Origin of the sequence: Aliihoeflea sp. 2WW (genome assembly GCF_000497755.1) — a bacterium.
Lineage (GTDB): Bacteria > Pseudomonadota > Alphaproteobacteria > Rhizobiales > Rhizobiaceae > Aliihoeflea.
Window position 1 is genome coordinate 1 of record NZ_AYOD01000054.1, and the last position, 57,435, is coordinate 57,435.

A 57,435-nucleotide genomic window follows, 5' to 3' on the forward strand; every position below is an offset into this window, starting at 1 on the left:
GCGGGGGAGATGTCCGGCAGGACAGAGGGGGGCGCCGTAGAGCGCCGACTTCAAGCGATCAGCGAAAATCAAGGCTCCCCGCCCCCAATATCCTCGCGCCGCCGCGCCACATACGCATCGAGCTCCTCGCGAACCCCCGCATCCATCACCGGCTCGACATACTCCTCCAGCGCCTTCTTCCAGACCGCCGTCGCGCGGTGCGTCGCGTCCAGCCCGCCTGCCTCCTCCCAGCTCTCGAAGTTCTGCCAGTTGGACAAAATCGGCTGATAGAACGCCGTCGAATAGCGCTCCAGCGTGTGGGCATCGCCGAAGAAGTGCCCGCCCGTCGGCACGCGGCCGAGCGCGTCGAGCGCGAGTTCCCCGTCATCAACGGTGATCGGCTGCAGGAACTCCATCATGTGCTGGATCATCTCCACGTCGATGACGAACTTCTCGAAGCTCGCCGTCAGCCCGCCTTCCTGCCAGCCGGCGGCGTGGTAGACGAGGTTGCCATGGCCGAGCACGGCGCCCCACAGCGCCATCATGGTCTCGTAGGAACCTTGCGCATCGGCGGCATTGGAGGCCGAGCCCGGCGTCGTCCGGTACGGCAACCCGTACCTCCGCGCGAGTTGCCCCGATGCAATGTTCGCCTTCGTGTTCTCCGGCGTGCCGAACGCCGGCGCGCCCGACTTCATGTCGACGTTCGAGGTGAACGCGCCGTAGATCGCCGGCGCGCCAGGTCGCACGAGTTGCGTCAGCGCGATGCCGGCCAGCGCCTCGGCATTCTGCTGCGCCAGCGCGCCCGCCAGCGTCACCGGGCTCATCGCGCCCATCAGCGTGAACGGCGTCACGCAGACCGACTGGCCGTGCTCCGACATGGCAATCATGCCGTCCAGCATGTCGCCATCGAACCGGCGCGGCGAGTTGACGGAGATGATCGTCGTCACCGCTGGGTCATCGCGGATCTCATCGAGCGTCAGCCCGCGCGCGATCGCCGCCATCGTCACACCGTCCAGCGCCCGCCCCGCGCCGATCGCCGAGACGTGAAACGCCTTGTCGGTCAGCGTCAAATTGGCGCGATAGGTGTCGAGATGGCGCGAATTGGCCGGCAACTCGATCGGCGCGCAAACCTGGTTGCCGAGCATGTGGATGCAGTTGAAATGCTGCGCCAGCCGCACGAGGTCGCAATAGTCGGCATAGTTGCCCGACCGCCGCCCGCGCTCCATGTCGTGGACATTGGGTGGGCCGGCGACGAGCGTGAAATTGATCGCGTCGCCGCCGATCGTCAGCCGGTTCGCCAAATTGCGCGGCGTCAGGTGAAACGACGACGGCGCCTTGGCGACCGCTTCCAGCACGAGCCCCCGGTCGAGCCGCACCAGCCCGTTCGCATGATCGACGTCCGCCCCCGCCGCCGCGAAGATCGAACGTGCCCGCGCACTCATGATCTCGACGCCGAAATTTTCGAGGATGTGCATGGAGGCGTCGTGGATCGCCTCGATCTGGTCGGCCGAGAGCAGCGCCATCGGCGGATAGGGATTGCGCACCGCGCGGCGCGGCAATTGCGCGATGCCCGCATCCTCGGAGCGGCGGGCACGGTCGGCGGAACGGCGGCGGCGCGTTTGTGTCATGCCGCCAATGTGCAAAGCAGCGGCGGGCTTCGCTAGAAGAAATACGACATCGGATTACGATGATCGCGCCAGTTCACGCCGGCATCGATGGAACAAAGCGACAGGAGCGACGCATCATGTCGCTCCTTATAAATCGCGGGAGGCTGCCCGCTTCAGCCCTTGTCCGGCCCGTTCACCGGCCGGGCACCGATCGCGCGGCGCGCTTCCTCGGGCGAAGCCGCCACGTGGATGGGCCTGCTCGGCTTCGGCTTGGCGCCGGCCGCCTCGGCCTCTTCCTTCGCCGTCGCTGCCAACCCCGGCTTCACCTCGGCGCTGGCGGCAGACCGTCCCTCGCCGGCTTCCGTCAGCGATTTTTCCGGCGCGGAATCACCCGGCACCGCCGTCATCGCCTTCGAAGCCAAGACTGGCGGCTCGCCGCCCGGCACGCCATCTTCCACCGGATGTTCTGCGGCGTCCTGCACATGGCCGCGCGGCGCATCCGCAGCCGGCGGCAGGCTGGCAGCGTCGGCGGGCCTGTCGCCATCGAAACTGATCACCGGCTCCATCTTCGCCAGTTCGCCATCGTCGAGCCAGCAAAGGCTCTTGTGCCCGCCGCCCAGCTCGCGCAGCGGGGGCAGCTCGGTTTCGCATTTGTTGCCGGGCACCAGGTGCTTGTAGTTGCAGCGCGTCTGGAACGGGCAGCCCGAAGGCGGGTTCATCGCCGAGGGAATGTCGCCTTCGAGCACGATGTGCTTCTTCACCACCGACGTGTCGGCGATCGGAATCGCCGACAAAAGCGCCTCGGTATAGGGGTGGTAGGGCGGCGCGAATATCTGGTCGGTCGTCCCCTGCTCCACGATATGACCGAGATACATGACGACGACGCGGTCGGCGAGATAGCGCACGACGGAGAGGTCGTGGCTGATGAACAGCATCGTCGTCTTGTTCTTGCGCTGGATGTCCATCAGGAGTTCGGTCACCGCCGCCTGCACCGAGACGTCGAGCGCCGACACCGGCTCGTCGGCCACCACCACCCGCGCATTGCCGGCAAAGGCGCGCGCGACGCCGATGCGCTGCTTCTGCCCGCCCGAAAGCTGGCGCGGCATGCGCGTTGCGAACGCGCGCGGCAGCTTCACGAGATCGAGCAGCTCGAACATACGCTGTTTGCGCTCGGCCGTGTTACTGCCGACCTTGAACTTCTCCAGCGTCCGAATGATCTGCGCCCCGACCGAATGGCTCGGGTTGAGCGTGTCGAACGGGTTCTGGAACACCATCTGGATCGACGAAATCGTTTCCGTGTCGCGGGCCTCAATGCCGGTATTGCCGATCGGCTTGTTGTCGAGGGTGACGGTGCCGTCCGTTGCCGTCTCCAGCCCGAGCAGCACCTTCGCCAGCGTCGACTTCCCGCAGCCGCTCTCGCCGACGATCGCGACCGTCTCGCTCTCGCGCGCCTCGAAGCTGATCTGCTCGTTGGCCTTGACGGTGCGCGTGTCGCCGCCGCCGAAGATCGCGTTGGCGGCGACCTCGTAGTGCTTCTTCAGCTTCTCGATCCGCAGCACCGGCGCGCCCGGCTTCACCGCTTCCTTCTGCGTCTTCGCGCCTTCCGGCAGCGCCGCCCAGTCGATCTGGTCGAACCGCACGCAGCGGCTCAAGTGCGCCTCGTGCCCTTCCACTACTACCATCGGGATTTCGGCGGCGTTGCACACGCCCTCCACGAAATGGTGGCAGCGCGGGCCGAAATTGCAGCCCTTCGGCCGCTCGTGCGGCAGCGGCAACTGACCGGGAATGGCGATCAGCGGCCGCGAGTTCTTGTCGGCGCCGGGCAATGGGATCGAGCGGAACAACCCTTGCGTATAAGGATGGCGCATATGGTCGAAGACGTCGCGGATCGAGCCCGTCTCCACCGCCTCGCCCGAATACATCACCGTGATCCGGTCGCAGGTCTCCAGGATCAGCCCGAGATTGTGCGAGACGAAGATCATCGACGTGCCGAAGCGTTTGCCGAGATCCTTGACGAGCTGGACGATGCCGGCCTCCACCGTCACGTCGAGCGCCGTGGTCGGCTCGTCGAGGAGGAGCAGCGCGGGCTTCGACAAAAGCGCCATGGCGATGACGATGCGCTGCTGCTGGCCGCCCGAAAGCTGGTGCGGATAGGAATCCATGATGCGCGCCGGGTCCGGCAGCCGCACCGCCGTCAGCATGTCGAGCGCGCGGTCGTAGGCTTCCTTCTTGGAAACCTTCTCGTGGATGATCGGCACTTCCATCAACTGCTTGCCGACCTTCATGGCCGGGTTCAGGCTCGCCATCGGCTCCTGGTAGATCATCGCGATCTTGTTGCCGCGAATGGCGCGAAGTTCGTCATCCGACATGTCGCCCATGTCGCGGCCCTGGAACTTGATCCGCCCGCCGACGATCTTCCCGACATTGGAGAGATCGCGCATGATGCCGAGCGAGACGGTCGACTTCCCGCAGCCCGACTCCCCCACGATCCCCATCGCCTCGCCCGGCATGACCGAGCAGGAAAAATCCATCACCGCCGGGATTTCCCCGCGCTTGGTGAAGAAGGAGATGGACAGGTTCTCGATCTCGAGGATCGGCGCGGCACCCTCGACGGCGGAGGATTTGACGGTCTCGTTCATGGCCAAACTTCCCCTGATCGAAGGATCGGGCACCGCGAGACACCCCCCTCTGGCCTGCCGGCCATCTCCCCCTCAAGGGGGGAGATCAGCCAATCGCAGAGGTCTGAGAGCGTGATCTCCCCCCTTGAGGGGGAGATGCCCAGCAGGGCAGAGGGGGGTGAACCGATCATCGTCGCATCAATCCTTCAACGACTGCTCACGCAGTGCATCCGCCAGCAGATTGAGCCCCAGCACGAAACTCATCAGCGCGATGACCGGCGGAAGCGCGGGATGCACATATGCGCGCAAGAGCCGGCTCGCATCCTTGATCGCCGTGCCCCAATCGGGGCTCTCCGGCGACAGGCCGAGACCGAAATAGCCGAGCGTGCCGAGCAGGATCGTCGTGTAGCCAATGCGCAGGCACGCATCGACGATCAGCGGCCCGCGCGCATTGGGCAGCACTTCCCACAGCATGATGTACCAGGGCGTCTCGCCGCGCGTCTGCGCCGCCGCCACGTAGTCGCGCGTCTTGATGTCCATCACGAGCCCGCGCACGATGCGGAACACGCCCGGGCTCGATGCGAACACCACGGCCACGAAGATGTTGAGCTCGTTCGGCGAGATGCGGATGAGGCGAAGCGGGTCGGCGTCGAACACCAGCCCCGCATAGATCCACCCGCCGATCAGAAATGTCAGCCCGAGCTGGATCGCGAGCAGCCCCGGCCGATGCTTGTTGCGCGTGTAGAAGAGCGTCGCAAAAAAGATGATCGGAAACAGGAAGAACAGCCCCGCCATCGCGTAGGGGATCGGCGTTTCCATGATGCCGGGGGTGACCAGCAGGTAGAAGAGCAGGATCACCGGGAAGGCGAGGACGAGATTGGCGAGGAATGACAGGAAAGAGTCGATCCGCCCGCCATAATAGCCGGCCGGCAGCCCCAGCGTCGTTCCCACCATCAGCGCAAAGCCGGTCGCCGCAGGCGCGATCAGGAGCACGATCTGGCTGCCATAAATGGTGCGCGAGAAGATGTCGCGCGCAAGCCGGTCGCCGCCAAACAGATAGGCCTGCCCGGATTCCGTTTCGATCGCGCCCGGCAGCGCGTCCTTCATCATCAGCATCTGGCCGAGCGGATCGAACGGCGCGATCGTGCCGGCAAAGATCGCCGTGAACAGCCAGAAATAGCAGATCGTCACGCCGACCACGCCGACCGGATTGCCGAAGAGTTCGCCGTAAAGGCCAAGCCGCTTGCGAAACGCGAAGCTCGCGCCGAGGACGATGGCAAGCGCGATCCAGACCGGCCAGAACCTGGCGAGGACGCCGGTCAGAATGCCGAATGCGCTCAAATATTCGTGCTCCATGCCCGCCCCCTACTGAACGCGAATGCGCGGATTGAGATAGGCATAGCCGACGTCGGAAATGAGCTGCGTGAACAGCACGACGAAGACCGAGACCAGCGAGCAGCCGAGAAGCATGTCGATGTCGTTGTTGCCCGCCGCCTCCACCAGCGTGAATCCGAAGCCCTGGTAGCGGAACATCACCTCGACGATGACGACGCCGGTCAAGAGCCAGGGAAACTGCAGCATGATCACGGTGAACGGCGCGATCAGCGCGTTGCGCAGCGCGTGCTTGATGACGACGGTCGAAAAGCCGAGGCCCTTCAGCCGCGCCGTGCGGATATATTGCTGCGTCATCACCTCGACCATCGAGGCGCGCGTCATGCGGGCGATGTAGCCGATGCCGTAGATCGCCATCGTCATCACCGGCAAGGTGAAATTGTTGAAGGTGATGCCCTGATTGGTCGCGCTCGCCGCCGAGCCGTTGAGCCAGCCGAGCCAGGAGGCGAAGATCACCGTGAAGATGACGCCCGAGACGTATTCGGGCGTCGCCGTCGTGGTGATGGCCGCGACCGACAGGGTGCGGTCCGTCCGCGTGCCCTCCCGCATACCCGCGAGGATACCCATCAAAAGCGCGATGGGCACCATCGTCACCATCACCCAGAACATCAGCTTGCCCGTCGCCGCCAGCGCCGGGAACAGCCTGTTCTCGACCGACGTGCGGAACTTGGTCGAACACCCCCAGTCGCCCTGGATGATGCCCGAATAGCCCGGCTCCATCGGCCCCGAGCAGTAGCTGAACCGCGGCTGCGCCTCGCCTGCGGCATTGGTCGCCGGCTGCTTGGGCACCACGCCGAGCCACTGGCCGTAGCGCACGAAGAACGGCTCGCGATAGCCGTTATTGACCAGCCATTGCTCGATCTGCGCGTCCGAGGACCGCATGTCGATCTGGCTGATCGACAGGCGCCGCAAATTCGGCTCCAGATTGACGAGGAAGAACACCACCAGCGTCAGGCAGACCATGGTGAGTGCCATGACGCCGAGACGCCGCAAGATGAAAGACAGCATGTGCCCCCTGCCGTTCTGGTTGGGGTTTTATTGTTATGTTCCCGAAGCAGTCTCGCGGAGGCCGGGTCCCGGCCTCCGCATTTCGCGTCGCAAGCGCGTGATCAGGCGCCTTCGGCCAGCCACACCTTGCCGAGATCGATCTCGAAGGTCGGGTGCATGCCGTGGTTCTTCACTGCCTCGACCGAGTGGTTGTAGAGCGTGCGCCAGTAAGGCTGGATGATGATGCCGGAATCCTGGATGATCGTCTCGATCTTCCCCATCACTTCCTTGCGCTCTTCCGAATCCCCGATCGCGAGGCCCTGGGCGATCAGCCCGTCGAGCTCTTCGTTCGCAAAGGCCGTCTCGTTCCAGCTTCCGCCGGACTTGTAGGCGAGCGCGATGACCTGGATGCCGAGCGGGCGCATGTTCCAGTTCGTGGCGGAGAAGGGATACTTCGTCCAGTCGTTCCAGAAGGTCGAGCCCGGAAGCACCGTCCGCTTCACCTTGAAGCCGGCATCGCGAAGCTGCGCGGCGACGGCATCGCACGAATTGCGGTGCCAGGTTTCGTCGACAGAGATGATTTCGTGCTCGAAATCCATCTGGCCGGCTTCTTCCATCAACTGCTTGGCGCGCTCGACATCGCGCTCATGCGTGGCGATCTCGACGTGGTCCGGCTGGATCGGCGCGACGTGGTAGTTGTCGGCCTTCTCGCCGGCATTGTCGATGCCAAGTTGCAGGATGACGTTGTTGTCGACACCGTACTGCACGGCCTTGCGCACGTTCTGGTCGTCATAGGGCGCGTTGTCGACGTTCATGCGGATGCACAGCGTCGTGCCCGTCATGACTTCCGAGCGCACGAGCCCGATGCCGTCCATGATGTCGAGATAGTCCGACGTCGTCTCGTAATTGGTGTGGACCTCGCCGGATTCGAAAGCCGAAACCATCGCCGCCGGATCGGTGCCGTAGTCGATGAATTCGATGCCGTCGAGATAGGCCTCGCCGTCCCACCAGGCGCCGTTGGTGCGGCGCTGGAAGACGATGCGGTCGCCGACCGAATAGGACACGAGTTCGAACGGCCCGGTGCCGATCGGGTTCGCCACCCAGTCCGCGCCGGTCTCGTCGAAGGTCGGGTGCACGATGAGCGCCGGATAGTCGGCGAAGCCGGGAATGATGGACACGTCCGGCTCGGGCAGCGTCAGCTTGATCGTGTAATCGTCGACGCGCTCGATCGCGCCTTCGCGCAGCTTCTTGGTGTCCGGATCGATCATCGAGGAGACGCGCGTCGCCATCGAGTTGCCTTCGGCTTCCTGGTCGGCCCAGCGCGTCAGATTGTAGATGACATCGTCCGCGTTGAATTCGTCACCATTCGTCCAGGTCACGCCCTGGCGCACGTTGAGCAGGTATTCGGTCGCGTCCTCGTTGACTTCCCAGCTTTCCAGCAGCCGGCCTTCGAAGGTGAACTCACGGGTGTACTTGACCAGCGGCTCGAGCGACTGGCGCATGCCGTTGGCGATTTCGGACCAGTCGGCCGTGCGCGGGTCCTTGTTGGCCTTGACGAACATGGCGACGCGCAGCGTGCCACCGGTGACGGGTTCGCCTGCGTCCTGCGCAAGCGCCTTGCCCGGCATCGCCATGCCAAGCATCGAATAGGCAAGCGCGGTCGTCGCGCCGAAGGTGCTGGCCAGCGCCAGGAATTCGCGACGGTCCAGATCGCCGGCCTTGGCCTCTTCCGCCATCTTTTCGACATGCGCGGGAACGCGATCGCCTTCGCTCTTGAAGAACCTCATGACTGTCATCTCCCATTATTTTTGCCTGAACCCCTAGCATCCCGTATCGGCCCGTCATTGTCAAAAACGATGCCGGATCAGGATGTTCGGCGCTGAATGTGCCCCGCAACGCCTGCCGCGAACCGCGCAAATGCGACATGGATGGCGCTTTTTCGCCACTGATGCGACAAAATTTGACGTTACGTCGCCTGCCGCCCAAGTGGCGGCCGGGCCACAGAAGCATGCCGTGATAACAAGTTGGTGACAGCGCCGATTGACGCGGGCTTTCCCGCCCTGCTACCCATCCGACAGCTTGAGGTGCCTAGCGTCGTCGGACGCTGGCTAAGAGGGAATACGGAAGGACGAGGCTTCGTCCGAGCCGTGGCTGCCCCCGCAACTGTAAGCGCCGAGGACATTCGACAACCCACTGGGCTCGCCCGGGAAGGGGAATGATCCGCCGAAGCGCGAGCCAGGAAACCTGCCTCGAGTGTCACCTTTTGCCGGATGCGGGGCGTGTCCGGGGCTGTGTTTCGCAGTGGTGACTTCTGTCATCGCTGGCGATATCGGGGCTGCAACGGTTCCTTTTCCCAGCATCATTGAGAAGCTTGAGCTGCCGCCCGCGACACGTGGCCGGCACGGGGGATCGAATGCATATTTCCAATTTCGGCACGGCCTGCGCCGTCTCCGCCATCGCCATTCTGGCAAGCCTGCCGGCACACGCCCAGTTCACCGAACTGCCGCAGATCGTCGTCACGCCCAACCGCGCGCCGACCGACGCGACCAAGACCGGCTCACGCGTCGAGACCGTCTCCCGCGAGGAGATCGAGGAAAAGTCGCAGCGGCTCGTCATCGACTATCTCGACCGCCTGCCCGGCATTTCCATCTCCACCCCCGGCGGCCCCGGCGGCGAAGGCTCGCTCTCGGTGCGCGGCGCACCGCGCCGCTACGTCAAGACGCTCTATAACGGCATCGACATCTCCGATCCGACCAGCCCGCAGGTCCAGACCTCCTATCAGTATCTCCTCTCGTCCGGCATCGACACGATCGAGGTGCTGAAGGGCTCGCAATCGACGCTCTACGGCTCCGATGCCATCGCCGGCGTCATCGGCCTCTCGACGCTCGGCGACATCGAGCCGGGCGTCACCCACCTCCTGCACGGCGAAGGCGGCTCCTTCGGCACCGCCCGCGGCTCCTACGGCCTGCGCGCCGCCAACGAGGACGCCAAAGCCGCCATCAACATCGCCGGCTTCCGCACTGACGGCATCTCGGCGGCGGCGGCTGGAAGCGAGCGCGACGGCTACGAGAACGTCACCTTCGACGCCGCAGGCGAGTATCGTGTGAACGACGTGGTGTCGGTTTTTGGGTCGCTGCTGTATATCGACGCGGAAGCGGATTTCGATGACGACAACGTGGAGCCGCCGGCTGATGATATCGCCGGGCTAAACGTTAACTCGCAAAGACAGTTGGCAGGCCGTGCTGGCTTCAATCTCAATCTCCTTGATGGACGCTTTCGCAATACGTTTTCCATCCAGGCGTCCGGTCTTGATCGCGATCTCTTCCTCGTATCTCGGTTTGGCCCCTATTCTGCAGATTATCAGGGGGATCGTACAAAGTTCGACTATCAAGGCGCCTTTGATTTGACCAACTGGGCTACGGTTCAGTTCGGCGTCGACCATGAGCGTCAGTCCGCCAAGTTTGTGGATGATGCAGCTTCGCCACCGATCGACAGTTCCGTCGATTTGACCGGAACATGGCTTTTGACCCGTTTTGAGCCCACTGATGCGTTGGCGTTTTCAGCAGGCGTTCGGCACGACAACCACTCGCTTTTCGGAGGTGCTTCAACGTATCGGCTTGCGGCATCGTATGAAATTGATCCCCACGGACCACGCATCTACGGTTCGGTGGGCTCAGGTTTCCGAGCACCTAGTCTCTATGAGCTTTTGGCCCCCCCGCTGTTTGAGGGAGGACTTCCGGTCGGAAATCCATCACTGCAGCCAGAAACCAGCGTCGGTTTTGACGTGGGAATCGAACAACGCTTCCTTCAAGATCGGGCAATGGTCAATTTGACTTACTTCGATCTGACAATCGATAACTTGATCGATTGCGTAGAGAACGTGCCATTTTCTTGCGCCTATGTGCAGATACCCGGCCGCTCACGCCAGCAGGGCGTCGAGGCGTCAGTTATCTACGATGTCAACACGTCGCTCGCGCTCGGCGCAGCCTACACCTACACCTCCACCCGCGACGCCAACGGCAATCGCAACGTCCGCGTCCCGCGCCACGAGATCGGCCTGTCGGCAGCCTACCGCCCGGCGGAAAAGTGGACGATCTCCGCCGACGCCAAAATTGCGCTCGACACGGTTGATGAAGTCAGCGGCGCAAGTGTCGAACTCGACGACTACGTGCTCGTCAACGCCAAGGTGGCCTATCAGGCAACCGAGAGCACGGAGTTCTACGTCCGCGCCGAAAACCTCCTCGACCAGGACTACCAGACCGTCCGCGGCTACAACACGCCCGGCTTCGGCGCCTTCGCCGGCTTCAAGTCGAGGTTCTGATGCGCGGATGTCCGGCAGATCGCAAAGGTCAGCGCCCACTCGCGCCCCCCTCTGTCCTGCCGGACATCTCCCCCGCAAGGGGGGAGATCACGCACGCCGACGACGAGACTAATCTCCCCCCTTGCGGGGGAGATGGGCGGCAGCCCAGAGGGGGGCGCCGTACGGCGCTGCTGTCGGCGGTTTTCGTCAGCACCTTATCAACCACAGCCCACGCCGCCGACCTCCCCCGCGTCATGTCCATGAACGTCTGCACCGACCAGCTCGTCCTCCTCCTCGCCGAGCCCGACCAGATCGCCTCGCTCTCCGACCTCTCCCTCGACCCCTCCCTCTCCTTCCTCCACACTGACGCCGCGCCCTACCCGAAGAACAGCGGCCGCGCCGAAGAAGTGTTCCTGGCGAAGCCCGACCTCGTCGTCACCGGCACCTTCTCGCTCCACAACACGACAAGCCTCCTCGAAACGCTCGATTTCGCCGTCGAGGAATTCGCCTACGACCAGTCCGTCGACACCATCCCCGGCGAGATCCGCCGCATGGGCGCGCTAATCGGCCAGGACGCCAAGGCCGAACAGATCGCATCGACCTATGAGCGCGACCTCGCCGACCTGCGCGCACGCCAGTGCCCCATGAAACCGACCGCCATCGCCTACGAGCAGAACGGCGTCGTCCTCGGCGAAGGCACGCTCGCCGACAGCGTCATCGACGCCGCCGGCCTGACCAACCTTGCGACCGAGCTCGGCTACTCCGCCATGACGCCGCTGCCGCTGGAAGAACTCGTCTCGCACCAGCCCGACATCGTCATCGTCTCCGAGCCGATGGCGGACGCGCCTGCGCTCGCCGACCAGATCGCCCACCATCCGGCCCTGCGTGCGCTTGAAACGTCGCGCATCGGCGCATTCGTGCCGCGCGGAGCCTGGGCCTGCGGTGGCCCCTTCGTCATCGAAGCCGTGCGCGCCTTGACCGAGTTGCGCGAAGAGATCGCTTCCTGCGATCCGGCGCGGTAGAAGGCGCGATGCTCAACGCCATTCTCGGCCTTGCCTGCCTCGTCCTGACTGCCGTCTCGCTGCTCGTCGGCCCGGCCGATCTCGATTTGCGCTCGAGCGTTTCCGGTCTCTTCGCCGGCGGCGACGAGGCTGCCATGATCATCATGCAGGAAATCCGCCTCCCCCGCGCTCTGCTCGCGCTCACCATCGGCATTAGTCTTGGCCTTGCCGGTGCAGTGCTTCAAGGCTTGCTGCGCAACCCGCTCGCCGAGCCCGGCCTCATCGGCGTCACCTCATCCGCATCCTTCGGCGCGGTGGCGATCTTCTACACCGGCCTTGCCGGCGCCTCGCTCTATGCGCTGCCGGCCGGCGCGCTGGCGGGCGCGGCCCTGTCCGTCGTGCTCCTCCTCGCCATCGCGGCGCGCAACGGCGCGACGCTCACGCTCATCCTCGCCGGCGTCGCGCTCACCAGCCTCACCGGCGCGCTGACCTCGCTCGTCCTGAACCTGTCGCCCAACCCCTTCGCCTCCTACGAGATCATCTTCTGGTTGCTCGGCTCGCTGCGCGACCGCTCCATGAGCCATGTCTGGCTGGCACTGCCGCTGATGGCGCTGGGCTGGCTGCTGCTCGCCGCCTCCGCCCGCGCGCTCGACGCGCTGTCGCTCGGCGAGGAAGCCGCCTCCAGCCTCGGCATCCGCCTGTCGGCGACCCGGCTACTGGTCGTGCTCGGCACCGCGCTCGCCGTCGGCGCGGGCACGGCAGTCGCGGGCGCCATCGGTTTCATCGGCCTCGTCGTCCCGCACCTCGTGCGCCCCTTCACCGACCGCCTGCCCTCCAGCCTCCTCGTCCCGAGCGCGCTCGGCGGCGGCGCGCTGCTTCTGGCCGCCGACATCGCCGCCCGCCTCGTCGTGCCCACCCGCGAACTCAATGTCGGCGTGCTGACGGCGCTGATCGGCGCGCCCTTCTTCCTGTGGCTCGTCGTGCGCGCCCGGCGAGAGCTGTTCTGATGCTCACCGCCCGCAACCTCTCCGTCAGCCTGTCCGGCCGCCCCATCCTCCACGATGTCGCGCTGTCACTTCAGCCCGGCGAAGTTGTCGGCCTCCTCGGCCCCAACGGCGCCGGCAAGTCGACGCTGATGCGAACCCTCTCCGGCCTCCTGCCCTTCTCCGGCACGATTGATCTCGACGGCCAGAATCTCGCCGCCATAAGCGACCGGGCACGCGCACGCGAAATCGCATTCCTCCCGCAAGCCCGCGCCATCGCCTGGCCGCTATCCGTCGAAAACGTCGTCCGCCTCGGCCGCACGCCCTGGCGCGGCCTCGGGGCGCTGTCGCAAAACGACCTCGCGGTCGTCACCGACGCGATGGAAGCCATGGACGTCGCCGCGCTCGCGGACCGCCCCGTCACCGAACTCTCCGGCGGCGAACAGGCCCGCGTCCTCGCCGCCCGCGCCATGGCACAGACGACGCCGATCCTCCTTGCCGACGAACCCGTCTCCGGCCTCGATCCCGCGCACCAAATGACCATGATGGCCGCCTTCCGCCGCCTCGCCGGCGAACGCCGCGCCCTCCTCGTCTCCCTCCACGACCTGACGCTCGCCGCCCGCTGGTGCGATCGGTTGATTGTGATGGCCGAAGGCCGCATCGTCGCCGAAGGCAAGCCCGCCGACATCATGACCGGCGAGCGCCTGCGCGAAGTCTTCGGCATCACCGCCCACATCGCCCACGACGAATGCGGGTTGATCTTCGCGCCGACGGGTTTGGCAAAGCATGGATCGGCGTTGAAAGAGTCGGTCGAAGAGGACCCCCACCCGGTATCCCTCCCCACAAGGGGGAGGGAGACGTGAGCGTCGAGCCTGACCCTTCAATGCACCAACTAGCTTGAAGGGGAAGCGCCGCGTGGATGCCTCCCTCCCCCTTGTGGGGAGGGATAAAGGGTGGGGGTCATTTCAGAAAAAACTTCGCCGCCGCCCCTCAACTCAACGTCCGCCGCACAGCATCCCGCCACCCCGCCAGCTTCGTCTCCCGCAACCCATCGGCCATCTCCGGCTCGAACCGGCGATCCAGCTTCCACGCCTGAGAAAACTCCGCCATCCCCGGCCACACGCCCGCCCGCGAACCCGCCAGCCACGCCGCCCCCAAGGCCGTCGTCTCCAAAATCGTCGGCCGGTCCACCGGCGCGTCGAGGATGTCGGCGAGGCGCTGCATCGTCCAGTCGGAGGCGACCATTCCGCCATCGACCCTCAGCACCGTCTGCCCGCTCGCATCCGCCCAGTCCTTCTTCATCGCGTCGAGCAGATCGCGCGTCTGGAAGGCGACGGATTCGAGCGCCGCGCGGGCGAATTCCGCCGGGCCGGTGCTGCGCGTCAGGCCAAAGATCGCCCCGCGCGCATCCGCGTCCCAGTGCGGCGCGCCGAGGCCAACGAAGGCCGGTACGAGATAGACCTGCTGCGTCTCATCGGCCTCCGCCGCCAGCCGCCCGCTTTCCTCGGCCTTGCCGATCACCTTGATCCCGTCGCGCAGCCACTGCACCGCCGCGCCGGCAACGAAGATCGAGCCTTCCAGCGCGTAGGTCGTGCGCCCTTCGAGCCGATAGGCAATGGTCGTCAGCAGCCGGTTCTTCGAGCGCACCAGCGTCTCGCCGGTGTTGAGCACCGCGAAGCAGCCCGTTCCATAGGTGGATTTCATCATGCCCGGCTGGAAGCAAGCCTGCCCGATCGTCGCCGCCTGCTGATCGCCGGCAACGCCGAGAATCGGGATCGCCGCACCGAACAGCCCCGCCTCCGTCACGCCGAAATCGGCCGCGCTGTCTTTAACCTCGGGCAGCATCGACAGCGGCACGTTGAGAAGGCCGCCGAGTTCGGCATCCCACGCATTCGTCTCGATGTTGAAAAGCAGCGTGCGCGAGGCATTGGTCGCGTCGGTGACATGCGCCGCACCGCCCGTCAGCTTCCAGATCAGGAAGGCGTCGATCGTGCCGGCCAAAAGTTCGCCCGCCTCGGCCCGCGCCCGCGCGCCATCGACATTGTCGAGCAGCCAGGCGAGCTTCGTGCCGGAAAAGTAAGGGTCGAGCAGCAGACCCGTCTTGGCGGAGAAGACCTCCTCGAGCCCCTTCTCCTTCATCTCGTGGCAGATCGCGGCCGTGCGCCTATCCTGCCAGACGATGGCGTTGTGGATGGGCTTGCCCGTCGCCTTGTCCCAGACGACGATCGTCTCGCGCTGGTTGGTGATGCCGATCCCGGCGATATCGGCCGCCGACACGCCGGCCTTGCCGAGCGCCGTCTTCACCACCGCGACGACGCTCTCCCAGATCTCGTCCGCATCGTGCTCGACCCAGCCCGATTGCGGAAAGTGCTGCGTGAATTCCTGCTGCCCGACGCCGGCGATCTTCATGTCGCCGTCGAAGACGATCGCCCGGCTCGATGTCGTGCCCTGGTCGATCGCGAGAACGAACCCGCCCATGAAATCCTCCCCGATTTTAGTCTGTCAGGCCGCCGCCGCGAGCCCGCCCATGAAGGTCTCGAGCCGCGCGGCGTCTTCCTTCGACACCACCAGCCCGCGCTTGGTGCGCCGCCAGAGCACGTCCTCGGCGGTCATCGCCCATTCGTGCGCCATCAGATAGCAGATTTCGGCTTCGTAGAGGTCGGCACCAAAATGGCGTCCAAGATCATCGAGCGATGTCGCCGATCCGAGGATCGAGCGCGCCCGCGTGCCGTAGAGCCGCGTCAGCCGCCGCGCATGCGCCTCCGCCAGGAACGGAAAGTCGCCCCGCAGCCTGCGAACGTTCTCGTCGAACGTGCCGACCGCGAAGTCACCGCCCGGCAGCGTCGCCCTCTCGGTCCACGGCCGCCCCTTGGCGCCGATCAGCCCCTCGATCTTCGCCAGCATGGATTCGGCGAGCCGCCGATAGGTCGTGATCTTGCCGCCGAAGATGTTGATCAGCGGCGCGCCGTCCGCGTCGGCCTTCAGCACGTAGTCGCGCGTCGCCTCCTGCGCCTTCGACGCGCCGTCGTCATAGAGCGGGCGCACGCCCGAGAAGGTCCAGACGATGTCCTCGCGCCGCACCGGCTCGGCGAAATATTCGCTCGCCGAGGCGATCAGGTAATCCGTCTCCGCCTCGCTGATCGCGACATCCTTCGGGTCGCCCTGATAGTCCTGATCGGTCGTCCCGATCATGGTGAAATCGTCGTGGTAGGGAATGGCGAAGATGATCCGCCCGTCCGCATTCTGGAAGAAATAGGCGCGCGGATCGTCGAACTTCTTCTTCACGACGATGTGGCTGCCCTGCACGAGCCGCACATTGTGAACGTCGCGCCGACCAACCGTCTCGGCCAGCACATGATCGACCCACGGCCCGCCCGCATTGACGAGAAGCCGCGCCTGAACCATCTCCCGCCGGCCGGTCGTCTGGTCCTCGATCTCCACCGACCAGACATCGGCCTCGCGCCTAGCCGAAACGACTTTGGTGCGCGTCCGGATCACCGCGCCCTTGTCGGCAGCGTCGCGTGCGTTGAGCACGACCAGCCGCGCATCGTCGACGCCGCAATCCGAATATTCGAACGCCTTCGAAAAGATCGGCTTCAGCGGGCGCCCGGCCGGATCGGCCTTCATGTCGAGAACGCGCGTCTTCGGCAAGAGCTTCCGGCCGCCAATGTGGTCGTAAAGGAAAAGCCCGAGCCGCAGCAGCCAGGCCGGGCGCAGGCCCCTGTGGTGCGGCAGCACGAAACGCATCGGCCAGATGATGTGCGGCGCGTTCTTCCAAAGAACCTCGCGCTCCTCCAGCGCCTCGCGCACCAGCCGGAACTCGTAGTGCTCGAGATAGCGCAAGCCGCCATGGATCAGCTTGGTCGACCAGGACGAGGTGCCGCTCGCAAGGTCGTTCATCTCGGCCAGAAACACCGAATAGCCGCGCCCGACGGCGTCCCGCGCGATGCCGCAGCCATTGATGCCGCCGCCGATGATGAAGATGTCGTGGATCGCTTCGTCAGGCACGATAAATATCCGATTTCGAAATCAAACGAAATCTAAGCGAAACTCGCGCGAAATCCAAGCGCCAGCGGCGATTCAGCGCGCGGTTTCCACTACCCGCGCTCAGCGCGCGGTTTCCACCAATTGCACGCCCGCTTCCTTGCACACGCGCCTGATCTCGGCACTCGGGCAGCGGTCGGTGACGAAGCTCGACACCTGCGACAGATGCGCGATGCGAACCGGTGCCGTGCGCTCGAACTTCGTCGAGTCGGCGACGAGGATCACATGCCGCGCATTGGCGATGATCGCCTGCGCGACCTTCACTTCACGAAAGTCGAAATCGAGCAGCGCCCCGTCCTCGTCGATCGCTGATGCGCCGATCACCGCATAGTCGGCCTTGAACTGGCGGAAGAAGTCGACCGCCGCCTCGCCCACCACGCCCCCATCCGAACCGCGCACGACCCCGCCCGCGATCACCACCTCGATCGACGGCTGCACCCGCATCCGGTTGGCGACGTTGATGTTGTTGGTGATGACCATCAATCCCTTGTGGTCGCCCAGCGCCTCGCTGACGGCCTCGGTCGTGGTGCCGATATTGATAAAGAGCGACGCGTTGTCGGGCACGAGCGCCGCCGCCGCGCGGCCGATCCCCTGCTTCTCCTCGGCCGCGATCCGCCGCCGCGCCTCGTATTCCATGTTCTCGATGCCCGACGGGATCACGGCTCCGCCATGGATGCGGGCCAGAAGCCGCTTGTCGCAAAGCTCGTTCAGATCCTTGCGGATCGTCTGCGGCGAGACGTCGAAGCGAACCGCGAGATCGTCGACGAGCACACGGCCGCTGTCCTTGGCGAGTTGTACGATTTCGGCATGGCGCGGAAGAAGGAACATGAGTGCTATCTGCTTTCGTTTTCGCTTCTTCTAATGCAAATCGAAAGCCGATGCACCTATTTCGAAAACCGATACTCGGTCGCCTGTTCATAGACCTCGCCGGGTCTCAGCACCGCCTGCGGAAAATCCGCATTGTTCGGCGCATCCGGCCATATTTGCGGTTCGAGGCAGAGCCCGGCAAACGCGCCATAGTTGCGCCCGCCAAGCCCGCCTTCGACGGCAAGCTTGTGCCCGGCATAGAACTGCACGCCCGGCTCCGTCGTCCAGACCTCCATCGCAACGCCGGACCGTGCGCCTTCGAGCCGAACCGCCTTCGTCAAAGGCCGACGGCCAGCGGCAAGGCACCAGTTGTGGTCATAAACGAACTGCGACCCGTCTTCCTGCCAGGCGATCTCGCGCATCCCGCGAAAATCGAACGGCGTCCCCCCCACATCCAGCGTGCCGCCCGTTGGTATCCATTCTCCGTCGACCGGCACGTATCGGTCGCCATCGATCGTCAGCCGATGGCCGAGCACGTCGCCCGCCCCCCCATCGTCGAGATTGAAATAGGAGTGGTGCGCAAGGTTGCAGAGCGTCGGCGAGTCGGTCCGCGCCGAAAGCGCAACCTTCAACGCACCGTCTTCGAGCGTGTAGAGGCATTCTATGTCGAGATTTCCGGGAAACCCCATCTCGCCGTTACGATCCGCCAGCGTCAGCCGCACGAAATCGGGGCCCGTCTCGGCAATCGTCCAGACCCGCTTGCCGATCCCCTTGATGCCGCCATGCAGGAGATGCTTGCCGAGGAAATTCGTGTCGACCTGAACCGTCCGGCCATCGAGGTCGAACCGGCCATGCCTGATCCGGTTGGCGTAGCGTCCCGCGATCGCCCCGAAAAAGGGCGAGCGGACGGGATAGTCCTCGAAGCGATCGAAGCCGAGCACCAGCGGCGGCTCGTGGCCGGCAAGGCGCAGATCCTGCACCACCGCGCCCCAGGTCAGCACATGCGCCGTCAGCCCGCCGCCGGAGATGGTGACGCGCCGAACCGTGTCGCCATCGGCCGTGCGGCCGAATTCCTCGATGTTCATACGGCACCGATGGCGCTGATTTCGTCGATCAGCGCCCCATCGACCGGGATACCGTCCTTCGTGAGCCTCTCGCGGATCGCGATGCGCCGATGCCCAGCCACCCGCGCGCCTTCACTGCCTGCAATCTGCTCTGCCATCTCCGCAAACCGCGCCAGCGCATGGCTCCCGAAGACGCCCGGATCAATGGCGATGATCGCCTGCCCGGTGCCCGGCGGATCGCCCGCCGCGTCGAAGAACGACGTCTGTTCGTAGCCGTAATTCGCACCGGTCAACCCGGCGCACAAAAGCTCGACCATCAGCGCCAGCGCCGTTCCCTTGGCGTCACCCAGCGGGATCATCGTGCCGGCCAGCGCCGCCTTCGCGTCCGTCGTTGGCCTGCCGTCCGCATCGAGCGCCCAGCCCTCGGGGATGGCCTCGCCCTTCTGGTTCGCGGCCATGATCTTGCCGCGCGCGACCTTGGAGAGCGACACGTCGACGACGATCGGATCGCCGCCCTCGGTCGGGCAGGCAAAGGCGATCGGGTCCGTTCCGAAGAGCGGCCGACGCCCGCCCCACGGCGCCATCGCCGCCGGCGCATTCGCAAACATCAGCGCCACCAGCCCGCGCGCGGCGAGTTCCTCCACGACGAGCCCCGCGACGCCGGCATGGTGCGAGCGCCTTATGCCGGCCATCGCGACCCCCTGCCCCGGCACTATTTCGGCGAGCTCGGTATTGGCGAGTTCCAGCGCCGGATAGGCAAAGCCGAACCCGGCATCGATCTTCACCGCGCCGGGTCGAACGCGCTCGGCGCGGGGCACCGCATGGCCCTTCACCTTGCCCGCGCGCGCCTGCGCCGCATAGGCCGGCACGCGCCGCAATCCGTGCCCGCCCTGCCCGACGAGTTCGGCCCCGACCAGCGCCCGCGCGACCGCATCGGCATTCTCGATCGACGTGTCCGAAGCCGTCAGCGCGGCGGCAACCAGCGCATGCGCCTCGCCAACCGTCAGCACGCACTCGCTCATGGCTGTTTCTCCAGATGCGCGATCACGAGATCCGCGATCATGTCGGAGACGCGCACATTCGATTCCTCCGTCACGCCCGCGATATGCGGCGTCAGGACGAGATTGGAAAGCCCCTTGAACTTCGCGCCGTCCGCCGCCGTCAGCGGCTCTGTCTCGAACACGTCGAGCGCCGCGCCGCCCAGCGTTCCCGCGCGCAGCGCGTCGGCCAGCGCCGCCTCGTCGACCACCCCGCCCCGCGCGGCGTTGATCAGAACCGCATCGCGCTTCATCAGCCCCAGTCGCCGCGCATCGATCATGTGCCGCGTCGCCTCGGTCAGCGGCACATGCAGCGAGACGACGTCCGAAAGCTCCATCAGACCGTCCAGCGACACATTGCGCGCGATCTGCCAGCCGGGATGCCCGGCGTCGAGATGCGGATCGTAGGCGACGAGCCCCATCCCGTAGTCATGCGCCCGCCACGCCACTTCCTGCGCGATCGCGCCGAAACCGATCAGCCCGAGCGTCTTGCCGGCAAGCTCCCGGCCCATCATCCTCTGGCGCGGCCACTCCCCCGCCGCCACCGCCTCGCTTGACGTGTAGGCACGGCGCAGGAGCAGCATCGCATTGGCGATGACATATTCGGCGACGGCGAGGTTGTTCGCCCCCGTCGCCGGATGCACCGAAATCCCGCGCTCCGAGCACGCCTCCATGTCGATATTATCGAGCCCGACGCCGAGCCGCCCGACGACCTCCAGCCTTTCGGCACCCTCCAGCAGCGCCCCGCGCACCTCCGTCCGGTTGCGCACGATCAGCGCACGCGCCGTCCGCACCGCCTCCGCAAGCCTTTCCGGCTGGTCGACCAGCGTCGGATCGTAGAGCGTGTCGAAACGCGCCGTCAGCCGCGCGACCGCCGCCTCGTCCATGAATTCGCAGATGACGATGTCGGCCATGTCACGCGCTGCGATAGAGCTTCGTCATCGAGAACTCGCGGTGGCCGAGCGCCTCAGCCGCCGTGTTGCGCCCGTTCGCCGTGCGCACGATCATGTCGATCAGTGCATCGCCCGCCTCGTCGATCGTCATCTCGCGCCGCAGGATGCCCGACACGTCGACATCGACATGCTCGCCCATCGTGCGCACCGTGCGTGGATTGGCGGTGATCTTGATCACCGGCACAATCGGATTGCCGATCACATTGCCCTGTCCGGTCGGAAACGTGTGGATCACATAGCCGCCCGCCGCCATCAGCGTGACGCATTCGGCCGCGGCCGACGAGGAATCCATGAAATAGAGCCCGTTGCCCGATTTCGGCATCTCGGCCGGCTCGAGGATGTCGATATATTTCGACGTCCGGCCAATCTTCTCGAGATTGCCGAGCGCCTTTTCCTCGATCGTCGTCAGCCCGCCCTCGATATTACCCTTGGTCGGCTGGCTTTCGGACAAATCGTCGGTCTTGAACTGCTCGATGACGTCGTCCTGATAGGCCTTCCACATCTTGTACCAGCGCTCGCCGACCTCCGGGTTGATCGCACGCGCCTTGGCGATGTGCTCGGCGCCGGTGATCTCCGACGTCTCGCCGAAGCAGCCATAGATGCCCTCGGGCAGGAGCTTGTCATACATGTTGCCGACCGTCGGGCACGAGCCGAGCCCGGTCGTCGTGTCGCTCTCGCCGCACTTGGTCGAGACCCAGAGCTCCGAGATCGAGCATTCCTCGCGCTGCAACTCGGTTGCATAGTGGACGAACTCCTTCGCCTTGCGGCTCGCATCCATGATCGTCTTCAGATCGCCATTCTGCTCGATCGAGAAGCCCGCCACCGGCTTGCCAGTCTCGGCGATGCCGTCGACGATCTTCTTGGTCCAGCCCGGCTCGATGCCGATGACGACGACGGCGGCAACGTTCGGGTTCGCGCCGGTGCCGATCATGGTGCGGAAATGCAGCTCCAGATCCTCGCCGAACTGCAGCCGCCCATAGGCATGTGGCAGCGCCATCGTGCCCTTGATGTTGTTGGCGACCGCCTCGCAGGCGGCGTTGGAAATGTCGTCGACCGGCAGGATGATGACATGGTTGCGCACGCCGACGCGGCCATTGTCGCGCCGATAGGCCTGGATCGTCCGATTGGAATATTTCGATGCCATGGGTCGACTCCTACCAGCGCTTGGTCTTGAGATTGTGGACATGGACGTGGCCGCCCTTGGCGACGTCGGCGACGAACTTGCCGATGTCCTCGCCATACTTGATCGCCGTGTCGCCGCTCTTGATGTCCGACAGCGCGACCTTATGGCCGATCGGCACGTCCGCCTTCGCCTCCAGCTCGAAGCTGGAATTGTCGTGCGTGACGACGCCGAGCATCTTCGTGCCCGCCTTCAGCCCTTCGACGACGACGACGCCGACATTGTCCTTGTGCTCGTGAACGAGCAGATGGGGAATTGCCATCCTGACCTCCTCGAAACCTCAAACCCGCGCTGGCGGTGCGGCGATAGCTCTTGTATAAGATAAAAGACCGGGCGCGCAATCGGGAAACAATGCGCAATTGGCCAAACGAAAAATCATTTCGCGGAGAGGCGGGTGACGGGCGCACGCATGGAAGAATCGGACGGGGATTTCCAGGAAGAGCGCTTTCGCGCCGAGCGGACGGGCAAGCTCGGCTACCAGCCGCTTTACAAGCGCGTGAAGGCGCTGCTCGTCGCGCGCATCGCCGACGGCCGCTGGCAGGCGGGACAGTCGATCCCGAACGAATTCCAGATCGCCGAGGAGCTGAACGTCTCCCAGGGCACGGTGCGCAAGGCCCTGCACGAGATGACGCTCGACAATCTTCTCGTGCGCCGGCAGGGGCGCGGCACCTTCGTCACGTCCTATGACGACGAACGCATCCTGTTCCAGTTCTTCAAGCTGACGCCCGACGAGGGCAGCCGCGAGTTCCCCGATTCGACGGTCCTGTCGCTCGAAAGCGGCACGGCCAACGACGCCGAATCCGATGCGCTCGCCATCCCCGCCGGCAACCCCGTCTGGCGTCTCGTGCGCCGCCGCACGCTCGGCGACAAGCCGCTGATCATCGAGCGCATCGTCCTGCCCGCCGAACTCTTCCCCGAACTCGACCGCTTCGAGACGATCCCCAACAATGTCTACGGCCTCTACTCCAGCCGCTACGGCGTCACGGTCGCCCGCGCCGTCGAACGCCTGAAAGCCGTCGGCGCCGACGCCCACGACGCGCGCCATCTCGACTGCCCTTTCGGCATGCCCCTCCTCGAAGTCGACCGCCGCGCCGTCGGCCTCGACGACCGCATCGTCGAGTGGCGCATATCCCGCTGCCTCACCGAAGCACATCATTACTTGTCGGATCTGAAGTAGCTTGCCGCACGCACCACGCATTGAATGTAACTACAAAATGTGCTTACATGACTTTTGAATGGGATGAGGCGAAGAACCGGACAAACATCGCCAAGCACGGGCTGAGTTTTGCAACCGCCAGTCGAATTTTCGAAGGTCCCGTCCTGACGGCAATCGATGACCGGTTCGAATATGGCGAAGTTCGCCGCAACAGCATCGGCGCGATCGAAGGCGTGTTGGTGATCGTGGTGACCCAAACCGACCGGGACGGCACAACCCGCATCATCTCCGCGCGCCCCGCCAAGCGCGTTGAAAGGAACACCTATGAAGAAGCGCTACGACAGGGAACTGACCCTTGAGCAACTGGCCGCCCTGCCGGACGACCAGATCGAAACCAGCGACATTCCCGAACTGGACGAGAATTTCTGGAGGAATGCGAAGCTGGTGGAGCCGGACACGACGCAGCAGGTGACCTTGCGGGTGAAGAAGTCCGTCCTCGATGCCTTCAAGGCGACCGGCAAGGGCTACCAGACCCGCATGAATGCCGTGTTGGAATCCTATGTCCGCACACTGCAGAGGCCACGTTAGGCGGCGGCGATCACGCGACCTGACGGTCGCGCCACCCTTCCGCAAACTCCACCGCCTGCCCCGTGCGCGCCGAAAGCTCCGCCGCCGCGCCCATCTCGACCGAGCGCAGCCCGTCTTCGAGCGACACCTCCGGCACCCCGCCATCGAGCACCATCTGCCGGAACAGCCGGTGCTGGTAGAAGGTCGAGCCGTGATGGTCGCCGGCGGCGAGGATTTCGGGGTCGACCTCGATCACCCGCCGCTGCGGGCTCTTCGGCTCGCGCGGCGAGATGACGATTTCGGCCGCCCGCTCGCCCGCGCCCGGCCAGAACCGCGCCGGTCCCGGCACGAAGGCCTCGATCTTGCCTGCCGAGCCCATCGCCGAGACGTGCTCCTGGAACCAGCTTCCTTCGGAAAACATGCACAATTCCAGCATCGCCCGCATGCCGTTGGCGAAATCGGCGATCACATAGGCATTGTCGAGAATGTCCGGCGCGCGGCCGTTATAGGCCTCGTCCTTGTGGTTGACGTCCTGCGCCCCCGACGCATAGATCCGCACCGGCTCTGACTGCGTGACGAGCCTCATCAGGTCGAAGAAATGGCAGCATTTCTCCACCAGCGTTCCGCCGGTCTCCGCCGCAAAGCGGTTCCAGTGGCCGACCTTGTGCAGGAATGGAAAGCGGTGCTCGCGGATCGTCAGCATCTTCGTCTCGCCGATCGTCCCGGCGCGGATTTCCTCGATCATCCGCGCGATCGGCGGCATGTAGCGATATTCCATCGCGACCCAGACCGGCGCCTTGCGGCCAGCAGCCGCAGCCAGGATGTGCCGGCTCGTCTCCGCCGTCGAGCAGAGCGGCTTCTCGACGAGGATCGGCAGGTCCGCCGGCAGCACGTCGAGCAGGATGTCGTGATGTGTGTGGTTGGGGCTGGCGATGACGAGCACATCGGCGAGCCCCGCATCCATCAGCGCGCGATGGTCGGCAAACTGCCGCGCGCCGCCGGAGAGCGCCGCAGCGCGCTCGCGCATCCCCTCGTCCGGATCGCTCACGGCGACGATTTCCGTATCGGGCAACAGCATGATGTTGCGGATATGCTCCTGCCCCATCATGCCCGAACCGATGATCGCATAGCGCAGTTTCGACATGGAATTTCCCTTTAGAACTCGAGAACCGGCAGGCCCATTTCGGCCGCCAGAGAGCGCAGCGCCGGCCGGTGGTCGCCATAGACGAGGCTCAAATGATGCTCGAGCCCGGCCCCGACGATCGTTTGCGCGACCGTCTCGATCGGGGCATCGAAGGCGAGAACGCCTGCCGTGCCGGAAAAGGCGAGCGGGCGCCGTTTCATCTCACCGCCCGCGATCACCATCGTCGGATGCCCGCGCGCCTGGCTGATCCGCGCGAAGGTGACGCGGCCGGGCTTCAACGGAAACTCGAACAGAAGCGGCATCTTGCGGTTGGAATGGATCGCCGCCTTCGCCGTCACCGTCTCGTCGCGCATCGAAACCGGCGCCTGCCCGCAATGCCAGACGACGCCCGTTCCGTCCTGCGCATCGAGATCCACCAGATCGACGAGGAACGCCGCGTCGCCGGTCATCTCCTGCAGGAACAGGTTGGTCAGCGCGCCATGGACATCCGCCTCGCAGGCACACGGCACGCGCCGTTCGCCCATCATCCCGACCGGCCCGCAGACCGCACCGCCATATTGCGTGAACATTTCCGGCCAGCAGCGCACGGCGAAAGCCGAATAGCCGCCTTTCGAGCGCACGTCCTCCAGCGCCGCGCGCAGGCGCAGCGACCGATCGAGCTGGTCCTGATCGACACTTTCGAGATCGTCGAGCGTCGCGCCGGCCTCTGCCCGCGCTTCGCCGACGGCGCCCTCGCCCGCTCCACGCGCGGCGGCAAACAGCGCATCAAGCGCGATCGGGTCCACCGAAACGCCAGCCAGGCTTTCGAGCCGCTCGGGATCGTAGTCGCAGGTGAAGAACCCGTCCGGCCGCTCGCCGATCCGCCCGATCCGGCTGCCGGCAATGCGCGCCAGAAGCGCCCGCGCCCCGGCCCGCTCGGCTTCGCCTGCCTTCGCCGTCGCCAGAGGCAGCGCCTGCGCCTGCCTCCTCCCGGCCAGCAGATCGCCGGCCAGAGCATCGACATCCGCCGTCGCGGGGTCCGCATGAACCCAGCCGAACGCGACGTCGTTGAGCCCCAGCGCGTGCGCCGCGAGGTTGAGCCCGCAAAACGCATTCAGCCGCAGCCGCCCGCCGGTCCGCGGCTCGGGAAACGACCAGATCGCGAGCGGCGCTTGCGCCTCCTCGGCGATCTTCACGGTCATCGTCGCGTCGGTGAACGTCACCTGCACGATCAACAAAAGATCGAGCGCCCGGCCCTTCATTGCAGCCAGCGCACTTTCCGTCGCCGGCGCGTCAAACAGCAGAGCCTCGCCGCCGACAAGTTCGTGCCCCGCCGCCAAAAGCCCGCCCTTCAGCCTGCCGTAAAGCTCCTCGGCGTAGGTGACGTCGAACGTCGCGCGCGCCAGCGGCAGTAGCCCGATCCGCGCCATCACGCGCCTCCCATGCCGGAATAGGAGTGCCGGAACGACGCATCCGCATGGGCAATTTCCGCTTTGCCGCCATAAAGCGGCGTATCGAACCATGGCATGGCATGTTCGTCCGTCAACGCGTTGATCCGCTTCACATAAGGCAGGCTCGTCTGCCGCAGGCCGGCGCGGATCGCGTCCCAGTCCGGAAACGCCTTGAACGGCTCCGACCAGATCGCGCGACCGGCCAGATACCCGGAGGCCCCAGCCGCATAGGCATGCTTCAGCACCGCCTCGAATTCCGCCATCCCGGCTCCCGCCGAAAGCATCACCCACGGACGCGCCGCAATCCGGCCCATCTCGTCGAACAGCTTTTGCGTCGCGCCGTCGGTTCCGTCGCCGATGCCCTTGGCCGGCACCGGGCTTTCCAGCTTGAAGATGTCGATGCCGAAGGCCGGATCGGCGAAGCGCCGCACGCTTTCGAGAACGTTGTCGGCCTGCTTCGCCGCCATCTCCACATAGTCCTTCGTCTGGTCCGCCTCGCCGGGCAGCGGATAGACGAGAAGTTCGAAAAGATAGGGAATGTCATAGGCTTGGCAGGCTTCGCCGATTCGCTTCGCGAAGTCCTCCTGCGCCCGGCAATTGGCCGCATCCGTATCCGGCCGATACCAGGCCAGCACCTTCACCGCGTCGCCGCCGGCGCGCTTGATCTTCTCCACCGACCAGTCGTCGATCTCGTCCGAAAGCCGCCCCGTCGCGGTTTCGCGGAAGATCGAATCCTCCAGCGTCACGATCATGCCCTTGGCGGGCGAGGCGACGGAGAGGCCGCGCGGCAGCGCGAAATGCGGGTCCATCAGCACGGCCGACGTTTCGGCCTGCAATTCCTCCACCAGCATCAGCTTGAAGCCCGCCACATCCTCATAGGGCGCTTCAGCCGTCCCGCGCATCGCCTTGATTGGATTCTTGATCGGCGGCCGCTGGTCGACGGCCAGCATCTTGAACCGGCCCTTTTCGTCGGCAAGCCGCCGCAGGCCCCAAAGCTTGCCTGCCGAAAGTGTGGTCATGCCTGCGATCCTCCGCGCATCTTCAAGAATTCTTCCAGTTCGGCGCGGGTCGGAATGCCCGCTCGTCCGCCGAACCGCGTGCATTTCAGCGCCGCGGCCGCCGAGGCGAAGCGGATCGCCCCGCGCGTCTCCAGCCCTTCGGCGAGCGCCACGGTCAGCGCGCCATGCCAGACGTCGCCCGCGCCAAGCGTATCGACGACCTCGACGTGGAAGGCCGGCTCATGCGCGATCGAGTCGCCCTCGAAGAACAAAGTCCCCTCCGCGCCGATCGTCACCGAAAGATGCGCCGCGCACCGATCGCGCAACCGCATCAGCCCTTCCCGCGGATCGTCCGTCCCGGTCATCTCGCGCAGCGCCTGCGCCGACAGCGCGACATGGCTCGCCGCATCGAGAAGGCTCGCATCGAAAGGCGGCCGGTCGACATCGAGCACGGCCGGCAGACCCGCCGCACGCGCCAGATCGAAGAGGTGCCGTGCGCCTTCCTCCCAGCGAATGTCACCCATCACCGCGCCGGTCCCGGCCGGCAATTCGCCCGGCAGCCAGTCCGTCGCCGTCGGGATCGACCAGTCGCCATAATTGACGATCATCCGCTCACCCGCCGCGTCGATGAATACGGAGGATAGCGGCGAACGATGTCCCGCGAACCGCCGCAGCCCGGCACAATCCACGCCCTCGGCCAGAAGCCCGTCAATGATCTGCCCGGCCACCACATCGTCGCCGAGGCGGCCGATCATGTGCGCCTTGTGCCCCAGCCGCGCCGCGGTCGCCGCCGCATTGGCGGCCAGCCCACCGCCCACCACCTGCATGTCGCGGGCACGGTATTTCTCAGCGCGGTCCGGCATCCGGTCGACCGAAAAGACATAGTCGACGACCGCGATGCCGATGAAGAAGATGTCGCTCATGCACCTGTCGCACTGTTCGCGCGGATGACCTGCGCTATCTGCAAGCGCCGTTGATGAATGAACGGTAACAGGTCTTGTATCTTTTACAAGACATGCCATGATCAGCCTTGATCGGTGCCCTTGGACGGCGCCGCACTTGCGAATATGGTCCCGGAAAGAGGACCCTTTGGGAGGTGTGCGTGGCAGGCGTCGAAATCCGCCAGGTCGTCAAGCAGTATGGCCGCGTCGAAGTGCTCCACCGCGTGGACCTGTCGGTGCGCGACGGCGAGTTCGTGGTCCTGGTCGGCCCATCCGGCTGCGGCAAGTCCACACTTCTGCGCATGATCGCGGGGCTCGAAGGCATCACCGGCGGCGAGATCGCCATCGACGGCACAATCGTCAACGACATGCCGCCGCGCGAGCGCGACATCGCCATGGTCTTCCAGGATTACGCGCTTTATCCACACAAGAGCGTCTACGACAATATGGGCTTCGGCCTCAGGATGCGCGGCACGCCGAAATCCGAGATCGAGACGCTGGTCCACGAGGCGGCAGACATTCTCCAGATCCGGCACCTGCTCGAGCGCCGCCCCGGCCAGCTCTCCGGTGGCCAGCGCCAGCGCGTCGCCATGGGCCGCGCCATCGTGCGCCGCCCCAAGGTCTTCCTCTTCGACGAACCCCTCTCCAATCTCGATGCCCAGCTTCGCGCCGAGATGCGCGTCGAGATCAAGAAGCTGCACCAGCGCTTCGGCACCACCATCGTCTATGTCACCCACGACCAGATCGAGGCGATGACGCTGGCCGACCGGATCGCCATCATGAAGGACGGCCACCTCCAGCAATACGGCACACCGGACGAGGTCTATAACCGCCCGGCGAACCGCTTCGTCGCCTCCTTCATCGGCGCCCCGCCGATGAACATGACGCCCGCCAGCGTGTCGGCGGATGCGCAAGTGATCCGCTTGCCGTCGGGCACGGACGTCACCCCGCGCGGCGCCAACCTTGCCGCCTGCGCCGGCCGCGACATCGTCATCGGCCTGCGCCCCGAGCATGTCGCGCTTGGCCATGACGACCCGTCGCGCACGCCCGTTTCCGGCCAGGTCGAGCTGGTCGAGCCCCTCGGCTCGGAAACGCAGGCGACCGTCCGCGTCGGCGACGCCCGCTTCACCGGCCGCTTTTCGCCGGAAGCCGGGCTGAAGCACGGTCAGGACGTCACGCTCGGCCTTGCGCTCGACCGCGCCCATTTCTTCGACGCCGAAACCGGCGAGGCCATCCGCCTTGCCGCTTGATCAGAGCATTCCGGCCCGCTTGTCGGGTCCGCAACATCAGGGAGTAGAGACATGACGAGACTGATTACCGGAACTGCCCTCGCTGCGATCATGACCATGTCGGCCGGCTCGGCCTTCGCGCAGACCGAACTGCGCATCTTCACCGGCGGCCAGCAGCGCCCCGACGTAATGCGCCAGATCCTCGACGCCTATCAGGAGCAGAACCCCGACGTGACGGTCGAGATCGAAGTCGGCGGCGCGACGTCCGAGCAGCAGCAGCAGTACCTCAACACCGTCCTCGCCTCGCAGGATTCGACGCTCGACGTGGTGCTGATCGACGTCATCCGCCCCGCGCAGTGGGCCGCGGCCGGCTGGGCCGAGCCGCTCGATGAATATCTCGGCGACGAACGCGACGCGATCATGGACCGCTATTTGCCCGCCTATCGCGAGGCCAACATCGTCGACGGTGCGGTCATGGCGCTGCCCTATTTCGCGGACTCGCAGTTCCTCTACTACCGCACCGACCTTCTCGAAAAGCACGGCGTCGAGCCGCCGAAGACCTGGGACGAGTTGAAGGCAGCCGCGCTCAAGATCCAGGAAGCCGAGGGCAACCCCAACCTCGCCGGGTTCCTCACCGCCGGCGCGCCGATCGAGGGCACGGTCTGCACCTATCTCGTTCCCTATTGGGGCGCGGGCGGCGAGCTTGGCGGCGAAGGCGGCGCGATCACACTGTCGGCCGAACAGGCGGCGCAGCCCTTCGAGCTCTGGGGCGACTTCAAGGAAGCTGGCGTCCTGCCCGCCAACATCGCCGAAATCCCGACCGACCGCATCCGCCAGGATTTCCAGGCCGGCAACGCCATCTTCGCCATGAACTGGGGCTATGTCTGGAACCGCGTCCAGAACGACGAGGACAGCCAGGTCAAGGGCAATGTCGGCGTCGTCACCCTGCCCGGCTTCACCGCCGACACGCCGGCCACCTGTATCGGCGGCTGGCAGCTCGCCGTCTCCGCCTTCTCGGAAAACAAGGAAGCCGCGGTCGAGCTGGTGAAGTATCTCTCCAGCCCTGAAGTCTCCAAGCAGCAGGCGATCCTCGCCTCGCACATGCCTGTCTTCCCCGACGTCTACACCGACGCCGAGGTGCTGGAGGCCAATCCGTGGTTCGAGGACGCGCTGCCGGTCGTCGAAACCGCCCGCTCACGCCCCGTCACCCCAGCCTATCCGCGTGTCTCGGAAGTCATTCGCACCAACATGAACGCCTTCCTCGCCGGCACGCAGGATGGTGCGGCATCGCTCCAGGCCATTGAGCAGGGGCTTTCCGAGGTCATGCAGTAGGGGTTGAGAGCTTGAGCCCGGCCACCCCCCTCTGTCCTGCCGGACATCTCCCCCTCAAGGGGGGAGATCACGCACGACATCCATTCCGCCAAGACGTTGGTGATTCGAGCGGGGCGACGACGAGACTGATCTCCCCCCTTGAGGGGGAGATGCCTGGCAAGGCAGAGGGGGGTGCCTCGTGCTGACATCGACCACAAAACCCCTCCCCCTCTCCCGCCTCGAAAAATCCGAGCGCCGCCTCGGTCTCCTGATGATCCTGCCGGCGTTCCTGCTGCTCTTCGCGGTCGTCCTCTTCCCGATCGGCCGCCTGCTCGTCACCTCCACGCAGCAACTGCGCCTCACCGAACCGTGGCTCGGCACGCCCTTCATCGGCCTCGCGCACTACCAGAAGGCGCTCACCGACCCGCGCTTTTGGGAAACGACGCTCAACACCTTCATCTACATCGCCGTGACCGTCCCCGGCGCGATCGTCGTCGGCCTCGGCCTTGCGCTCCTTGCCAACCAGCCCTTCAAGGTCAAATGGCCGGTGCGGCTCGGCCTGCTCCTGCCCTGGGCGCTGCCGCTGGTCTTCGCGGGCCTGATCTTCCGCTGGTTCTTCGAGTTCAACCAGGGCATCGTCAACAATATCCTGATGTGGGTCGGCCTGCCCAAGCTCGCCTGGCTCACCGATCCCTTCCTCGCCACAATCGCCATCTGCATCGCCATCATCTGGAAGACGTCGAGCTTCGTCGCGCTGATCCTGCTGGCCGGCCTGCAGACCATCCCGAAATCGCTCTACGAAGCGGCCGAGATCGACGGCGCGTCGAAATGGCAGCAATTCATCGAGATCACGCTGCCGATGCTCCGGCCCGCCATCATCGTCGCCGCGATCTTCCGCACCATCACCGCCATCCAGACCTTCGACATCCCCTACGCGATGACCAATGGCGGGCCGGGCAATTCGACCGAGACGCTCGCCATGTACATCCACAAGACGACGATCGACTTCCTCGACCTCGGCTACGGCTCGGCGCTCGCGGTGCTGATGTTCGTCGTCTCGCTCGTCATGACCGCCGGCTACCTGCGATACACACGCCGCGACCCGCGGCAGGAGGCGTGAGATGATGCGCCTCCCCCGCCCCCGCGTGATGGTCCTGATTGCCGGCCTCATCGTCGTCGTCAACGGCTTCGTTCCGGCGATCTGGATCGTGCTGACCTCGCTCAAGACCGAAGCCGAACTCCTGCGCTTGCCGATCACCATCCTGCCCGACACACTGACCTTCCAGAACTACACCCGCGTCTTCACCGACCAGCCGATCCTCACCTTCATGTGGAACTCGGTCGCCGTCGCGACACTCTCGACGCTGCTCTGCGTCACCGTCTCGGCGCTCGCCGCCTACGCTTTGGTGCGCCTTCGCCTCCCCGCCCCCGGCCTCATCCTGTCGGTGCTGATGGCGATCGCGATGTTCCCGTTGATCTCGCTGATGGTGCCGCTCTTCCAGGTCATGCGCACCGTCGGGCTTCTCAACACCTGGTGGGCGCTCGTCCTGCCCTATGCGGTGCTATCCATGCCGGTCTGCACCATGGTCCTCATCTCCTTCTTCCAGGACATCCCGAAGGACCTTGAGAGCGCCGCGATGATCGACGGCTGCTCGCGCCTCGGGGCACTCTGGCACGTTGTCATTCCGCTGACCGCACCCGGCGTCTTCACGGCCGGCATCCTCGCCTTCGTCAATGCGTGGGACGAGTTCCTGCTGGCGCTGACGCTGTCCTCGCGCGTGTCGAGCCGCACGCTCCCGGTCGGCATCACGCTCTATCAGGGCGAGTTTTCGTTCCCGTGGCCCATCATCTCGGCCGCGCTCGTGGTCGCCATCGTGCCGATCTCGATCATCATCGCGCTCTTCCAGGAACGCGTCGTCGGCGGCCTGACGCAGGGTGGCATGAAGGGTTGAGCCCATAAATCATCGCGGCGGGGTTGACCTCCACATTTGCCCCGCCATGCTTATGGTCTCTCAGCCTTCCGATCATCGAGACCTCCGTTCCAGATGCGAATCCTTGCCTGCGCCTTCCTCGCCTTGTTCCTCGTCATCGGGGGCGCGAGCGCCCAGTTCACGCCGCAGTCGGACACGGCCCCGGCCGAAGAAGCGCCCGCGGCAAGCGTCGACGACCTCATCCGCCTTCTCGAAAACGAGACCGCGCGAAACGAACTGGTCGAAAGGCTGCGCGCCGCAGGCGGGGCCGAGAACGGCGCCGAGGCCGAGGCGCAGGCCGCAGAAGGCACCGCCGATCCGACCATTGCGCGACAGATCGCCGAATACACGCGCGACATTGCGGAAGGCGTCTCCGCGACGGTCGGCGCGGTCGTCGACCTCGGAGCCGATGTCGGCGACGTCTTTTCCTCCGCATCCACCCGCGACTATGGCGAGATCACGCGTGTGGCCACCAATGTCGCGATCCTCGCCGTCGCCCTCTTCGCCAGCTATTTCTTCCTGCGCGCCTTCGCCGGCCAGGGCCAGAAGGCGATTTCCAACCGCGTTGCCGGTCGCGGCTGGCTGGCCCGCATCATGGGGCTCATTGGAGCCACAGCCGTCGATATCGCCGCGGTCGCCGCCGCCTGGGCGATCGGCTATGCCATCTCGCTCTATTTCCTTACCGGTCCGACCGGCCGCATGGGCATCAACCAGACCCTGCTGCTCAACGCCTTCCTCGCCGTCGAACTGACCAAGGTCGTCGTCCGTACCGTCTTCGAGCCGCATGGCCCGGCGCTGCGCCCGCTGCCCATGAACGATACCACCGCCGCCTACTGGTATTTCTGGGCCGCGCGCATCATCGGCCTTCTGGGCTATTCCTTCATGTTCTTCGCGCCGGTCCTCGCCGATATGGTCAGCCCGACCGCCGCTCAGGCGCTGCGCGTCCTCGCCATGCTCACCGCGGTCGTCATCGGCATCCTCATCGTTCTTCAGAACAAGCACGCCGTGCGCAACGCCATGACCTGGCGCGCCAACAACGGACGCCACGACGCCTTGTCGAAGTCGCTCGCCTTCCTCGGCGCCTATTGGCACATGATCGCCATCGCCTATCTGATCGCGATCCTCATCGTCTGGCTCGCCAATCCTGCGCAAGCCCTGCCCTACATGCTGCGCGCGACGGTCCAGTCGATCCTCGCAGTCATCGTCGGCGTCGTCATCATCTCGTTCATCTCGCGCTTCATCCATGTCGGCGTGCGCCTGCCGGACGACCTGAAGCAGCGCCTGCCGCTGCTCGAAACGCGCCTCCACGCCTTCGTTCCGCGTGTCATGCAGGTGGTCCGCACCGTCACGCTGATCGGCGTCGCCATCGCCATCGCGCAGGCCTGGGGCCTGATCGACTTCCTCGGCTGGGTCGCGTCGGAGGGTGGGCAGCGCGTCACCGGCTCGGTCATCTCGGCCGTCATCATCCTGCTCGTCGGCTTCCTTATCTACCTGGCGATGTCGTCCTGGGTCGAATACCGCCTCAACCCCAATTTCGGCACGGTGCCGACCGCGCGCGAAAAGACGCTGCTCTCGCTCTTCCGCAACGCCTTCACGGTCGCGCTTGCCATCTTCATCGTCATGCTCGCGCTCGCGCAGATCGGCATCAACATCGCGCCGCTTCTGGCCGGCGCAGGCGTGCTCGGTCTGGCGATCGGCTTCGGCGCGCAGAAATTCGTCCAGGACATCATCACCGGCATCTTCATCCAGCTCGAAAACATCATGAACGAAGGCGACGTCGTCACGGTCGGCGCGACGTCGGGCGTGGTCGAAAGGCTGACGATCCGTTCCGTCTCGATCCGCTCGCTCGACGGCACCCTGCACCTGATCCCGTTCTCCTCGGTCGACATGGTGTCGAACTCGATGAAGGGCTTCTCCTACCACGTCGCCGAGATCGGCGTGGCCTATGACAGCGATATCGCCGAGGTGAAGGCGGCGATGCAGGATGCGTTCGACGGCCTGATGCAGACCGACGCCAAGACCGCGATCCTCGAACCGCTCGACATTCAGGGCGTCACGCTGTTCGGCGATTCGGCCATCAACGTGCGTGCGCGCATCAAGACCCTGCCCGGCTCGCAATGGGGCATCGGCCGCAAATACAATGAACTGATCAAGGACGCTTTCGAGCGCCGCGGTATCGAGATCCCGTTCCCGCAGGTCACCTATCACGTCGGCGTCGACGGGCAGGCCGATGCGCTTTTGACGTCCAAGACGCGCAAGCGCCGCAAGCAGAAACCGGAAAAGATCGTCGACCAGCCGACCATCGACCGGCCCGAAGCCGCCGACGCACCCGACGCGGCCTCGCGCTCGTAGCGGTCGTCAGTCGCGTGTGCTGATCGCCCTGATCTTGCGCTCGAACTCGCCCATGTCGAACGGCTTGGAGATCAGGTCCATATTGTCGCCGAGGAAGCCGGCACGCGTTCGCGCGGCTTCCGCATAGCCGGTCGCGAACAGGATCGGCAGTTCGGGCAGGTGCCGGCGCACATGGTCGGCAAGCTGGCGCCCATCCATGCCGGGCAGCCCGACATCGGAGACCATCAGGTCGATCTTGCGCCCGCTCTCGACGATCTTCAGCGCCGATGGCGCGTCATAGGCTTCGAGCGTCTCGAAGCCCATGTCGTTGAGCGCATCGACGACGAGCATCTGGACGATGGCCTCGTCCTCGACCACCAGAACCGTCTGCGCCTCGACCTTCAGCGGCGGCGTCGCGCCGTTGCCGGCGTGCCGCCCATCCGCGGCCGTCGCTTCGCCGTCGCACGGCATCACGATCTCGATCGCGGTGCCCTTGCCTTCCTGCGAATGAATCTGGGCGAGCCCGCCGAGCTGCTTGGCGAATCCGAACACCATCGACAGGCCGAGCCCGGTTCCCTGACCGATCGGCTTGGTGGTGAAGAACGGATCGAACGCCTTCTCCTGCACGTCCTTCGACATGCCCGTACCTGTATCGGCAACCGTCAGAACCACATAGTCGTCGGCCGCCAATCCGCCCCTCGACGCGACATCGCCGGCGATCCGCCTATTGCGTGTCGAGATCGTCAGCACGCCGCCGTCGGGCATCGCATCGCGCGCATTGATGGCAAGGTTGAGGATCGCGCTTTCGAGCTGGTTGGCGTCGGTCAGCGCCGGGCATGCGTCGCGGGCAAGGTCGAGATCGAGCCGGATCGACTCGTCGAGCGTTCGCCGCAGCATGTCCTCGAGCGAAAGAACGAGATCGTTGAGCTGGGTCGACTTGATGTCGAGCGACTGGCGCCGCGAAAAGGCAAGCATGCGCTGCGTCAGCGCGGCAGCGCGGCCCGCGGAGGTGATGATCCCCTCCAGGTAGCGCTCGATCCCGTCATTGCGGCCCGACGAAAGCCGCCGCTGAAGGAGTTCCGCGCTGCCCAGAATGCCGGCGAGCATGTTGTTGAAATCATGCGCGATCCCGCCGGTGAGCTGGCCGATCGCTTCCATCTTCTGCGACTGGCGCAGCGCTTCCTCGCTTTCGCGCAGTTCGGCGGTGCGCTGCGCCACTTCGGCTTCCAGCATCTCGCGCGCGAGCTTGGAATCCGTCACGTCGACCGCGCAGCCGCTATAGCCGAAGAATCTGCCCGCCGCGTCGTGCCGGGGGATCGCCTCGCAGCGCAGCCAGCGGATTTCGCCGCTCCTCAGCGTGCGGATTTCGGCGCGAAAGGGCGCGCGCTCGTCGAAAGCGGCACGAAACGCTGCCTCGAACGCGGCAATGTCGTCCGCATGGACGATCGAGCGCCAGCCCTCGCTGACGATGTTCGCCGCCTCGCCATACTCGGCCGCAAATTTCCGGTTGGCGAACTTGATGCGCCCTTCGGCATCGACCGACCAGATCAGCGCAGGCGCACTGTCGGCGAGGTTACGGAAGCGGTTTTCGCTTTCGGCCAGCGCGTTGACGGCGCGCGCCCGCTCACGCTTCTCGCGCGCCTCGTCGAGTGCGCGCCGGACCACCATCGGTATCCGGTCGAGATCCTTCTTGGTGACGTAGTCCGTCGCACCGGCACGCACCGCCTCGGTGGCGAACTGCTCTCCGGCGACGCCCGAGACGAAGATGAACGGAACGCCGGGAAACCGGCCCTCCGCCAGCTTGAAGGCCGCCATCCCATCGAAATCGGGCAGCGAATAATCGGCGATGATGAGGTCGTACTCGCCCGCATCGAGCGCCGCTTCGAATTCGCGCTTGCGGCTCGCTCCCACGATTTCGACCGGCATGCCGATCTTGCCCAACTGATGCTGGATCAACTCGGCGTCGATATGACTGTCTTCCAGGAGAAGAATGCGGATCTGCGCGGCGCCGACGATGTCGGCAAGGAGCTGGTTCAAGTCAACGGCCTCCGGGATAGGGCTCGTTGAGAACGGCCCATACGAGCCCCAGGTTCCGGATTGCCTCGAAGAAGGCGTTGAAGTCGACGGGCTTGACCACGAACGAGTTGACCCCCTGCTCGTAGGACCGGACCACGTCGGTCTCTTCGCGCGAAGAGGTCAGCATGACGATCGGGATGTTGCGGTGGCGCGGATGGCTCTTGACCTTCTCTAGCACCTCGATCCCGTCCACTTTCGGCAGCTTCAGATCGAGCAGGATGACCGCCGGCTGTTCGCCGTCGCGCGCCGCGTGATCGCCTTCGCAGAAGATATAGTCGAGCGCCTCGACGCCATCGCGCGCGATGACGATCTCGTTTGCGATGTTCGTCTTGCGCAGTGCGGCGACGGTCAGTTCGATATCGGCCGGATTGTCCTCAACCAGCAGGATCGGTCTCAAGCTTGCCACGTTCGTTTTCGCCTCTTCGATCGGGCAGTTCGATTGTGAACATCGCCCCTTTGCCCAGCGTCCCTTCTGCGCTTATCGATCCTCCATGGCGGTCGACGATGCGTTTCGTCAAGGCCAGCCCGATGCCAGTGCCGTCGAATTCGTCGGAATGGTGCAGCCGCTGGAAGACCTGGAACAACTTGCCCACATAGGTCATGTCGAAGCCGACGCCATTGTCCGCGACACTGTAACGCGTCGCCCCGTCCGCATTGCGGCTGCCGGCGATGGTGATGATCGCCGGGTCGCTGTCGCGCGAATATTTCACCGCGTTCTCGACAAGGTTGAACATCGCCTGACGCACCAGCGACGGGTCGCCCCATGCGACCGGGAGGTCCTCCTCGACCTTCCATTCGATCCGCCGTCCTTCCATTTCGTGCGAAAGGCCGCGCTGGATTTCCTCGACCACTTTGTTCATGTCGATGCGCGACATCTTGAGGCCGGTGCGTCCGAGCTGGGAAAACTGCAGAAGATCGTCGACAAGCTGTCCCGCCGTCACCGCCGCCTGCGAAATGCCTTCGATATAGTGCCGCGACAGATCCTTCAGCGAAGGCTCTTCCTCCTTCAGAAGCTGCGCATAGCCGGCAATGTGCCGGAACGGCGCGCGCAGATCGTGGCTGATGGAGTAGGAAAACGCTTCCAGTTCCTTGTTTGAGCGCTGCAGTTCCTCCGTCATCTCCGCCCGCTCCTCGGCGCGCTGAAGAACGAGATCGACCACCGACTGGCGAAAATCCTCGGCGCTGTGGAGCTCCGCGCGCGACCACGGCACGGCGCGGCCCCGCACCGTCTCCTTCCAAATCTCGAACGATGTGCGCGGACTGATCCGCATCGCGCGGTCGTCGACGGTCTTGGCCGGCTCGCCGCCCCACTTGACCGTATGCTTGAGTTCCGGCCGGAACCACATGATGAAGCTCGCATGGCGCTGGGAGATCGGCACCGCGACCACCCCGCTCGCGACATCGGCGATCGTCCTGCCCGCAGACCAGTGCTTGCCAAGTTCGCGCGTGGCGAAAACCCGATCGACATCCATTCCCTGCAGCCAGCGCGCCAGGTCCTTGATCCGGTCGGAAGGTGGCACCTGTCCGGTGGTCAGCACCATGCCCTCGGTGATCACCGCCGCGCCCTCGGCATTGGTCAGTTTCAGCCATTGCTGCGAACGCGCAACGAGCCCTTCCTGAAAGACCGGCGTGCGCGCCAGATGCGAGACGAGTTCCGTTTCCACCCGCTTCAGCGCCAGCCGATCCGCACTCTCGCGGCGCCGTTCGTGGAAGGCGATCTGGTGTCCGACGATGCGCCCCAGGAATTCGCAGGCCGCCCGGATGCGGGCATCGACCTCCATCGGGTTCCGGTTGTGGCAGGAGATCAGCCCCCACAGCGCGCCATCGACCACGAGCGAAATCGACATGGACGCGCCGGTCCCCATATTGCGCATATATTCCAGATGGATCGGCGAGACGCTGCGCAACGCGGCATCCGAAAGGTCGAGCCGAGCGCCGTCCACCGGCGAGGTCGCCGGTTCGATCGGCACCGGCTCGTAGCTGGAACTGGGGATCAGCCGCAGCCGGTTGAGCAGATAAAGCTCCCGCGCCTGGGCGGGAATGTCGGTCGCCGGAAAGCGCAGGTCGAGATAGGACGGCAACACGCCGTCGCCATCCTCCGCGATCACGGTCCCGTTCCAGTCCGCATCGAAGCGATAGATCATCACCCGGTTGAACCCGGTCAGGTCACGAACCTCCCGCGCCGCCTCGGCAAGGACATTGTCGATGTCCTGGCTGCTTTCGATGCGGTCGACGAAGCGCTGCATCCTTGGATAGGGATTGGAGGCGAGGATATCCGGATCGGTTTCCTCGAACTCGACGATCACGCCCTGCGCCGTGCCATGCGCGGAAACCAGCAGGCACTTGCCGCCGATCTCGATGGGCTTCAGGAACGGGTCCCCGGCCGCGTTCGCCCGCAAGGCGGTCAGCGCCGCGGCCAGCGGTCCGCTGTCGAGCGTCGCGCCCGCCTTCGCGTCGAAGCCTAGAAATTCGGGAGCGTTCGCGCTTGCCTGCAAGATGGTGGCCAGACCCGCGTCGAGCACGATCAGCGCTCCATGTGGCTGAATCCCGCCGGGGATGCGGATCGGCTCCTGCGCGCACAGATCGAGGTCGGTCGGGACTTTGACGTTCATGCGCGGGGTGTGCTCCAGATGTGCGTTCGGCACCGTTTCACGATTGGTTGGGGGCGGCAATGCGATTCGCGTTTTCGACAGACCCAACGGCTTCGACCGCAGGGCGTTGCATGGCGCCGAGGATTCGGCCGGCGGCTCGCCCATAAAGCGTGAACGCCATGCAGGCGCCATCCGCCAGTCCGTCCCGCGTCGCATTGTCGTCGGGCAGGCGCTCGAGCTGGCTCAGAAAATCCTGCCACAAGGGCAGCCCGGCCCCATGCAGCAGAAACGCATTGCGCCCCTCCTGCCCTGCCGCCTGCCGCGCCAGCAACCTGCCCCCGAGCCGCGACCCCTCCAGCACGTAGAGCACGCCCATCTGCGCTTCGGTGCTTTCGATCGGCCCCGGCGTCTCGCTGTACTCATGCTTGATGCCGCACGCGCGCAGATCGGCTTTCAGCGCTTCGCTGCGCCGATGGCGCGGCCAGGCCGCAAAGCGCGACGCGATACCGCCCGCCTCGAGCGCGGCCTCCAGCGGCAGGAGCGCGGCCGCATGAATGCGCAGGAAAGCCGCGTAGTCGTCAGCCTCGCCAAGGTCGAGTTGCGAGATCGCCGTGTCGAGTTCGTGATGAAGGTCGCGCGTCGCCTCGCGCAGGAAGAATCGATGCAAGTGGAGCCGCCCGTCTGTCTCTTGTCGCGGCGACCCTATGCGCTCCGGCGACGAATGCGAAGCGCAACCCGCTTAATTAGCAGGAACCAAAATGCACGATCGCACATTGTTGCAGCGCGAAAAGGGACATCGCATCCGCCGCCAAGACTGATCCGCCGGCGGATTGCCCATAGTTTGAGAGGAAATATCCATGTCTGATCGTGGACCGACGATTATCAATACGGGTCGTGGCGGCGGTGGCGGTGGTGGCGGCTGGGCCGTTGCGCTCGTGCTCGCCATCGTCGTCATCATCGGCGGCGTGTGGCTGCTCGGCGGCTTCGGCGGCGGCGGCGGTGCCGACGACGTAAACGTGACCATCGACACGCCCAATGTCGATGTGCCGGACGTGGACGTTCCGGACGTGGACGTGACGACCGACGGCGACTGATCACTGTCAAATGATTGAACGAAACACCCGCCGGTTCAGCCGGCGGGTGTTTTTCCATGTGACGGGGGCCGGGCTATAAAAAATCTAGTGGCGTTTCGCGATCCGATGCGCCATTGCTCGCTCAGGGACTCTGGGCGAAAACGTTTGAATGCCGATTGCAAATAAAAACTTCGTCAGGTCGACTGCGATCCTGCTGCTTATCGGCATGCTCGCACTGGTGGCGATCGTCGGCACGTCGATCTGGCTCGTCGAGCAGACGCAGCACCATTTCGACGAGGTGATCGAGGCCCGCCAGGCGCGGTCCGCGACGGTCGACCTGCGCAGCGCGCTTCAGGACATCGAGACCAGCCAGCGCGGTTACATCCTGACGCAGGAAGAGCGCTATCTCGAACCCTACCAGGCCGCGCGCGGAACGGTGATGGAGCGCTACGAGCGGCTGCGCACCATTCTCCTGCCCTATCCGCAGGCCACCGAGCCGATGGAACGTCTGCTCGAGGGCATCAATCTCAAGGTCGCCGAGATCGACGAGACGATCGACCTCGTGCGCCAGGGCAACGTCGCGGCCGCCGTGGAGATCGTGCGGACGGATCGCGGCAAGCAGATCATGGACGAGGCGCGCGAGCTCTTCACCGCTATCATCCGCGCCGCCGACGAGCGGCTCGACACCGGCGCCGAGCGGCAGCGCGAGACGGCGAATTGGCTGCGCCTGACGACGCTTCTCGGCGCGCTCGTCATCCTCGCGGTGGTCGGAACGGCCGTCTGGATGGCGCTTCGCTACACCCGCGAACTCCTCGATGCACGCGAGGAAGTCAAGGAACTCAATGCCGGCCTCGAGCAGCGCATCGCCGAGCGCACCGAGGATCTCGTCCGCGCCAACGAGGAAGTGCAGCGCTTCGCCTACATCGTGACTCACGACCTGCGCGCGCCGCTCGTCAACATCATGGGCTTCACCAGCGAGCTCGACTCGACCATGAAGACGATCCAGACCTACGTCCTGGCCGATGGCGACCCGCTTTCCGAACAGGAGATCACCGATGCACGCCTCGCCGCATCGGAAGACCTGCCCGAGGCGATCGGCTTCATCCGCTCGTCCACGCGCAAGATGGATGCACTGATCAACGCGATCCTCAAGATTTCGCGCGACGGGCGCCGTCCCCTGAAGCCGGAGCGCATCGACTTGAAGGAACTGATCGAGGCCAACGCCAACACGATGCAGCATCAGGTCGCCGACAGCGAAGGGCGCATCGACGTCGATGTCGCGGTCCCCCCGATCCTGTCCGACCGCCTGTCGCTGGAGCAGATCATCGGCAATCTCCTGGACAATGCGGTGAAGTACCGCGCGCCCGATCGCCCGATCGAGATCGACGTCTCCGCCCGCAAGATGAACGGTCGCCAGATCGTCATCGACGTCAAGGACAATGGCCGCGGCATCGCCGAGCAGGATCACCAGCGCGTCTTCGATCTTTTCCGCCGTTCCGGCACGCAGGACAAGCCCGGCGAAGGCATCGGCCTCGCCCATGTTCGCACGCTGGTTCGGAACCTTGGCGGCGATATCACCCTTGAGTCCGAGTTCGGACGCGGAACCACGTTCCGGGTGACGCTGCCCGAAAAACTTCCCACGGTTCAAAGGAGTGCATGAGTTGACCGACGGACAGCCAGTGACGATCATCATGATCGAGGACGACGAGGGCCATGCGCGCCTGATCGAGAAGAACATCCGCCGCGCCGGCGTCAGCAACCAGATCATCCCGTTCACCGACGGCACGTCCGCGCTTTCCTATCTCTTCGGCGCCGACGGTTCGGGCGAGGACAGCGCACGCCGCCAGCTCCTGATTTTACTCGACTTGAATCTGCCGGACATGACCGGCGTCGACATCCTCGAGAAGATCAAGAACAACGTCCACACCAAGCGCTCGCCCGTCGTCGTCCTCACCACCACGGACGACCAGCGCGAAATCCAGCGCTGCTACGATCTGGGCGCCAACGTCTACATCACCAAGCCGGTCGACTATGACGGTTTCGCCAATGCGATCCGCCAGCTCGGTCTGTTCTTCTCGGTGATGCAGGTCCCCGAGACCGCTTGAAGCCGATGACCGATCCCGTCCGCGTCCTTTATGTCGACGACGACCCTGCCCTTGCGCGCCTTGTTCAAAAGCGCCTCGAGCGCCAGGGCTTCGTCGTCGAGCATTCGGGCGACATCGCCGATGGCCTGACGCGCGTCGACGCGCAGACATTCGACGTCGTGGTGCTGGATCATTATCTGGCGTCGGGGACTGGGCTCGACATGCTGGCCGCTCTCAAGAAGCGTACGGTCGCGCCGCCGGTCGTCTACGTGACCGGCTCCTCCGAAGCGACCGTCGCCGTCGAGGCGCTGAAGGCGGGCGCCGCCGACTACGTCCTGAAGAGCGTCGGCGACGAATTCTTCGTCCTCCTGTCGAGCGCGATCGACCAGTCGATCGAAAAGGCCAGGCTGCAGCGGGAGAAGGAGAACGCCGAAAAGGAGGTTCGCGACGCGCGCGACCGGGCGGTCATCCTGCTCGCCGAAGTCAATCACCGCGTCGCCAATTCGCTTGCGCTCGTCGCCGCCCTCGTGCGCATGCAGACCTCCGCCGTCTCCGAGCCGAAGGCCAAGGATGCGCTGGCCGAGACCCAGGCGCGCATATCGGCCATCGCCGGCCTCCATCGCCGGCTCTACACGTCCGATGACGTGACCATGGTCGACCTCGATGCCTATATCTCGACCCTGATCGCCGAACTCGACACCTCGATGAAGGCCGCCGGCCACGCCTCGCGTATCCGCGCCGATCTGGAGCCCCTGACCGTTCCCACCGACAAGGCCGTCTCGATCGGCATGATCGTCACCGAACTGGTCACCAACGCCTACAAATACGCATATCCCGGCGACGCCGAAGGCGAAGTGCGCGTCTACATCCGCCGCGCCGGCGACGATTCGGCGATCCTGCGCGTGGAAGACGATGGCATCGGCTGGAACGGTGAAGGTCAGCCCAAGGGAACGGGGCTAGGCTCGCGCATCGTCAAGGCGATGGCGACCAGCCTCAACACCTCAATCGTCTATGGCGACGGCATCGGCGGCACGCGCCTGACGATGGACCTGCCGATCGGCCGCCCCTCCCAGCACTGAACGCTGCGCCCCAAATCTTGGTCTGGATGAGCCGAAAACGGTTGGGTCCGAGAACCGGAGCGGAATGTACTTTTGGGTACATGAGCACCGGAAGCGCAGGAACCTGCCGTTTGCAGGCCATCCAGGCCGAGATTCAGCCGGAAAGCCAGCGCAGCACCAGCGCCTCTTCCTCGTCCAGCCCTTCGATCGGCTTGCGATAGCGCTTGCGCGCTTCGGCCAGTTCCTCCATCAGCCGCCCGGTTGACCAGGAATCGACGACACGCGGATGAATGTAGCAGCGCCGGCAGACCGCGCGCGTGTTGCCCAGCCGCGCCGCCACCTTGTCGATGAGGGCGTTGAGAACACGCGCCGTCTCGGTTTTCGTTTCCGGCAGCTCGACCGTCGAAAAAAGGGCGGCCGCACTGGTCGTCCCGCCCCAGGTGCGAAAATGCTTGGAGGAAAACTCCTCGCCCGTCGCCTCGCGGATGTAGGCGTTGACGTCCTGCGAGCGCACCATGCGCCGCTCACCTTCCTCGTCGCGATACTGGAAGAGATGCTGGCCGGGCAGGTCCAGAATGTCCTTCATGATCCGCGCCATGCGCTTGTCGACGAGCTTCAAATTCCATTCCTTGCCGGACTTGCCCTTGAAGGCGAAGCGCAGCTTGGAGCCCTCGACCTCTACATGGCGCGCCCGCAGCGTCGTCAGCCCGAAGCTCTTGTTCTCGCGCGCATAGGCCGGATTGCCGACGCGGATCATCGTGTTGTCGAGAAGCCAGACGATGGAGGCGAGCACCTTCTCGCGCGGCAGCCCGCGCTTGCGCAGATCCGCTTCCATCTTCTCGCGCAGCCGCGGCAGCGCCGTCGCGAAGTCGACGAGGCTCTGGTACTTCACGTCGTCGCGATATTCGCCCCAGCGCGCGTGGTAGCGATATTGCTTGCGCCCCTTCAAATCGCGCCCCGTCGCCTGGATATGGCCGAGCGGGTCGGGCGAAATCCACACATCGCTCCAGGCCGGCGGGATGACAAGCGCCTTGATCCGGGCAATCTCGTCGCGGTCCGTCAGCTTCGCCCCTTCCGGCGTCAGGAACGAAAACCCCTTGCCGGCCCGCTTTCGCCTGATGCCGGGTTCCGCGTCGCTGACATAGGAGAGGTCGTCCGGCCGGCGCAGCGCGATCGGCAGATCGTCTGCCGGCCTGTTTTCTCTGGATAGGGTTTCGAGCACGCCGCATCGCTCCTGGTCAGTTTCGCCAAATGCGCCGGATGCGTCGAAGGTTCCTTTCAGGAAGCGCGTCGCGCGGGAACCGCGCCTTTCCATTCGCGTTTCCATCCGCCCGCCCCAAAAGGCTGGCCGCAAAAGACGATCACAAGAAAACATAGGCATACCCCTCATGGACCATCGCGACCGGCTCATTCTCGCTCTCTCCGCTTTGATCCGCGCAGAGCGCGAGGCCCGCAACGCCTGGGACTCGGCACTCGCCGCCAATGCCCTTGCGCCCGAAATCATCGACGCCATCGGCAGCGATCCGAAGCGCCTGATCGGACATGAAGACCTCGAACTGGCGGAGGCGTTCGTCTCGCCCTCTGCGACGCGCAGCCGCGCCACCGCGCGCTTCGCCTGATCATTGGAGGCTGTTCGTTCTGGCCCGGCGGTTTCGCCGGGCTTTTTGCTGTCTGGCCCTTGGACGTCCTCTCCCGCCCCGCTATCAGGGAACGGCAATTTGGGAGGCACATGGAATGACGTCCGAACTGATCCGCAAATCCGCCTGTGAAATCGTCGATGGGCTGCGCACCGAAAAATGGTCGCCGCGCCAACTGCTCGACGCACTGGAAGAGCGGATCGCCGCTGTCGACCCCGCCGTCAACGCGCTGCCCACCCTCGCCTTCGAGCGCGCCCGCAAACATGCCGACGACATCGCCAGGCGCCCGGTCGCCGAGCGGGGCCAGCTTACCGGCGCGCCCGTCGCCATCAAGGACCTGACCGAGGTCGAAGGCGTGCGCACCACCCACGGCTCGCGCATCTTCGAGAACCACGTCCCTGCCCGCTCCGATATCATGGTCGCGAATCTGGAAGACGAAGGCGCCATCATCTACGCCAAGACCGCGACGCCCGAATTCGGCGCCGGCGCGAACACATTCAACGACGTCTTTGGTGCAACGCTCAATCCGTGGAACACGTCCCGCTCGGCCGCCGGCTCGTCTGGCGGCTCGGCCGTCGCGCTTGCCACCGGCATGGCGTGGCTGGCGCAGGGCTCGGACCTCGGCGGCTCGCTGCGCAATCCCGCTTCGTTCAACGGCATCGTCGGCCTGCGCCCCTCGCCCGGCCGCGTCGCCGCCGATCCGGGCATGCTCGTCGATGACATCCTGTCCGTCGAAGGACCGATGGCCCGCACCGTCGAGGACGTCGCGCTCCTTCTAGACGCCATGACCGGCGAACATCCCGCGAGCCCCATCTCGCTGCCGCGCGACGGCACCAGCTTCCGCAAGGCCGCGCAAAGCCGCGCCCTGCCGAAGCGCGTCGCCTTTTCCGCCGATCTCGGCGGCATCACCCCGGTCGATCCGGAAGTCGCCGACATCTGCCGCACAGCCGCCTACCGCTTCACCGAGCTCGGCGTCGAAGTCGCCGACGCCCATCCCGACCTCTCGGACGCGCGCGAAACCTTCCAGACGTTGCGCGCCGTCAGCTTCGCCACCGGCCACGCCGCCAAGCTCGAAACGCATCGCGATCTGCTGAAGCCGGAAGTGATCTGGAACATCGAGAAGGGTTTGGCGCTCACCGTCGGCGACGTCGCGAAAGCCGAGGCACGCCGCGCCGGCATCATCACCCGTGCCCTCGCCTTCTACGAGGACTACGACCTCCTGCTGACGCCAGCGACCATCGTCTCGCCCTTCCCGGTCGAGAACCGCTACGTCACCGAATGCGCCGGCGTGAAATTCGACACCTATATCGACTGGCTGACCATCGCCTTCGCCGTCACGCTGACGACTGGCCCTGCTCTGTCGCTGCCCTGCGGCTTCACGCGCGAGGGACTGCCGGTCGGTCTGCAGATCGCAGCCCGACCGCGCGGCGAGGCGCGGCTCCTGGCCGGAGCCGCCGCCCTTGAACGCCATCTCGATCTCGGCACGGTCGAGCCGATCGATCCGCGCCCGGGAAACTGACGCGCTCTAAGCTGAGCGCCTTATTCGGGCGCTTCGCTGCCGCCGATGGCGAACGTCACGTCGACATGGACGACATAGCTGTTCTCGCCCGTCTCGACGGGAACGGAGCCGCCCGAATCGGCTGCCATCCGCATCATTGCGCGCTCCTGCATCGGCATCGGCGGCGGAGCGGTGCGCTCCGACATCCCGATCACGTCGCCCAGCGTCACGCCGGCCGCTTCCGCCAGCGTCCGCGCGCGGCCCATCGCATCCTCGACGGCCTTGCGGCGCGCCTCGGCGGTCGCGGCCGACGGATCGTCGTTGACGAAGGAGATCGACCCGCCCTGGTTGACGCCCAGCGTCACCGACTGGTCGAGGATCTCGCCCACCTTCTCGATGTCACGGATGCGGATCGTCAGATTGTTGGTCACCTGATAGGCGACGATCCGCGGCTGTTCCGTGCCGTCATTGTTCTCCGGGTAGACGTAGCGCGGGTTGATCGACAGCCCCGCTGTCTGCAGGTCGCGATCCGCGATCCCCGCCTCCTTCATCGCCGCGATCACGTCGGCCATCGCCTCGTTATTGTCGTCGAGCGCCGCGCGCGCGGTCTCGGCCTCGCGCAAGACGGCAAGGTTGACGATCGCCATGTCCGGCGCAACGGCAGCCTCGCCCATGCCGGAGACGACGATCTTGGGAAAGGGCCGCTCCTCCTGAGCGTGTGCGGCAAGCGGCAGGGCAAGCGCGAGGATGGCGGTCGAGACGAGAAGGCGCATGAGGTAACTCCCGGAATATGCGGATCGAATTTGAATGCGTAAGCAGCGATTATGGGCGCATTGCGGCGCCGCAAAGCTTGTGCACCCGGCCAAAAGCCACTAATGCCAACACCCGTGTGGGGCCTGTAGCTCAATGGTTAGAGCCGGCGGCTCATAACCGCTTGGTTGGGGGTTCGAGTCCCTCCGGGCCCACCAACTCACTTCTTACCTCAATAAAATCAATGACTTAGGGTGCGTCAAAAGTGCCCAAAATGACGATTTGGGGGTAACGAAAATAGCGAATACCCCTGCGTTCGAGTCCCGCGATGCCCCTGGTGGGTTCGAGGCGAAGTATAGATTCTAGCGGCTGGCTTCGAGATTCCACTGCTCGATCATGGACTTAGGCGCTTCTGTATAGTGCCACGACCGAGCAAGTAATGCAGCATGTATTGCCCCGTGCGGTTGCGGGTTCGTGTCCTAAGCGTTGCAGGTTCGAGTCCTTCACTAGTCAACTAAGTGTTGACTACCTGAGAATCGCCGTCATTGTGATAGGAACATATTCCTGGATTCGTGAGAGGGATCTAAAATGACCGTAATCGTATTTGGCCCGCAGCAGTGCGGGAAAACCCGCAACGCTCAGAAACTTCAGAGCCTGTTCGGGTGTGAACACTTGGTGGACGGCTTAAAGCCAACGACCACTCACGGAAATGCGTTCATGACAGACGACGGTCGGATTTTGCGAGAAATACCAGCATCCTCGCTTGTCCTGAGTAATATGCCCTTGTCAGACTGCCACCGGTTTGCGGACAAACTGGGTTGCGACAAACTCATCTCTTATGCGGCAGCGATGGAGTTGGTCGATAAAGCTAATCAGGGGCATTAGGGCGATCGGCGGATTACCGCTCACTTCCAAGTTCACACCTTCTTGAAGTATATAAGGGATGCTACCTATCGAGCACGAGAACAACGTCAAGTTCTCAAATTCTAGATGCCCGCGACACCCTTAATCGGTCCTCGCGGGTATTCGCTTTTCAGATACCTAGTTCAGCGTGATAATTTTGAAGCGTCGAGAATCGGTAGGGCCGAAGGATATTTTGATCATCCTTCGTTACGCCGATGACGTATCGGTCAACGTACTTCTCAAACTGAGTTGAGATGTGCAACGTGCGGTCTTTGATCCTGACGTACTCGTCGGATGGGATCGTAAACGGCCTAGCCGAGATATACTCGTCCTTCACCAGGAGGATCGACTTCGAATAGTCTAATCCCTTCGTGCCATTCGTTATGAAGCATGCCTTGTGCTTTATGTGGGAGCGGAGCGGTATGCCGAACCGAAGCCCGTTATGAGAAATAACGAGAATGCCATAGCCCCGTTCTTTCTCCCCGTCCCAAACCCCGGCGCGCTTGTCGAGCACTTCGACCAAGTGCTCATTCTCATCAAAGAACACCGCTTCCAATTTCTGCAGTAGCAATCCCCGTCCCCCAAGGCATAAAAAAAAGGCCCTTGCGGGCCTTTTTTCATTCAATCAGGTACTTCTTTATTTAACGTGGCGCACACCCTACGGCCACATCTTTCAACGGACGTTTCTGTTTTTAACGTGGGGAGCGTCCTTCCTCCACATCATGGGACCGTATCTACATCCCTATGGTCTGTATGTCAAGGCTTGCGAGTTTGAATGTCTGCATAAGCGAACGTAGGAACTGACATAGCTGACTTCTGCACACGAATCCACTAAGGATGAACAGTAGGCGTTGCACCCTTGTCCGCTGTGGAATCGCAATGTCTGCACCTTGAAAAATGGGGGGTATCCTAGGGGGTATCCAAGTTGAATGACCCGAGAAAACTCAACGATTTCAACGTTTCACGGTTGTCTCCGGGCCCACCATCGCCTCAACCCGGCTTCGCCGGCGTCGCGACCGGATTGCGATGACGCCGGATAAAACCCGCTCCGTCGGAATTTAGCCCCGAAACCTTCTCGGCAACGTCAATCCAGACCCACGCGACTTGCGCCGGTGCGAAACAGCGCTTCGGCTTCCGGCGAGAATCGAAAGGTGGAGAGAAAGTCGTTCACGCCGAAATTCGGCAATGATTTCCGGATCATTACCGCGAACACCCGGCCCTCCTCGACGCGTCCGGCAAGTGCCAGGCAATATGCGGCGATCGCCAGAATGATGTTGTGGGCATTGGGCCTGGCGGAAGCCTTGATCGCCCATTCCGCGGCCTCCTCATATTGCCCTAGCCGCACATGCGCCATGGCGCGGGCGCCGAGCATGCCGAACAGCAGCGGATCGAACGGGCTCAAACTGCGCGAATGATCCGACGAGGCGATGGCGGCAGCGGGATCGCCGGACTGGGATTGCACGAAGGAGAGCGCGTAGTGGCCGAGCGCGAAATTGGGGCTGAGGTCCACCGCCCGCTCCAGTTCGGCGACCGCCTGGTCCTGGCTGCTGCGCAACCACAGCGCCCGCCCCATCGCCCAGTGCGCCGCGGGGTCGTGATCGTCGACGATCAGGCTTCGGCCGGCCGCCTCATAGGCGAGGTCGGCTTCCTGGTCGCGATCGGCCCAGTGCTGGAAGGCGTTCTGCCAATGCGTGAACGAGATTCCCGCATAGGCGCGGGCAAAGGTGGGATCGGCCTCGCTCGAGCGCTTGAAGAATTGATGGGCGAGGTCATTGTCCGCCTTGGTGAAGCGGTACATGTGCCAGAGTCCGCGATGATAGGCCTCCCAGGCGTTGAGCGAATTGGGCGGCTTCAAGATGGCGCGGTTCTTCTCGGCGGTCTCGACCTCGCTGGCGATGGAGGAGACGATCATGTTGCAGATGTCGTCGAGGAGGAGGAAGGCATCGTCCGGTTTGAGGTCGAATTCGTCCGACCAGACGATCCTCGTGGTCCGCGCCTCGACCAGTTCGACCGACACCAGGATGCGGCCTGAGCTTCGCCGCACCATGCCGGTGGTGAAATAGTCGACATTCAGCCGCTTCGCCGCATCCTCCGGTCCGGTGCCTCGTTCCGAAAGTGCGAACACGGAGCCGCGGGCGATGATGAACAGGTTCCGCAGCTTGGCGAGCCGCGTGATGATGTCGTGGGTCAGGCCATCGGCAAATCCGGCCTCCCCATTCAGCCTGTCCGGCTCCGCGAAGGGCATGACGGCAAGCGATGCCCGCTGCAGTCGCGCCTGCTCGATCGCCGGCGTCTCCTGATGGGCATGTTCGATCGCGTAGACCGGCGCTCGCTCGGAAGGCTGGGCAGGCGCCTGATCGTTGCGCATGTCCTGCCACGCCCGCCGGATCGGGTCGAACTCCATATCCTCAGCCTCGAACAAGCGCGCGATCGCGGCGAGGTGCTGTTCGGCCTCGGCGGGCAACCCGCACGCAAGCAAAGTTCTTAAAAGCAGGATTTGCGCCCGCGCGTCGAACGGGGAAAGCTCGACCCAGCGTTCCACATGCGGCCGCGCCTCGCGTGGATCATTCGGCAAGAGTGCCACCAGTCTTTCGAGCAGGGCCGCATGGCTGGCGCGATAACGGCTTCGCTGGGTCGCCACCCAATAGTCGAGCTGTGGGCTGCGTTGCAGGTCCAGGCCTTCCAGGAAATCGCCGGCGAAGAGGCGGCAGAGCCTGCTCAGGCTGGCAAGATCGAGCGTTTCCAGTCCGGCCCGCATCGCCGCTTCGACCTGCACCGCGTCGACCAGGCAGTCCGTCAGGTCGAGCGAGATCATATCGCTTCTGGAAGTGACGCGGGCACGTCCCGGCTCGTCGAGAATCGCCCTGAGCCTGCTCAGGCACCAGCGCAGTTCGCCCTTGGGATCGTTCGGCACATCGCCGAGTAGCTCGCAAAGACGGCCGCGGCCAACGGGGTGCGCGGAAACGGACAGATACGCCAGTAGCGCCCGCACCTTCCGCGAAGGCGGAAGGTCGACCGGAACGCCGCTGCGAACGACGGAAAGCCGCCCGAACATCGATATCGTCAATGCGGCGGCATTGGCCTCGTCGCCGCGTTCAAGCGTTTCCATGCGCGTTTCCACGCTTCCAACCACGCTCCCGCCCGCGGCTCGACTTTACCACTATGGCCGGGTGATCGCATCCGGCTTCTGCGCATGAGGGAGACAGCGCCGTCCGGATCAGCACGACCGGGTCTTTCGGCGTAGAATACACCGGCCCAGCGGATGATTGCCGCATCGACTGAGCTTCGTGGTCGGCATCGTCGCCTTGGGCCGCCGTCCAGCAGAAAATCGACACACAGGAGATCGATCATGCACATGCACGAAGCGATACGCACCACCACCGGCCGGGGCCGGCTGTTCGACAGCATCCTCGATACGGTCGGCGACACGCCGACCGTCAGGATCAACAATCTGGGCGTCGACCACGCCACGATCTATGTGAAGGCCGAGTTCTTCAATCCGGCCGGATCGGTCAAGGACCGGCTCGCGCTCAACATCATCGAGGATGCCGAGCGGCGCGGCCTCTTGAAGCCCGGGCAGACCGTGGTCGAGGCGACGAGCGGCAATACCGGCATCGGTCTGGCGATCGTGTGCGCCCAGAAGGGATACCCGCTCGTCGTCACAATGGCCGACAGCTTCTCGGTCGAACGCCGCAAGCTGATGCGAATGCTCGGCGCCAAGGTCGTGCTGACGCCGCGCGCGCTCAAAGGGTTCGGCATGTACCAGAAGGCGGTCGAACTGGCCGAGGCGAATGGCTGGTTTCTCGCCCGCCAGTTCGAGACGGCGGCCAATGCGGATATCCATGAGATGACGACCGCGCGTGAGATCATCAATGATTTCGCCGGGTCGCGCCTCGACTATTTCGTGACCGGCTACGGCACCGGCGGCACCGTTGCCGGCGTCGGCCGCGTGCTGCGACGCGAGCGTCCGGAGACCCGGATCGTGCTCAGCGAGCCGGCCAACGCGCAGCTTCTCGGCAGCGGCCATGCGCAGGAGCGCGGCCGCGACGGCGCACCGGGAGCCAGCCATCCCGCCTTCGAGCCGCATCCGATCCAGGGCTGGACGCCGGATTTCATCCCCAATGTCCTGCAGGAAGCGATCGACAAACATTTTTACGACGAAGTCATCCCCATCTCCGGCCCCGAGGCCATGAAATGGACGCGCGAACTGGCACGCAGGGAAGGCATTTTCTGCGGCATCTCTGCGGGCGCGACCTTCGGCATCGCCCGCCAGGTCGCCGAACGCGCGCCGGCCGGCTCGGTCATCCTGTGCATGCTTCCCGATACCGGCGAGCGATATCTGTCGACGCCCCTTTTCGAGGGCATCGAGACCGAGATGGACGAGGAGGAACGCGCGCTGTCGCTGTCGACGCCGGGCTTTCAGTTCGCGGCTTGAGGCTCGAAAGGAGCATATGATGGACGCAGTTCGCTCATCCCTCGCAATTGCCGCCGAAGAGACGCTCGACCCGGTGGACTGGCCCGAAATGGCCGGTATCGCCCATCGGGTGGTCGACGAGGCGGTGGCATATCTCAGGGACGTGCGAACGCGTCCAGCCTGGCGCGACATGCCGGCGGATGTGAGGGAACGGTTCACCGAGCCGCTGCCGCGCGAACCTCAGCCTCTCGGCGAAATCCTTCGCGCCGTATCCGAGAACGTCATGCCCTACCCGATGGGCAACGTGCATCCGCGCTTCTGGGCCTGGTATATGGGCTCCAGCAACATGACTGGCGCCCTGGCGGATTTCATCGCCGCCATCCAGGGCTCGAATCTGGGCGGCGGCAATCATGCCGCCGTCCCCATCGAACGGCAGGTCATCGACTGGTGCAAAGAGATGGTCGGATTTCCAGCCGAAGCCAGCGGGCTGCTCGTCAGCGGCGGCTCGATCGCCAACCTCGTCGGCCTCACCGTCGCGCGCAACGTCAAGGCGGGCATCGACATCCGCGAAGAGGGCATGGCGGCGCTCGCCCGGCCGCTCCGCTTCTATGGTTCCGACCAGATTCATTCCTGCCATCGCAAGGCGGTCGAGACGCTGGGTCTGGGCAACCGCGCCCTGCGGCGCATCGCAAGCGACGCCGAATTCCGCATCGACCTGTCTGCACTCGAGGCGGCCATCGCGCAGGACAGGGCGGCGGGCCTTCAGCCCGCATGCATCATCGCCAATGCCGGTGCCGTGAATACGGGCGCCATCGACGATCTGGAAGCGCTGGCCGCGCTCGCTGCAAACGAGGATTTGTGGCTCCATGTCGACGGCTGCATCGGCGCACTGCTGGCGATCGCGCCGCGCGGGCGTCGGCTTGTCGCCGGGCTTCATCACGCCGATTCGCTCGCGCTCGACCCGCACAAATGGCTCCATGCGCCGTTCGATGTCGGGTGCTGCCTGGTGCGCGACGCGACCGCGCATCGCAAGACGTTCGCCACGATGCCCGAATATCTCCAGCCGGCGCCACGAGGGCTGGCCACGGGCGACTGGCTGCATGAGTTCGGCCTGCAGACCTCGCGCGGCTTTCGCGCACTCAAGGTCTGGATGAGCCTCAAGGAGCATGGCGTCGAGAAATTCGGACGCCTGATCGATCAGAACATCGACCAGGCCCAATATCTGGCCCGCCTCATCGAGGGCGAACCGCGGCTCCGTCTGATGGCGAAGGCCCCGATCGACATCGTCTGCTTCCGCTACGATCCGCACGATCTGGACGAAGCGGCCGTGAAGGCCCTGAACGTGGAGATCATGCTGCGGCTTCAGGAGAACGGCACCGCCGTGCTTTCCGACACGACCCTGCGCGGGAGGCACTGCCTGCGCGCCGCGATCTGCAACCACCGCACGCGCTACGCGGACATCGCCCTGCTCGTCGATGAAATCCTGCGCCTCGGAAGCGAACTGGAAAGGCAGATCCGAGCTTCAGCCCGCTAGGCTACTCCGCCGTCCCATCCGCCCCGGTGCCCCCTGATAATTTCCGGTTGAGCTTCCACCTGCTGGAACTTCTATCTTCTGTCCGATTGCATCGAACACGAGGATTGTTCCCGATGAGGCTTGCCCGAACTATTGCCCTGACCTCCCTGCTCGCCCTCGGCGCCACCGGCGTCCACGCGCAGACCGCGCATGACGGCCATGCCGGCCACGGCGGCGCGCAAAGCGAATCCGCATCCACGACGGCCTACCGCGCGGCGATGGACCAGATGCACGAGGACATGGCCGCGATGGATTATTCGGGCGATGCCGACATCGACTTCGCACGCGGCATGATCCCGCATCACCAGGCCGCGATCGACATGGCGCGCATCCAGATCGAGGAAGGCGACGACCCGGAAATGCGCGCGCTTGCCGAGGAGATCATCGCGGCGCAGGAGCGCGAGATCGCGCAACTCGAAGCCTGGCTCGAGGCGAACGACACCGAATAGTCCCGAACGTGCGAAAGGCGCCGGACCATGCCGGTCCGGCGCCTTTCGTCTTCCGCGGATCAGTCTCGCGGCTCTTATCTGATGACCGGGCAGTTCGGCGCGCGGGCGAAGACGATCGCCGTGCGGCCATGGCGCCAGGCGCGGCCGGCAACGCGGATCACGTTGCGGTTGGCGTTGACGACGCGCGGATTGCGAAGGCCCATGCGCGCCGCCTTGTGAACCGCCTGGCCGGGCGTGCAGGCCTGGCGATGATGGCGCGGGCCGCCGCGGTGCCAGCGGTCGCCGCGATAGCCGCCGCCCCACTGGACGGTGACGGTGCCGGCATTGCCGTGGAACTGAAGGCCGGTCGCGTTGGCCTGTGCGGGCGCGACGGCAAGGGCGCCGAGGCCGATCAAGGCGGAAAGCGCGGCCGTCTTTGCGAATTTGAACATCTTGTCTCTCCTCGTCGATGATGCGGATCAGGACATCTCGTGTCGCTCAGGGCGATCGGAAGAGAATGGCGCCGGGAAACTGAACATGTTCGGAACCTCGCATTCATGCGCGGTTCATGTCGAAGTGTCGAACTCCTTGATCCAGTATTCCATCGGCTTCTCGCTCGCCTCGTCGGCGCCGACATCCCGCCAGGAATAATGCGTCTCCAGCCCCTCGATCCGGCGATAGCCGCGCTTGCGCCAGAAACCGTCGAGCGGGACGTAGTCGCCAGGTCGCATAGGATGATCCGCCGGGCGAACCACGGCCGAAAAGACGCATTTGGCGAAGTTCTGCTCGCGCGCCGCCCGCTCCCGCTCTTCGAAGAAGCGCACGCCGATGCCCGTCCCCCGATACCCCGCCTTGAGAACGGATTCGCCGAAATAAAAGAAGTCGTCGATGTCGAGGCCGCGCTCGCTGAAGGGCGCGGCGAATTCGCCGTGATGCTCGCCAAGCGGCGACGCCGTCGCCGCCCCCACCAGCGCCTCGCCGTCGAACGCACCGATCACCACCGCACCCGGCGCTTTCACATATGTCGCCAGATAATCCCGCTCGTAGCCGGCATCCCCGTCGTAAAGATAGGGAAACGCCCGAAAGACCTCGATGCGCAGCGCCGCCAGATCGTCGATCCGCGCCTCGACCTCGCTGCGCGCCAAGCGCCGGACGGTGACGGTCACCGTTCAGCCCTTCGAAACCGCTGCGATCCAGTTCTTGAGATTGTAATAGGTCGTCGCCCGGGAGATGCGCCCGCCATCGATCTCGAACAGGATCGCGCCCGGCACGGAGTAGCGCTGGCCGTTCGCCTCGGGCAGGCCTTCGGCGGTCGCCAGATATTCGCCATGCACGGTGAACTCGGCGGCGCCACGGCTGCCGGTCTCGTTGGTCATGATGACGATGTCGGCCAGCTCTTCCTTGTAGTGGCGGTCCATCATGCCGAGGAACCACTTGAACTTGTCCTTGCCGATCTCGCGGCCACCCTCGTTGATGTCGTGCGCGACATCTTCGTCGAGGCAGTCGAGCATCGCCGCGCTGTCGCCGGCATTGAAGGCTTCGAGATAGCGCTCGATCAGGACTTTGGTTTCGGTCTGGCTCATCGGGGGTTCCTTCGTTCGAGGTCGAGGCCTGTGAGGTAGGCTGCGCACACTCCTGAGCGCAAGCGCCTTATGGCTCCTCGTCCAGCATATGGTCGAAATAGTCGTCCACGCTCTCCATGTCGGTTTCGAGCGCGGTCACCTTGCCGCGCACCGAAATGCCGGCCTCATGCACGGTCTCGCGCGATCCCGAGACGAGGTGGTGCCACCACTTCAGGTCCTCGCCGTTTGCGACAAGACGATATGCGCAGGTCGAGGGCAGCCAGGGCAGCGTACGCACCTTGTGCGGCGTCAGCTTGACGCAATCCGGCACCTTGGCGAGCCGGCCGGGATAGTCGGAGCAGCGGCAATTGCCGGCGTCGAAGAGCCGGCAGCCGATGCTGGTCCAGTAGATCTCGCCGGTGTCCTCTTCCTCCAGCTTCGACAGGCAGCACTTGCCGCAGCCATCGCACAGCGCTTCCCATTCAGGCGTGGTCATCGCTTCGAGGGTTTTGGTTTTCCAGAAGGGTTCGGACATTGCGCCGATGTGGACCCGCGCCCTTTCGCGGTCAAGCGGGAACGTCCGCGATCTCGATCGATTTGCCGCCGCAATGCCGCCAAATGGCCCCGGAAGAGCCTGTTTTCCCGCCAATCCGGAACAAAAAGCTGGTCTTTCTGTTGAAGCCGGGTTGGGACCCATTTCAGGAGCACACTCTAATGAAGAGACAGTCGCGGATACTGGCCGGGACGGCCCTTGGGCTG

At 64.7% G+C, this 57,435-nt stretch carries 52 protein-coding genes, 1 tRNA gene and 1 riboswitch (1 of these 54 only partly in view); of the genes, 24 read left to right on the top strand and 29 right to left on the bottom strand.

Annotation, left to right across the window (positions count from 1 at the left end; genetic code table 11):
* Positions 1-68: 68 nt before the first annotated feature.
* From ALII_RS0118915 to ALII_RS0118935, 5 genes are all read right to left on the bottom strand, one after another.
* Positions 69-1,607 (bottom strand): trimethylamine methyltransferase family protein, encoded by a 1,539-nt coding sequence (locus ALII_RS0118915; RefSeq protein ID WP_024588783.1) that lies wholly within the window; start codon positions 1,605-1,607, stop codon positions 69-71.
* Between the two features lie 152 nt (positions 1,608-1,759).
* The gene (locus ALII_RS0118920; RefSeq protein WP_024588784.1) at positions 1,760-4,225 is read right to left on the bottom strand and encodes an ABC transporter ATP-binding protein; all 2,466 of its coding nucleotides are present in this window, start codon (positions 4,223-4,225) and stop codon (positions 1,760-1,762) included.
* A 177-nt stretch (positions 4,226-4,402) separates the two neighbouring features.
* The gene (locus ALII_RS0118925; protein WP_024588785.1) at positions 4,403-5,560 is read right to left on the bottom strand and encodes an ABC transporter permease; all 1,158 of its coding nucleotides are present in this window, start codon (positions 5,558-5,560) and stop codon (positions 4,403-4,405) included.
* 9 nt (positions 5,561-5,569) lie between these two features.
* A complete protein-coding gene (locus ALII_RS0118930) occupies positions 5,570-6,604 on the bottom strand; it encodes an ABC transporter permease (protein WP_024588786.1) in 1,035 nt (344 codons plus the stop codon).
* A 101-nt stretch (positions 6,605-6,705) separates the two neighbouring features.
* The gene (locus ALII_RS0118935; RefSeq protein WP_024588787.1) at positions 6,706-8,370 is read right to left on the bottom strand and encodes an ABC transporter substrate-binding protein; all 1,665 of its coding nucleotides are present in this window, start codon (positions 8,368-8,370) and stop codon (positions 6,706-6,708) included.
* 278 nt (positions 8,371-8,648) lie between these two features.
* Positions 8,649-8,850, top strand: a riboswitch (cobalamin riboswitch).
* 125 nt (positions 8,851-8,975) lie between these two features.
* Here ALII_RS0118935 and ALII_RS0118940 point away from each other — a divergent pair.
* The 4 genes from ALII_RS0118940 to ALII_RS0118955 all read left to right on the top strand — a co-directional run bounded on the left by ALII_RS0118940 (position 8,976) and on the right by ALII_RS0118955 (position 13,730).
* Complete coding sequence (locus tag ALII_RS0118940) at positions 8,976-10,904, top strand: TonB-dependent receptor (protein ID WP_244437472.1); 1,929 nt, start codon at positions 8,976-8,978, stop codon at positions 10,902-10,904.
* A gap of 233 nt (positions 10,905-11,137) precedes the next feature.
* On the top strand, positions 11,138-11,905 hold the full coding sequence (locus ALII_RS0118945) for an ABC transporter substrate-binding protein (RefSeq protein WP_081719049.1): 768 nt from the start codon (positions 11,138-11,140) through the stop codon (positions 11,903-11,905).
* A gap of 8 nt (positions 11,906-11,913) precedes the next feature.
* Positions 11,914-12,891 (top strand): iron ABC transporter permease, encoded by a 978-nt coding sequence (locus tag ALII_RS0118950; RefSeq protein ID WP_024588790.1) that lies wholly within the window; start codon positions 11,914-11,916, stop codon positions 12,889-12,891.
* Positions 12,891-13,730: an ABC transporter ATP-binding protein gene (locus tag ALII_RS0118955; protein ID WP_051375951.1), complete on the top strand. Its 840-nt coding sequence runs from the start codon at positions 12,891-12,893 to the stop codon at positions 13,728-13,730. The genes ALII_RS0118950 and ALII_RS0118955 overlap by 1 nt, the downstream gene beginning before the upstream one ends.
* A 127-nt stretch (positions 13,731-13,857) precedes the next feature.
* On the opposite strand, the gene glpK is transcribed toward ALII_RS0118955, so the two are convergent.
* From glpK to ALII_RS0118995, 8 genes are all read right to left on the bottom strand, one after another.
* Positions 13,858-15,345, bottom strand: coding sequence for a glycerol kinase GlpK (gene glpK, locus ALII_RS0118960; RefSeq protein WP_024588792.1), 1,488 nt, complete (start codon positions 15,343-15,345; stop codon positions 13,858-13,860).
* Positions 15,346-15,369: 24 nt separating this feature from the next.
* Positions 15,370-16,875, bottom strand: coding sequence for a glycerol-3-phosphate dehydrogenase (gene glpD, locus ALII_RS0118965; protein ID WP_024588793.1), 1,506 nt, complete (start codon positions 16,873-16,875; stop codon positions 15,370-15,372).
* A 99-nt stretch (positions 16,876-16,974) separates the two neighbouring features.
* Complete coding sequence (locus tag ALII_RS0118970; RefSeq protein ID WP_024588794.1) at positions 16,975-17,739, bottom strand: DeoR/GlpR family DNA-binding transcription regulator; 765 nt, start codon at positions 17,737-17,739, stop codon at positions 16,975-16,977.
* Positions 17,740-17,795: 56 nt separating this feature from the next.
* Complete coding sequence (locus tag ALII_RS0118975) at positions 17,796-18,803, bottom strand: aldose epimerase family protein (protein ID WP_024588795.1); 1,008 nt, start codon at positions 18,801-18,803, stop codon at positions 17,796-17,798.
* Positions 18,800-19,804 (bottom strand): Ldh family oxidoreductase, encoded by a 1,005-nt coding sequence (locus tag ALII_RS0118980; protein ID WP_024588796.1) that lies wholly within the window; start codon positions 19,802-19,804, stop codon positions 18,800-18,802. The genes ALII_RS0118975 and ALII_RS0118980 overlap by 4 nt, the downstream gene beginning before the upstream one ends.
* On the bottom strand, positions 19,801-20,733 hold the full coding sequence (locus ALII_RS0118985) for a hydroxyacid dehydrogenase (protein WP_024588797.1): 933 nt from the start codon (positions 20,731-20,733) through the stop codon (positions 19,801-19,803). Before ALII_RS0118985 ends, ALII_RS0118980 begins: the two co-directional genes overlap by 4 nt.
* Before the next feature lies 1 nt (position 20,734).
* Entirely contained in the window at positions 20,735-21,916 is a 1,182-nt protein-coding gene (locus ALII_RS0118990; RefSeq protein ID WP_024588798.1) for a UxaA family hydrolase, read from the bottom strand.
* Between the two features lie 10 nt (positions 21,917-21,926).
* Entirely contained in the window at positions 21,927-22,214 is a 288-nt protein-coding gene (locus ALII_RS0118995; RefSeq protein ID WP_024588799.1) for a UxaA family hydrolase, read from the bottom strand.
* Between the two features lie 132 nt (positions 22,215-22,346).
* On the opposite strand from ALII_RS0118995, the gene ALII_RS0119000 reads away from it, so the two are divergent.
* From ALII_RS0119000 to ALII_RS0119010, 3 genes are read left to right on the top strand one after another with little or no spacing between them, the layout of a single operon-like run.
* Positions 22,347-23,129, top strand: coding sequence for a GntR family transcriptional regulator (locus ALII_RS0119000; RefSeq protein ID WP_244437473.1), 783 nt, complete (start codon positions 22,347-22,349; stop codon positions 23,127-23,129).
* Between the two features lie 47 nt (positions 23,130-23,176).
* Positions 23,177-23,467, top strand: a complete 291-nt coding sequence (locus ALII_RS0119005) for a BrnT family toxin (RefSeq protein ID WP_024588801.1) — start codon at positions 23,177-23,179, stop codon at positions 23,465-23,467.
* Entirely contained in the window at positions 23,433-23,696 is a 264-nt protein-coding gene (locus ALII_RS0119010; protein WP_024588802.1) for a BrnA antitoxin family protein, read from the top strand. Before ALII_RS0119005 ends, ALII_RS0119010 begins: the two co-directional genes overlap by 35 nt.
* Before the next feature lie 10 nt (positions 23,697-23,706).
* Here ALII_RS0119010 and ALII_RS0119015 read toward each other — a convergent pair whose 3' ends face one another.
* Genes ALII_RS0119015 through ALII_RS0119030 form a run of 4 tightly spaced genes read right to left on the bottom strand, consistent with a single transcriptional unit; the run spans position 23,707 to position 28,170 of the window.
* Positions 23,707-24,819, bottom strand: coding sequence for a Gfo/Idh/MocA family oxidoreductase (locus ALII_RS0119015; RefSeq protein WP_024588803.1), 1,113 nt, complete (start codon positions 24,817-24,819; stop codon positions 23,707-23,709).
* 11 nt (positions 24,820-24,830) lie between these two features.
* Entirely contained in the window at positions 24,831-26,228 is a 1,398-nt protein-coding gene (locus ALII_RS0119020) for a hypothetical protein (protein ID WP_024588804.1), read from the bottom strand.
* Positions 26,228-27,268 (bottom strand): tagatose 1,6-diphosphate aldolase, encoded by a 1,041-nt coding sequence (locus ALII_RS0119025; protein ID WP_024588805.1) that lies wholly within the window; start codon positions 27,266-27,268, stop codon positions 26,228-26,230. The genes ALII_RS0119020 and ALII_RS0119025 overlap by 1 nt, the downstream gene beginning before the upstream one ends.
* A complete protein-coding gene (locus ALII_RS0119030) occupies positions 27,265-28,170 on the bottom strand; it encodes a PfkB family carbohydrate kinase (protein ID WP_024588806.1) in 906 nt (301 codons plus the stop codon). Before ALII_RS0119030 ends, ALII_RS0119025 begins: the two co-directional genes overlap by 4 nt.
* Positions 28,171-28,349: 179 nt before the next feature.
* Between ALII_RS0119030 and ugpC the strand changes: the two genes are divergently transcribed.
* The 5 genes from ugpC (at position 28,350) to ALII_RS0119055 (ending at position 35,050) form a co-directional block, all read left to right on the top strand.
* Entirely contained in the window at positions 28,350-29,438 is a 1,089-nt protein-coding gene (ugpC, locus tag ALII_RS0119035) for a sn-glycerol-3-phosphate ABC transporter ATP-binding protein UgpC (protein ID WP_024588807.1), read from the top strand.
* A gap of 51 nt (positions 29,439-29,489) precedes the next feature.
* Positions 29,490-30,749, top strand: a complete 1,260-nt coding sequence (locus ALII_RS0119040; protein WP_024588808.1) for an ABC transporter substrate-binding protein — start codon at positions 29,490-29,492, stop codon at positions 30,747-30,749.
* A 178-nt stretch (positions 30,750-30,927) separates the two neighbouring features.
* Positions 30,928-31,848, top strand: coding sequence for a sugar ABC transporter permease (locus ALII_RS0119045; protein ID WP_024588809.1), 921 nt, complete (start codon positions 30,928-30,930; stop codon positions 31,846-31,848).
* 1 nt (position 31,849) lies between these two features.
* Positions 31,850-32,680: a carbohydrate ABC transporter permease gene (locus ALII_RS0119050; RefSeq protein WP_024588810.1), complete on the top strand. Its 831-nt coding sequence runs from the start codon at positions 31,850-31,852 to the stop codon at positions 32,678-32,680.
* Positions 32,681-32,773: 93 nt separating this feature from the next.
* Positions 32,774-35,050, top strand: coding sequence for a mechanosensitive ion channel domain-containing protein (locus ALII_RS0119055; protein ID WP_024588811.1), 2,277 nt, complete (start codon positions 32,774-32,776; stop codon positions 35,048-35,050).
* A gap of 6 nt (positions 35,051-35,056) precedes the next feature.
* On the opposite strand, the gene ALII_RS0119060 is transcribed toward ALII_RS0119055, so the two are convergent.
* The 4 genes from ALII_RS0119060 to ALII_RS0119075 are packed head-to-tail and all read right to left on the bottom strand — an operon-like array spanning position 35,057 to position 40,363.
* A complete protein-coding gene (locus ALII_RS0119060) occupies positions 35,057-37,066 on the bottom strand; it encodes a response regulator (protein ID WP_024588812.1) in 2,010 nt (669 codons plus the stop codon).
* Position 37,067: 1 nt separating this feature from the next.
* A complete protein-coding gene (locus tag ALII_RS0119065; RefSeq protein WP_024588813.1) occupies positions 37,068-37,511 on the bottom strand; it encodes a response regulator in 444 nt (147 codons plus the stop codon).
* A complete protein-coding gene (locus tag ALII_RS0119070; protein WP_024588814.1) occupies positions 37,480-39,717 on the bottom strand; it encodes an ATP-binding protein in 2,238 nt (745 codons plus the stop codon). Before ALII_RS0119070 ends, ALII_RS0119065 begins: the two co-directional genes overlap by 32 nt.
* A 37-nt stretch (positions 39,718-39,754) precedes the next feature.
* Positions 39,755-40,363 (bottom strand): biliverdin-producing heme oxygenase, encoded by a 609-nt coding sequence (locus ALII_RS0119075; protein ID WP_024588815.1) that lies wholly within the window; start codon positions 40,361-40,363, stop codon positions 39,755-39,757.
* A 190-nt stretch (positions 40,364-40,553) separates the two neighbouring features.
* Between ALII_RS0119075 and ALII_RS0119080 the strand changes: the two genes are divergently transcribed.
* The 4 genes from ALII_RS0119080 to ALII_RS0119095 all read left to right on the top strand — a co-directional run bounded on the left by ALII_RS0119080 (position 40,554) and on the right by ALII_RS0119095 (position 43,932).
* A complete protein-coding gene (locus tag ALII_RS0119080) occupies positions 40,554-40,790 on the top strand; it encodes a hypothetical protein (protein WP_024588816.1) in 237 nt (78 codons plus the stop codon).
* A gap of 148 nt (positions 40,791-40,938) precedes the next feature.
* Positions 40,939-42,429: a CHASE3 domain-containing protein gene (locus ALII_RS0119085; RefSeq protein WP_024588817.1), complete on the top strand. Its 1,491-nt coding sequence runs from the start codon at positions 40,939-40,941 to the stop codon at positions 42,427-42,429.
* A 31-nt stretch (positions 42,430-42,460) separates the two neighbouring features.
* On the top strand, positions 42,461-42,874 hold the full coding sequence (locus ALII_RS0119090; RefSeq protein WP_029660726.1) for a response regulator: 414 nt from the start codon (positions 42,461-42,463) through the stop codon (positions 42,872-42,874).
* Between the two features lie 5 nt (positions 42,875-42,879).
* Entirely contained in the window at positions 42,880-43,932 is a 1,053-nt protein-coding gene (locus ALII_RS0119095; RefSeq protein ID WP_024588819.1) for a response regulator, read from the top strand.
* A gap of 133 nt (positions 43,933-44,065) precedes the next feature.
* On the opposite strand, the gene ALII_RS0119100 is transcribed toward ALII_RS0119095, so the two are convergent.
* On the bottom strand, positions 44,066-45,226 hold the full coding sequence (locus ALII_RS0119100) for a DNA topoisomerase IB (RefSeq protein WP_081719053.1): 1,161 nt from the start codon (positions 45,224-45,226) through the stop codon (positions 44,066-44,068).
* Between the two features lie 73 nt (positions 45,227-45,299).
* Here ALII_RS0119100 and ALII_RS22805 point away from each other — a divergent pair, with 73 nt between their 5' ends.
* Both ALII_RS22805 and ALII_RS0119110 read left to right on the top strand, forming a co-directional pair.
* Complete coding sequence (locus ALII_RS22805) at positions 45,300-45,530, top strand: hypothetical protein (protein ID WP_024588821.1); 231 nt, start codon at positions 45,300-45,302, stop codon at positions 45,528-45,530.
* Between the two features lie 115 nt (positions 45,531-45,645).
* Positions 45,646-47,067: an amidase family protein gene (locus ALII_RS0119110; protein ID WP_024588822.1), complete on the top strand. Its 1,422-nt coding sequence runs from the start codon at positions 45,646-45,648 to the stop codon at positions 47,065-47,067.
* A gap of 20 nt (positions 47,068-47,087) precedes the next feature.
* On the opposite strand, the gene ALII_RS0119115 is transcribed toward ALII_RS0119110, so the two are convergent.
* Complete coding sequence (locus tag ALII_RS0119115; protein WP_024588823.1) at positions 47,088-47,819, bottom strand: SIMPL domain-containing protein; 732 nt, start codon at positions 47,817-47,819, stop codon at positions 47,088-47,090.
* A 119-nt stretch (positions 47,820-47,938) separates the two neighbouring features.
* Here ALII_RS0119115 and ALII_RS0119120 point away from each other — a divergent pair.
* Both ALII_RS0119120 and ALII_RS0119125 read left to right on the top strand, forming a co-directional pair.
* Positions 47,939-48,014, top strand: a tRNA-Ile gene (locus ALII_RS0119120).
* 370 nt (positions 48,015-48,384) lie between these two features.
* Positions 48,385-48,681 carry a hypothetical protein gene (locus ALII_RS0119125; protein ID WP_024588824.1) on the top strand — a complete coding sequence of 99 codons (297 nt, stop codon included), beginning with the start codon at positions 48,385-48,387 and terminating at the stop codon, positions 48,679-48,681.
* Positions 48,682-48,829: 148 nt separating this feature from the next.
* On the opposite strand, the gene ALII_RS0119130 is transcribed toward ALII_RS0119125, so the two are convergent.
* Positions 48,830-49,270, bottom strand: a complete 441-nt coding sequence (locus ALII_RS0119130) for a hypothetical protein (protein WP_024588825.1) — start codon at positions 49,268-49,270, stop codon at positions 48,830-48,832.
* A gap of 513 nt (positions 49,271-49,783) precedes the next feature.
* Positions 49,784-51,808, bottom strand: coding sequence for a transcriptional regulator (locus ALII_RS0119135; RefSeq protein ID WP_024588826.1), 2,025 nt, complete (start codon positions 51,806-51,808; stop codon positions 49,784-49,786).
* Between the two features lie 240 nt (positions 51,809-52,048).
* On the opposite strand from ALII_RS0119135, the gene ALII_RS0119140 reads away from it, so the two are divergent.
* The 3 genes from ALII_RS0119140 to ALII_RS0119150 all read left to right on the top strand — a co-directional run bounded on the left by ALII_RS0119140 (position 52,049) and on the right by ALII_RS0119150 (position 55,135).
* Positions 52,049-53,134, top strand: coding sequence for a pyridoxal-phosphate dependent enzyme (locus tag ALII_RS0119140; RefSeq protein WP_024588827.1), 1,086 nt, complete (start codon positions 52,049-52,051; stop codon positions 53,132-53,134).
* Positions 53,135-53,153: 19 nt separating this feature from the next.
* The gene (locus tag ALII_RS0119145; protein WP_024588828.1) at positions 53,154-54,647 is read left to right on the top strand and encodes a pyridoxal-dependent decarboxylase; all 1,494 of its coding nucleotides are present in this window, start codon (positions 53,154-53,156) and stop codon (positions 54,645-54,647) included.
* A gap of 113 nt (positions 54,648-54,760) precedes the next feature.
* Entirely contained in the window at positions 54,761-55,135 is a 375-nt protein-coding gene (locus ALII_RS0119150) for a DUF305 domain-containing protein (protein WP_024588829.1), read from the top strand.
* Between the two features lie 74 nt (positions 55,136-55,209).
* Here the strand turns inward: ALII_RS0119150 and ALII_RS0119155 are convergent, their stop codons facing one another.
* The 4 genes from ALII_RS0119155 to ALII_RS0119170 form a co-directional block, all read right to left on the bottom strand.
* Positions 55,210-55,566: a hypothetical protein gene (locus ALII_RS0119155; protein WP_024588830.1), complete on the bottom strand. Its 357-nt coding sequence runs from the start codon at positions 55,564-55,566 to the stop codon at positions 55,210-55,212.
* A gap of 114 nt (positions 55,567-55,680) precedes the next feature.
* Positions 55,681-56,280 (bottom strand): GNAT family N-acetyltransferase, encoded by a 600-nt coding sequence (locus ALII_RS0119160; RefSeq protein ID WP_024588831.1) that lies wholly within the window; start codon positions 56,278-56,280, stop codon positions 55,681-55,683.
* Between the two features lie 3 nt (positions 56,281-56,283).
* A complete protein-coding gene (locus ALII_RS0119165; RefSeq protein ID WP_024588832.1) occupies positions 56,284-56,697 on the bottom strand; it encodes a ketosteroid isomerase-related protein in 414 nt (137 codons plus the stop codon).
* A gap of 67 nt (positions 56,698-56,764) precedes the next feature.
* Entirely contained in the window at positions 56,765-57,211 is a 447-nt protein-coding gene (locus tag ALII_RS0119170) for a YcgN family cysteine cluster protein (protein ID WP_024588833.1), read from the bottom strand.
* Positions 57,212-57,390: 179 nt separating this feature from the next.
* Between ALII_RS0119170 and ALII_RS0119175 the strand changes: the two genes are divergently transcribed.
* A protein-coding gene (locus ALII_RS0119175) for an OmpA family protein (protein ID WP_024588834.1) crosses the window boundary here: on the top strand, positions 57,391-57,435 show its start. It continues 1,941 nt past the right edge of the window; only the first 45 of its 1,986 coding nucleotides appear in the window; the start codon lies at positions 57,391-57,393; the stop codon falls past the right edge of the window.

Bases quoted from the DNA above. Each gene is read 5' to 3' on its own strand.
- ALII_RS0119100 (WP_081719053.1), bottom strand. From the start codon at position 45,226: ATGGAAAGGCGCGGTTCCCGCGCGACGCGCTTCCTGAAAGGAACCTTC.
- ALII_RS0118935 (WP_024588787.1), bottom strand. From the start codon at position 8,370: ATGAGGTTCTTCAAGAGCGAAGGCGATCGCGTTCCCGCGCATGTCGAA.
- ALII_RS0118955 (WP_051375951.1), top strand. From the start codon at position 12,891: ATGCTCACCGCCCGCAACCTCTCCGTCAGCCTGTCCGGCCGCCCCATC.
- ALII_RS0119170 (WP_024588833.1), bottom strand. From the start codon at position 57,211: ATGTCCGAACCCTTCTGGAAAACCAAAACCCTCGAAGCGATGACCACG.
- ALII_RS0119095 (WP_024588819.1), top strand. From the start codon at position 42,880: ATGACCGATCCCGTCCGCGTCCTTTATGTCGACGACGACCCTGCCCTT.
- ALII_RS0119010 (WP_024588802.1), top strand. From the start codon at position 23,433: ATGAAGAAGCGCTACGACAGGGAACTGACCCTTGAGCAACTGGCCGCC.
- ALII_RS0119125 (WP_024588824.1), top strand. From the start codon at position 48,385: ATGACCGTAATCGTATTTGGCCCGCAGCAGTGCGGGAAAACCCGCAAC.
- ALII_RS0119025 (WP_024588805.1), bottom strand. From the start codon at position 27,268: ATGACCACACTTTCGGCAGGCAAGCTTTGGGGCCTGCGGCGGCTTGCC.
- ALII_RS0119155 (WP_024588830.1), bottom strand. From the start codon at position 55,566: ATGTTCAAATTCGCAAAGACGGCCGCGCTTTCCGCCTTGATCGGCCTC.
- ALII_RS0119165 (WP_024588832.1), bottom strand. From the start codon at position 56,697: ATGAGCCAGACCGAAACCAAAGTCCTGATCGAGCGCTATCTCGAAGCC.
- ALII_RS0118920 (WP_024588784.1), bottom strand. From the start codon at position 4,225: ATGAACGAGACCGTCAAATCCTCCGCCGTCGAGGGTGCCGCGCCGATC.
- ALII_RS0118950 (WP_024588790.1), top strand. From the start codon at position 11,914: ATGCTCAACGCCATTCTCGGCCTTGCCTGCCTCGTCCTGACTGCCGTC.
- glpK (WP_024588792.1), bottom strand. From the start codon at position 15,345: ATGGGCGGGTTCGTTCTCGCGATCGACCAGGGCACGACATCGAGCCGG.
- ALII_RS0119050 (WP_024588810.1), top strand. From the start codon at position 31,850: ATGATGCGCCTCCCCCGCCCCCGCGTGATGGTCCTGATTGCCGGCCTC.
- ALII_RS0118970 (WP_024588794.1), bottom strand. From the start codon at position 17,739: ATGTTCCTTCTTCCGCGCCATGCCGAAATCGTACAACTCGCCAAGGAC.
- ALII_RS0119015 (WP_024588803.1), bottom strand. From the start codon at position 24,819: ATGTCGAAACTGCGCTATGCGATCATCGGTTCGGGCATGATGGGGCAG.
- ALII_RS0119020 (WP_024588804.1), bottom strand. From the start codon at position 26,228: ATGGCGCGGATCGGGCTACTGCCGCTGGCGCGCGCGACGTTCGACGTC.
- ALII_RS0118995 (WP_024588799.1), bottom strand. From the start codon at position 22,214: ATGGCAATTCCCCATCTGCTCGTTCACGAGCACAAGGACAATGTCGGC.
- ALII_RS0118930 (WP_024588786.1), bottom strand. From the start codon at position 6,604: ATGCTGTCTTTCATCTTGCGGCGTCTCGGCGTCATGGCACTCACCATG.
- ALII_RS0119135 (WP_024588826.1), bottom strand. From the start codon at position 51,808: ATGGAAACGCTTGAACGCGGCGACGAGGCCAATGCCGCCGCATTGACG.
- ALII_RS0119145 (WP_024588828.1), top strand. From the start codon at position 53,154: ATGGACGCAGTTCGCTCATCCCTCGCAATTGCCGCCGAAGAGACGCTC.
- ALII_RS0119090 (WP_029660726.1), top strand. From the start codon at position 42,461: ATGATCGAGGACGACGAGGGCCATGCGCGCCTGATCGAGAAGAACATC.
- ALII_RS0119085 (WP_024588817.1), top strand. From the start codon at position 40,939: ATGCCGATTGCAAATAAAAACTTCGTCAGGTCGACTGCGATCCTGCTG.
- ALII_RS0119040 (WP_024588808.1), top strand. From the start codon at position 29,490: ATGACGAGACTGATTACCGGAACTGCCCTCGCTGCGATCATGACCATG.
- ALII_RS0118980 (WP_024588796.1), bottom strand. From the start codon at position 19,804: ATGAGCGAGTGCGTGCTGACGGTTGGCGAGGCGCATGCGCTGGTTGCC.
- ALII_RS22805 (WP_024588821.1), top strand. From the start codon at position 45,300: ATGGACCATCGCGACCGGCTCATTCTCGCTCTCTCCGCTTTGATCCGC.
- ALII_RS0119150 (WP_024588829.1), top strand. From the start codon at position 54,761: ATGAGGCTTGCCCGAACTATTGCCCTGACCTCCCTGCTCGCCCTCGGC.
- ALII_RS0118925 (WP_024588785.1), bottom strand. From the start codon at position 5,560: ATGGAGCACGAATATTTGAGCGCATTCGGCATTCTGACCGGCGTCCTC.
- ALII_RS0118975 (WP_024588795.1), bottom strand. From the start codon at position 18,803: ATGAACATCGAGGAATTCGGCCGCACGGCCGATGGCGACACGGTTCGG.
- ALII_RS0119110 (WP_024588822.1), top strand. From the start codon at position 45,646: ATGACGTCCGAACTGATCCGCAAATCCGCCTGTGAAATCGTCGATGGG.
- ALII_RS0118990 (WP_024588798.1), bottom strand. From the start codon at position 21,916: ATGGCATCGAAATATTCCAATCGGACGATCCAGGCCTATCGGCGCGAC.
- ALII_RS0119005 (WP_024588801.1), top strand. From the start codon at position 23,177: ATGACTTTTGAATGGGATGAGGCGAAGAACCGGACAAACATCGCCAAG.
- ALII_RS0118945 (WP_081719049.1), top strand. From the start codon at position 11,138: ATGTCCATGAACGTCTGCACCGACCAGCTCGTCCTCCTCCTCGCCGAG.
- ALII_RS0119030 (WP_024588806.1), bottom strand. From the start codon at position 28,170: ATGAGCGACATCTTCTTCATCGGCATCGCGGTCGTCGACTATGTCTTT.
- ALII_RS0119070 (WP_024588814.1), bottom strand. From the start codon at position 39,717: ATGAACGTCAAAGTCCCGACCGACCTCGATCTGTGCGCGCAGGAGCCG.
- ALII_RS0119080 (WP_024588816.1), top strand. From the start codon at position 40,554: ATGTCTGATCGTGGACCGACGATTATCAATACGGGTCGTGGCGGCGGT.
- ALII_RS0119055 (WP_024588811.1), top strand. From the start codon at position 32,774: ATGCGAATCCTTGCCTGCGCCTTCCTCGCCTTGTTCCTCGTCATCGGG.
- ALII_RS0118985 (WP_024588797.1), bottom strand. From the start codon at position 20,733: ATGGCCGACATCGTCATCTGCGAATTCATGGACGAGGCGGCGGTCGCG.
- ALII_RS0118915 (WP_024588783.1), bottom strand. From the start codon at position 1,607: ATGACACAAACGCGCCGCCGCCGTTCCGCCGACCGTGCCCGCCGCTCC.
- ALII_RS0119115 (WP_024588823.1), bottom strand. From the start codon at position 47,819: ATGCGCCTTCTCGTCTCGACCGCCATCCTCGCGCTTGCCCTGCCGCTT.
- ALII_RS0119140 (WP_024588827.1), top strand. From the start codon at position 52,049: ATGCACATGCACGAAGCGATACGCACCACCACCGGCCGGGGCCGGCTG.